The organism is Rhodobacter sp. P2_H5 (assembly GCF_056403335.1).
Genome location: NZ_JBFUFS010000008.1, coordinates 114,249 through 170,609, shown reverse-complemented (window position 1 = coordinate 170,609; position 56,361 = coordinate 114,249). Strand labels below are relative to the sequence as shown.

Here is a 56,361-nt window from a genome sequence, read left to right as displayed (position 1 = left end):
TGGCGGCTGTCGTGACGCGCCATCTGCCCGAGGGCAGGGTGGAGCGCGACCCCGAGGCCTTCTGGCAGGCCACCGTCGCCGCCATCGCATCGCTTCTGGCCGAAGACCCGACCCGCGCCGACCGGATCGCCGCCATCGGCTGCACCGGTTTTGGCAACGGCGTCTTTCTGGTCAATGCGGCGGGGCAGGCGACGCGGCCCGGCATCGTCTCGGTCGATCATCGGGCGCAGGGGCTGGTCGATGAATTGCAGGCCAGTGGTCAGGATGGGGCGCTGAGTGCGATCAGCGGCCAAAGGCTCTGGGGCGGCCAGACGCTGATGATCCTCGCCCATCTGGCGCGGGAGGAGCCCGAGGTGATCGCGCAAAGCCGCTGGGCCTTGTCCTGCAAGGATTTCATCCGGCTGCGCCTGACCGGGGAGGCCTTTGGCGAGGCCTCGGATGCCAGCGGCGGCGGGGTGATGGATCTGGCATCGGGCAGCTATGGCGCCGGGCTGTTTGAGGCGCTGGGGCAGGGTCAGCTTCTGGCCTTGATGCCGCCGATGGTGGCCAATTCGGGGGTCGGCGGGCAGGTCTCGGGCCTCGTGGCGGCTCAGACCGGCCTCAGGGCGGGCACGCCGGTGGCGGGGTCGATGATGGATGTGGCGGCCTGTGCCCTCGGGGCCGGGGTCACTGATGCGGGCGCTTTGGTGATGATCGCGGGGACATGGGCCATCAACTGCATCGAGGTGCCGCTGGAGGCGCCCCTGACCAAGGGCCGCCCCGCGCCCCTGCTCAACATGCGCCACCGCGACGGCGCTTGCCGGTTGGTGGCCGAGGGCAGCCCGAGCTCTGCCGCCAACCTCGGCTGGTTTCTCGACAAGGCGATGGGCCGCCGCCTGACGCCGGAGGAGGCCAATGAGCTGGTGGCCGCAAGCCCGGTGCAGGGTGCGCGGCGTTGCCGGTTTCTGCCCTATATTCATGGGCCTGCGCCGCGCAGCGGCGCCTTCCTTGGCCTGGGGGCCGCTGACGACACCGCCACCATGCTGCGCGCGATCTATGAGGGCGTGGCCTTTCAGCACCGCCGCCATGCCGAGGAAATCCTCGCCTTCGCCGCAGCGCCGCCGGAAACCCTGCGTCTGGCCGGTGGCGCCGCCCGCAGCGGGCCCTGGGCGCAGATCTTTGCCGATGTCTGCCAGATGCCGGTCGAAGTGGCCGAGGCGGAGGAGGTTGGCGCCCTCGGCGCCGCGATCTGCGCGGCGGTGGCGGGGGGCCTGCACCCCGATCTGGCGCAGGCCGCCCAGGCCATGACCCGCACCCGCCGCAGGATCCTGCCCGACCCGAAACATGCGGATTTCTACGACGCGCGCTTTGCCGAATTCCAGAAGCTCGATCTGGAACTGCTGGGCCTGAACCTCTGACCGCGCCAGCGGTCGGACCCGCGACGTGGAGGCGTCGCGGCAAGGCCAGAACCAAGACCACAACCAAGGGAGAGAGAGAGATGAAGCTGAAGAACCTGATATTGGGCACCACCTGCCCGGCGCTGCTGCTGGGCCTGATGCCCGGCATGGCCCAGGCTGATGACATGGCCGCCTGCATGGGCAAGGTGCCCACGATCAACGTGATTGCGCAGGGCATGCCCTCGGTCACGGCGCTGGACAAGCATCTGGCGGATTTCAACAAGAAGTGGGGCACTGAGGTCAAGATCACCCTGCTGGGCGAGAACGAGCGCCGCGCCAAGGCCAGGCTCGACACCTCCACGGGGGCCGGGGCCTATCAGGTCATCTATCTGGATGAGGCCAATCTGGCCGAATATGCCAGCGCGGGCTGGGTCTATCCCTTGGCCGATGTGGTGCCCGCCGCCTATGACCTGAAGGACTTCCGCGTCGATCTGGCCAATGTCGCGACCTACAAGGGCGTGCAGTATTTCGCCCCCTTCGTCGGTGGCGGCGATGTGATGATGTACCGCAAGGATATTCTGGAAGCCAAGGGCATCGCCGTGCCCAAGACGCTGGATGAACTGGTGGCGGCGATCAAGGCGACCAATGACCCGGCGAACAAGGTCTATGGCTGGTCGGCGCGCGGTCAGCGCGGCTCGGGGATGAATGTCTGGCGCTGGACGCCCTTCTTCCGCGCGATGGGCGGCGAATGGCTGACCGATGACGGCAAGCCCGCCTTCGCCTCGGAGGCTGCCGTCAAGGCGACCGAACTTTACATGGACCTGATGAAGAACGCACCGCCCGGGGTTGGCACCTTCAACTGGTCGGATTCGGTCGAGGCCTTTCGCGGCGGTCAGGTGGCTTTCCTGATCGAATCCGATGTCTTCGGCCCCTGGATGGAAGACCCGAGCAAGAGCCAGGTCGTGGGCAAGGTCGGCTATGCGCCGCCGCCCGACCCGCTGCCTTCGGCCGGCTGGGGCCATGGCTGGGCGGTGTCCACTGTCGGCGCCAAGGACGATTGCACCAAGGCCGTCGCGGGTGATTTCGTCGGCTGGGCCACGTCGAAAGAGATGGAGGCCTCGCGGCTGGCCGAGGGGATTTCGTCGGACATCGGCCGCACCTCGACCCTGCAATCGGACGCCTTCAAGAAGGCGGTTCCGGCGGAATATATTCAGGCGATGCTCGACACCGGGGCCAAGACCAAACTTCTGATCATGGCAAGCCCGGCCTGGCCCGAGATCGGCGACACGCTGGGTCTGGCGCTGGAAGAGCTGTTCACCGGCACCAAGACCGACATCAAGGCCAGCCTGGATGACGTGTCCTTTGCCGCCGAAGACAGCCTCGCCGCCGTGAAATGAAGCCTGACCTGCCGGGGAATATCCCCGGCAGGCCCTTTCGGGGTGGATAAGATATGACGCGACAACAATTCGTCTTCTGGACGCTGGCCCCGGCCACGGCGGTTCTGGCCAGCCTTGCCTTGGTCTCCACAGCCGGGGCGGTCTGGTTCTCGGTGATGAACCGGACCCTGCGCTCACCCGAGGCCAGCTTCGTCGGCGCCTACAACTTCCTGCGGCTGCTGCGCGACAACCGCTTTCTGAACGCGCTGGAAATCTCGGCCCTGTGGGAGTTGATCACCGTGGCAGGGACGCTGATCCTGGCCATGGGCATGGCGGTTCTGGTGCATGAGACGGTGGTGCGGCCCCTGTGGCGCAACCTGATCTGCTTTGCCTTTCTGGCGCCGGTCCTTTTGCCCCGGGTGGCTGCCGCCTTCATCTGGCGCTTTCTTTACTCGCCTTCGCTCGGCCTTGTGAACTATCTGACCGGGCTTCTGGGTTTTGGCCCGATCGAGTTTCTGGCCGATCCGTCGATAGCACTTCTGTCGGTGGCGGTGGTGGATATCTGGCAATGGGGCCTGTTCTTCACGGTCATCCTGGTGAAGCTTTTGGAAACCTTGCCGCGCGCCCCGGTGGAGGCCGCGATGCTCGACAACGCAAGGACCTGGGAGATCCACGCCTATATCACCCTGCCGATGCTGAAGGCGCCGATCATCAGCCTGGCACTGGTCAAGGCGGTGGAATCGCTGCGCTCTTTCGACCTCATCTTCGTGATGACGGGGGGCGGGCCGGGCACCGCGACCGAGACGCTGGACCTTTACGCCTATCAGGCCGGCATCAACATGGGTGGCAAGATTTCCTATGCCTCGGCCATGTCGATCCTTTTGATGATCATCACCTCGATCGCCTTCACGGTGGTCTGGCGCGCGGGGAAAAAATGGGCCAAGTGATTTCGAAGACCCTGTCGCGGCTGGTGCTGGCCTTTCTGGTGCTGGTGGCGCTGGCGCCGATCCTGTGGACGGTGCTGGGCGCCTTCAAGGAGCTGCGCGATATCGTAACCCCGGTGCCGAAGCTGTTCTTCTCGCCGACGCTCGCGAATTTCGCCACCATCCTCGGCAATCCGATCATCCGAGACGGCCTCTTGAACTCGGTCATCGTGGTGGGCGCGGCGGTGCTGATCGGAGCTGCATTGGGCATTCCTGCCGCCCATACGCTGGCGCGTCATGCCCGCAAATGGGGCGATGACATGCAGTTCTTTGTCCTTTCGATGCGCTTCATGCCGCCGGTCGCCATCGCGATCCCCTTCATCGTGATCTACCTCGACCTCGGCATCTATGACTCTCTGGGCGGGCTGATCCTCGTTTACCTCGTCACCACGATCTCGACCGTGATCTGGCTGTCGGTCCCGGCTTTCGACCGGGTGCCGCGCGACATCGAGGAAGCCGCCGCCATGGAAGGCTGCACCGATTGGGAGATCTTCCGGCGCTTCTCGCTGCCCATCGCGGCGCCTTCGCTCTTCGGCGCCTTGGTCTTCACCTTCGTGCTGGTCTGGAACGAGCTTTTGCTGGCGCTGACGCTGGCGGCCAAGAACGCGACGCTGCCGGTGGTGGCGGCCTCGATCACCTCGCTTGGCAAGGAAGTGCCCTGGGGCGTCATCAACGCGGCCACGGTCGTGCTGGTCCTGCCGCCCCTGATCTTCATCGGCCTTCTGATGGGCATGATCAACTCCATGGTCCGCAGCGGATCGAAATAGGAACGTATAATGGCAAATATCCTCTGCACCGCGATCACCAAAAGCTACGGCGCGCATCCGGTCATCGAAGACCTGTCGCTGGAAATCCCCGACCATGAATTCGTCGTCTTCCTCGGCCCCTCGGGTTGCGGCAAATCCACCATGCTCAGGATGATCGCCGGGCTGGAGGAGGTGACGGCGGGCCGCATCGTGATCGGCGGCAGTGATGTGACCGACCTGCCCCCCGGCCAGCGCGGCGTGGCGATGGTGTTTCAAAGCTATGCGCTTTATCCGCATATGTCGGTGGCCGAGAACATCTCTTTCGGCTTGCGGCGTCTGGGGGTGGACAAGGCCGAGATTGCCCAGCGGCTGGCCCATGTCGCGGGGCTTCTGGGGCTGGAAGCATTGCTGGACCGCAAGCCCAAGAACCTGTCGGGCGGTCAGCAGCAAAGGGTGGCGATGGCGCGGGCGATGATCAAGACGCCCAAGGTCTTTCTCTTTGACGAACCCTTGTCGAACCTTGACGCCAAGCTGCGCGAGAAGCTCAGGACCGAGATCCGCAAGATCCACCTCGCGCTGAAGACCACCACGATCTTCGTCACCCACGACCAGCTGGAGGCGATGACGATTGCGGATCGGATTGTCCTGATGCGGGCCGGAAAGATCGAACAGCAGGGCCGCCCGGACGAGATTTTCGACCGCCCGGCCAGCCGCTTTGTCGCCGATTTCATCGGCTCGCCTTCGATGAACTTCCGCCTCGCCAGGGTCTCGCGCCAGGGCGGGCTTTGGGCCGAGGCGGGCTCGCTCCGGCTGGCGCTGGATGCCGGGTTGTTTGGCGGCCTGGTGGAGGGTCAGAAGATCGAGATCGGCCTGCGCCCGGCGCGGATGGACCTCGTGGCGGCGGATGCGCCCAATGCCATCGCGGGCCGGGTGGTGCTGGTGGAAAACATGGGGGCCGAGGGGCAGGTGATCGTCGAGGTCGATGGCGCCGACATGTCCTTTGTCACCAAGGACTTCCGCAGCATAGCACCCGGCGACCGCGTGCATTTCGCAATCCGGCCCGACCATATCCATGTCTTTGACCCGACCTCGGGGCAAAGCCTGCGCCGCGAAGGAGCCGTGGCATGACCGCGCCGCAATCCACCTTGCAGCCCGCAGCCCGGCTGACCCGCGAAGGGACGCGCTATGCCGAAAAGCTCGCCCGCATCCGGGCTGGCGCCTATGCCCCGGGCGATTTCATCCTCGCCGATGCCAAGGACGCCGATCTGTCGGGCGGGCTTCTGACCTGCGGCTTGCGCCGGGATTTGCTGGGCCAGCCCGGCGCGCCGCGTTCAAGGCCCGAGTTTCAGGACCAGATGCGCGCCCTGATCGCGCAAGACAAGATCGACATCCTTCTGGCCTCCGCCGGCAATCTGGAGGACTTGGCTGACAGCGGCGCCTTCATCGGCAGCCGCGTCGCTGCCGCCTTTCGCGGCAATGAGGCGACCGACATGTGGGGTCAGATCCGCGGCGGGCGCTACCGCGAGACGGCCTCGATCCCGCACCGGGGCGCCGATCTGGGATGCGCCGTGGCGGACCTCTGCCTTTACTCGATCACCTTCAACAATGACGCGGAGGCCGATGCCCGCAGCCTTGCCGCCTATGCCGCGTTTCGCGCCGAGGCGCGGGCGGCGGGGGTGGCGCATTTCCTTGAGGTCTTCAATCCCAATGTCGAGACCGGCTTTGACGCGGCGGCAACCGGGGATTTCGTGAACGACTGCATCGCCCGCACCATGGCCAGCCTGACCAAGGCGGAACGGCCGGAGTTCCTCAAGATCGCTTACAACGGCGCCCCGGCGCTGGAGGCTCTGGTGGCGCATGACCCCGCGCTGGTGGTGGGCGTCCTCGGTGGTGGCGGATCGACCCACCGCGACACGTTCGAACTCGTCGCCCAGGCCGAACGCCACGGAGCGCGGCTGGCTTTGTTCGGGCGCAAGATCAACATGGCCGAGGATCAGCCCACCTTCCTGCACTGGCTGCGGCTGGTGGCAGACCGCGTGGCGACCCCTGTCGAGGCGCTGCGCAGCTATCACGCCGACCTCGCCAGCCTCGGCCTGCGACCTGACCGCGCTTTGGAGGTTGATCTTGTCCTCACGGACGATACCCTGCGCGCCTTTGCCCAGCAAAGCTGAACGGACCCAACATGACCCGCGTCAACCATCCGTCGAACCGCAATGTGGCCGAGGTCGCCTGGCTTTACTACATCAAGGAGATGACCCAGGGCGAAATCGCCAAGGCGATGAACCTGTCGCGCCCGACGGTGATCAGCTATCTGCGGCTGGCGCGCGAACGCCAGATCGTCTGCGTCAAGATCTCGGGCGAGCATTTCCGGCTGAACGCCGCCGCCGATGCCCTGAAAGAGAAATACGGGCTGCAAAGCGTGCAGGTCGTCCCGGATGACGGCCTGAGTGGCGAGGCGCTGACCCGTGTCGTCTGCGAGGCTGCGGCGCAGTTCCTGCCCGATTTCGTCCAGCCTGGCGATGAGTTGGGCGTGTCCTGGGGCCAGACCCTGTGGTTCGTTTCCGAAAGCGTGCCGTGGTGGCCGGTGGGCGATCTGACCGTGCGCCAGCTGATCGGCTCGATGGCCAATCCTTTGCTGCCGACCTCGGAAAGCTGCTCGACCGAGATCGCGCGCCGGCTGTCGGCGGTCTGTATCAACCTGAACGCCCCGGCGGTCTGCACCACGCCCAACCTCGCCCGGCTGCTCCGGGCCGAGCCGATCATCGCTGAACAGCTCGCCAACCTCAGCCGCTGCACCAAGGCGATCTATTCGCTGAGCCCATGTACGCCCGACACCCATGTCGTCCAGTTCAAGATCGCGACCGAGGCGGATGTGGCCGATTACGTCCGGCGCGGCGCGGTCGGCATCATCGCCGGGCGTTTCATCGACGAGACCGGGGCGGCGATCCTGGGGCCCTTGGATGAACGGCTGATCGGGGCGGATCATGCGACGCTGGCCCGGATGACCGGGCTTCTGGTGGTCAGCGGCATGGACAAGGCCACCCCGACCCGCGCGGCCTTGCGGGGGGGCTATGCCGATCACATGATCCTTGATCTGCCCTTGGCCGAGGCCTTGCTGCTCGACTAGGCCTGCCGGGGGCGGGGCCAGCTGCGGTGCAGCCGGTCGATGGTGAAGGGGTGCGCGTGCCCCACTGCGCCCTGCGCCTGGCCTGCCGCGCCATGGGCGGCCAGATGTGGGTGATCGGGCGGCAGGTCGGCGTGGTCATGCGCCAGCTGCTCCGGGTCTTGCGCCGGCCAGAGCCGCAGGACCAGCACCACCGACAGCGCCCCAAGGCCAGCGAGGCTGAGCGCCGCCGCATCCAGACCAAAGCGGCTGCCGATGTAGCCCGCCATCGGATAGGCCACCAGCCAGCAGGCATGCGACAGGGCGAATTGCGCGGCAAAGACCGCCGGACGGTCCTCCGGCTGGGCGGAGCGGTTCAGGATGCGCCCGATCGGGGTCTGGCTCAGCGCATAGCCAAAGCCGATCAGCGCCCAAAGCGCCATCAGCCCGAAAAGCCCCTGGACCAGGGGCACCAGGGCCACGGTCGCCACCATCAGCCCGGCCCCGGCCAGCATGACCGGCCGGTCGGCGCGCTGCGCCAGCATGCGGGGCAGGGTCAGGGCGGCCAGCATCGACCCCGCGCCAAAGGCCGCAAAAGCCAGCGCCACCTGCGACGGCCCCAGCCCCAGCCGCGCCTGCACCAGAACCACGGTGTTGACATAGACCATCGCTCCCGCCGCCGCGACCGCCAGTTCCATCATCATCAGCCCGCGCAGGCGCGGCGTGGCGAGGTAAATCCGCAAGCCCTTCAGCGCCGCCGTGCGCAGGCTTTCCGCCGGGACGGCGATACGGGCGGGCAGGCGGGAGGCCAGCACCAGGGCGGCCGAGGCGCAGAACCCCGCCACCGTGCCGCCAAACAGCACCGGAAAGCTGACCAGTGTCAGCAGGGCCGCGGCGAGGATCGGGCTTAGGACCTGCTCCAGATCCTCGGCCAGCCGCATCATGGACAGGGCTTGGGTGTAGTCACGCTCGTCCGGCAGGACATCGGGGATCGTGGCCTGAAAGGCCGGGGTGAAGCCGGCGGAGGCGGCTTGCAGCAGGAAAATCAGGAAGTAGATCTGCCAGACCTCGGTCACGAAGGGCAAAAACAGCACCACCACGGCGCGGATCAGGTCCAGTGCCACCAGAAAGGCCCGGCGCGGCACCCGCCCCGCCAGCGCCGAGGCGACCGGCGCCAGCGCGACATAGGCCACCATCTTGATCGCCAGCGCGGTGCCCAGCACCAGCCCGGCCTGCGCCCCCGCCAGCTTCCAGGCCAGCAGCCCCAGCGCAACCGTGGCAAGCCCGGTCCCGGTCAGGGAAATCACCTGTGCGGCGTAAAGCCTTCGGAACGTCGGGTTTTTCAGAAGCTGGAGCATGGGCTATTCCGACACATCGGGCAGATCCTGGGCCTCGCGCCCGTGGTCGCTGCTGCAATGCCGGTGGTTGCCCAGCACCTCGATCACTCGGCACTCGGCGATGCTGCCCCCGGCGCAGTGGTCGACCATCCGTTCCAGCTCCGCCTTCAGCGAATGCAGCCGGGCGATCCGCCCCTCCACCGCGCGCAGTTGCGCGCGGGCGATGGCATCGACCTCGGCGCAGGATTGGTCGGGGCGGTCCGACAGGCCCAGCAGGTCGCGGATCGCCTCCAGCGTGAAGCCAAGGTCGCGGGCGTGGCGAATGAAGGTCAGCCGGTCTTGCGCGGCCTTGGGGTAAAGCCGCTGGTTGCCGCTGGACCTTTCCGCCCCCGGCAGAAGCCCTATCTGTTCGTAATAGCGGATCGTCGGCACCTTGACCCCGGCGGCCGCGCCAAGTTTTCCGATGGTCAGCATGAAATGCCCCTTGAACCTCTAGTTGCTAGAGAGATTACATCTGGGGTCAGAGCGAAACAAGCGCCGCTTTCGGCGGCGAAAGGACCTGACATGACGGCCAAGGACGAGAGCGCGCGCGAGGACACTATGCGCCACGATACGGAGCGTCATGACTGGACCGTGACCGGCATGGACTGCGCCTCTTGCGCCACCAAGATCACCACGGCGCTGGCACGGCTGCCCGGGGTCGAGGATGTGCAGGTCGGGGTGATGTCCGAACGCCTGAGCCTGCGCCTGCAGCCCGGCGCCACAGCCCCGGAGGCGGTGGAGGCCGTGGTCAAGACTTTGGGCTTTGGCATCCTTCCCAAGGGTGAGGCGGCCAGACGCAAGTTCGTCCTGCCCGAGGCGCATAAGGAGGACCATGCGGGCCATGACCACGAGGGCCATGACCATGCGCAGCACGATGACGAAGGTCACGACCATGAGGGTCACGACCACGCCGCGCATGAGCACGAGGACCACGCAGAAGCGGAGCCTTCCGGCCACGGCGGACCGGGGCATACCCATGCGACGGCGCCGGAGGATCTGGGCAAGGGCTGGTATCAGACCGCCAAGGGCAAGCTGGTGATCGGCACCGGCCTGCTTCTGGCGCTGGCGACGGCGGTCAAGCTGCTGGCCTCGGGCCAAGTGGCGCATTGGGCCTTTGTCGCGGCCTGTGTGATCGGCGTGGCGCCGGTGGCGCGTCGGGCTGTTCTGGCCTTGCGGGCGGGCATCCCCTTCACGATCGAAGGCCTGATGACCATCGCGGCCATCGGCGCCCTGTTCATCGGCGCGGCGGAGGAGGCGGCCTTGGTTGTCTTCCTGTTCGCGGTGGGCGAGGTGCTGGAAGGTGTCGCCGCCGACCGTGCCCGCGCCTCGATCCGGGCGCTGTCGGATCTGGTGCCGAAAACCGCCCTGCTGGTGGAGGGCAGCACGACCCGCGAGGTCGATGCCGCCAGCCTGCGGATTGGCCAAAGCGTTCTGGTCCGCCCCGGTGACCGCATCCCCGCCGATGGCACGATTGCCGAGGGCACCTCGGGCATCGACGAAAGCCCGGTGACGGGCGAGTCCGTGCCCAAGACCAAGGGGCCGGGGGAAGCGGTCTTTGCTGGCTCGGTCAATGCCGAGGCGGCGCTGACGATCCGGGTCGACAAGGCGGCCGAGGACAACACGATTTCCCGCATCATCGCTTTGGTCGAAGAGGCCGAAACCGCCCGCGCCCCCACCGAACGCTTCATCGACCGCTTCAGCCGGTTCTACATGCCGGCAATCACCGCTCTGGCCTTGCTGGTCGCCGTGCTGCCGCCCCTGGTGGCGGGGCAGGAGTGGAGCATCTGGCTTTACCGTGGCCTGGCACTTTTGCTGATCGGCTGCCCCTGTGCGCTGGTGATCTCGGTCCCGGCCTCGATCGCCTCGGCTTTGGCCACGGGAGCCCGGCGCGGCATCCTGATGAAGGGCGGTTCGGTGATCGAAGCGGTGGCGCGCACGACGCAGGTCGCCTTTGACAAGACCGGCACCCTGACCGAGGGGCGGCCGGTGGTGACCGAAATCCTGGTCCTGACCGGGACCGAGGCGGCGCTTCTGGAACTCGCCGCCGGGGTCGAGGCCGGCTCGAGCCATCCCTTGGCCGAGGCGATCCTGCGCCATGCGGCGGGCGTCGGGGTCGAAACGCCCCCGGCACAGGAGGCGCGGGCGCTGATCGGCAAGGGCGCCACGGCGCTGGTCGGGGGCGCGCCCGCCTGGGTTGCCTCGCCACGCTTTGCCGCGGAGGAGGGCGCGCTGGATGCCAGCGGCCTGGCCGAGGCCGCCCGTATGGAGGCCGAGGGCAAGACCGCGGTCGTGGTGTTCCGGGCCGGTCAGGCGCTTGGCCTGATCGCGCTGCGGGATGAGCCGCGCGCGGATGCGCGCAAGGCGGTGGCGGCGCTCTCCGCGATGGGCCTCACTTCGGTCATGCTGACCGGCGACAACGCCCGCACCGGGGCTGCGATTGCGGGGGCCCTTGGCATGGGCCACCGCGCAGATCTGATGCCTGCCGACAAGGTGGCCGCGATCCGCGCCATGGCGCTGTCGGGCGGGGTGATCATGGTGGGCGACGGGATCAACGATGCCCCGGCGCTGGCGGCGGCCTCGGTCGGCGTGGCGATGGGCTCGGGGACCGATGTGGCGCTGGAGACCGCCTCGGCCGCACTTTTGCGCAACCGGGTCGGCGATGTGGCCGCCATGGTGCGGCTGGCGCGGGCGACGCTGACCAACATCCACCAGAACGTCGGCATCGCGCTGGGGCTGAAGGCGGTGTTTCTGGTGACGACGATCCTCGGCGTCACCGGCCTCTGGATCGCCATTATGGCCGATACAGGCGCCACGGTTCTGGTGACGCTGAACGCTTTGCGGATGCTGCGCTTTGACCCCGAACGGGGCTGAGCGCAGCCGCCGCCGGCGCTAGTTGCGCAGCCAGTTCAGCAGTTCCGGCACCAGAAGCTGCGCGTTCAGTTCTTCGTCCGACAGTTCCACAAAACTGTCGAGGTCGTTGATGATGACGACCCCGGTGTTGGCGTAGTTCTTCGCGATGGTGTGGAGGAACTTGAACTCCACCTCATGCTCGCAGGCGCCCATGAACAGGAAATAGACCTCATCGCCGCGCTTTTGCGAGGCGGCGAGGATATTTGCGGTGCGCTCCATGTCGGTGGCGTGGTTCTCGCCATCGGTGATGAAGATCACGATGGAGCGTTTGCGCGGGGCGGGGTCCGGGGCAGGTGCGGCGGGCAGGCCTAGGAAGCGGCTGAGGAAACCTTGCGGCTTTTGCGCAAAGGGCAGCCAGCCGAAATGCTGCAGATTGCGCTCCAGCACATAGCTGTAGGTCGTCCCGCCGTTCCAGCCCGGCACGCGCTGCACCACGCGGTCCATGACGAAGCTGTCCGAGGTTTCCGGGTTCACGGTGCCCACGTAATGCGCGTTCTCCGGCCCATGGCTGAAGGTGAAGACATCGACCTGGCCATCGGGGTCCAGCACCATGCCGTAGGGCACGAGGCGCGAGACGAGGCGGTTGGTGGTGCCCTCCTCATGCTCATGTTCGAAGGAGCCCGACACGTCGATGTCGATGATCAGTTCGGCTTTCACATCCGCCGCCACCCCGGCCTTGTCGAGCGAGAGGCGCAGCGAACGGGCGGCTTTGGTCAGGTCAAGCGAAAGGGCCATGGGTCTACTCCGGTTGGGGAAAAAGCGGCATCAGATCGGCAAGACGATAGGTCAGATCGCGCGCCTCGGTCAGCGAGGGCGCGTGGGAGGATTTCAGCCGCGCCTGGAACTGCGCGAGGCTTTCCAGCCAAGCGGGAAGGGCGACAAGGGCGATGTTCTGGATCGCCACGACCAGCCGCGCCGGCAGGCTCGCCTCGACCGGGTGTTGGGCCTGTCCGGTGCGGATCTGGAGCAGCGTCAGGCCAAGGCTGTGGCGGCGGTCCTGAAAGCTGCGGGAAAGGTGAGGGGCTGCGGCCTCGGCGAGGTAGGCCGCGGCGATCACGGCGGCCTCGACCTGCGCTTCCAGCGCCTGCAAAGCCACGGCCTGCGCCTCGAGCCGGGATTTGAGCGCGGCCAGACCTTCCAGCGCAGCGGTGAGCAGCGTCAGAAGCTCGTTGATCTCGATGCGCGCCGCAGCGATCTCCTCCGCCGTGTCGATCACGCGGGAGGCTTTGCGGAAGGCCGCCGACAGAAGGCCCTTGGAGCAAAGGGCGGTCAGGTCAAAGCGCCCCAGCAGGGCCTTCAGGCGGGCCAGATGCACTGGCACCTCGCGCAGGTCGGGCGCGCGCAGAAGTTCAAGCCGATCGTTGACCAGGGCGGCATGAGCCTCCTGCAGGTCTTGCGCCCAGAAAAGCGCGTCGCGGTCGCTCAGATGCGCCGGGATCAGGCGGGTGAGGAGGGCCGCAGCCGCCTCCAGCGTGGCAGGGCGCGCCTTGGGGGCGAGGCGGCGCAGATCGTCGGGCGACACCGTCAGGCGCTCAGGCGTGGTGCCGGGCATCGCGGTGGGGGAAAGCCGGGGCAGGGCTGTGGCCTGCCCCAGAGGGTTTTGCGGCGCGGTCTTGCGGGCCTGCGTCACAGCCTTGCGCGGCGCGTCGGGCATCACCGTGGCGCGCAGGGGTTTGGGCGGCGGGTCCGGCGGGTCCTGCGGCATCGGTCAGGAGAAATGCGCCAGAACGTCGTTCAGCGTGCCGTTGAAGCCGCGCCCCACGGCGACATATTCCCAGCCCTGCGGCCCGAGCATGATATTGCCCAGCTGCACCGCATTGAACTGGCGGAACTCGTCGGACAGACGGTAGGACCCGATCTCGCGCCCGCTGTCGTCGGTCAGGGTGATGGTGCAGAGGTCGATGTCGCCGAAGGCGGCGCCTTCCTCGTCCTCCTCGGCCTCTTCGGCGTGCTGGCCGCCGTGGTCGGCCTCGTGGACCGTGGCGAAGATCGGCACCTCGTTTACCCCGGGGGCGAGTTTCGCGCCGTCGATCACGATGCTTTCGCTGTTGTTCTGCACCCGCTTGTCACCGCTGTGCGACAGCCCGCCATCCGGCGTCTGGAACGAGCCGTCGGGGTTGTTGGGCAAGACCCCGCCACTCGGGTTCATCCGCTTGGTGTTGTAGGTGGACAGCACATCCTCCAGCGCCTGCACCCGGGCACCGTCACCCGTGTTGCGGGCGGCCAGCGCGTGGATGTCGACATCGTCCTGATGGTCGGCATTGCACGACCAGGCCACGGTCACGGTGAACCGCGCCCCCTTGTTCAAGGACAAAACCAGCTTGGGCGCCTTCAGCCCGGGTTTATCAAGTGCAAGCGTCAGCACGACGTGTCCTTTCTGCGCCGGATCTGAGGGGAAGCTATGCTGCCCTTGCCGCGGTTTCAACCGCGACAGGGGGGGGGGAACAATTGCCGGTTGACGTCACGCCTGGGCCCTGCGGCCCGGGCTTTCTGGACGATCTGCAAGATTTGCTGTATCAGCGCCGGTCAAAGCTGGCCCCTTGGCCGCCAAACCTCCGTGACGAAAGAAGATCTGGCCGTGACACCCTTCCGGACCGCCGCCCCCGTTCCCGCGCAAGGCCCCGCCTTCGGCCCGCACCGGCTGTCCGTCGCGCCGATGATGGACTGGACCGACCGGCATTGCCGGGTCTTCCACCGCCAGATGAGCCGCCGTGCGATGCTTTATACCGAGATGGTCACCGCCCCCGCCGTGGTGCATGGCGACCGCGAGCGGCTTCTGGGCTTTGACGCGGTCGAGCATCCGGTCGCGCTGCAGCTTGGCGGCTCGGACCCGGGGGAGCTGGCGAAGGCGGTTCAGGCGGCGCTGCCCTATGGCTATGACGAGGTGAACCTCAACTGCGGCTGCCCGTCCGACCGCGTGCAGTCGGGCTGTTTTGGCGCGGTGCTGATGGAGCGTCCGGCGCTGGTGGCGGACTGTGTGGCGGCGATGCAGGGGGAAAGCCCGGTGCCGGTCACGGTCAAGTGCCGGATCGGGGTGGATGATCAGGACCCGTCGCAGGTTCTGCCGCGCTTTCTGGAAACCGTGGCCGGCGCAGGGGTGCGGCATTTCGTGATCCATGCCCGCAAGGCCTGGCTGCAGGGCCTCAGCCCCAAGGAAAACCGCGAGATCCCGCCGCTGGACTACCCCTTGGTTCTGGCGATGAAGCAGCAATTCCCGGAGCTGACGATTTGCCTCAACGGCGGGGTGACCACGCTGGCGCAGGCGAAAGACCTGCTGGATCAGGGGCTTGACGGGGTGATGATCGGGCGCGCGGCCTACCATGACCCGGCGGCGGTGCTGATCGGGGCCGATGCGCTCTGGGGCGAGGCTTTCGCGCCGGATGCCTTCGATGTCGTCCTGTCGATGCTGCCCTATATCGCGGAGCATCTGGCCCAGGGCGGGCGGCTGCACCAGATCACCCGCCACATGCTGGGCCTCTTCACCGGGCGTCCGGGGGCGCGCGGCTGGCGGCGGGTGCTGTCGGAAGGCGCCTCGCGCCCGGGCGCGGGGACGGATCTGGTGCTGGAGGCCCTGGCGCAGGTGCAGGCCGGGGCGCGCTCGGCCGCTTAAGACTTCCGCACCAGAAGCGTCAGGACCAGCGTCACCAGGGCTGCAAAGGCGATGCCGCCGATCATCGGCTGCGGGTCAGAGCCGAGCCAGGGGCCAAGCGCCGCCACCATCACGCCCCCGGTCAGCATCTGCAAGGTCCCGCCGAGCGAGGAGGCCAGCCCCGCCTTGTCGCCCTGATCGTCCAGCGCCAGCACCATCGTCGTGGGCAGGATCAGCCCCAGCCCGGCATTGCCAAGCGCCAGCCCGATCATGCAGACCGCCAGCGGGGCGAGGCCGAGAAGGCTCAACCCGAAGAGGCCGCAGGTGCCGAATGCGAACAACAGGCTTGCCGCTTTCAGCACCTTGATCGTGCCAAAGCGCAGGCTGGCCCGGCTGGCGCCCTGGCTGGCGCCGATGAAGGCCATCGCATTGACCGCGAAGGCGAGGGAGAACTGGTTGGCCGACAACCCGTAGCCCTCCTGATAGGCGAAGGGGGCGGCGGCGAGGAAGATGAAGAAACTGCCAAAGCCGAAGGCGCCGATGAAGGTGAGCAGAAGGAAGGCGCGGTCGCGCAGAAGCTCGCCGCAGCCCTTGAGCACGAATTTCAGGCTGAAGGCGCGGCGGTTTTCCGGCGCCAGCGTCTCGGGCTGGGCGAAGGCCAGCAGGGCGAGGCTGGCCATGGCGGCCACCAGCAGGGCGGCGAAGATGCCGCGCCAGCCGGTCACCGTCAGCAGGGCAGAGCCGGCCAGCGGCGCCAGCATCGGCGAGACGGAGAAGACCAGCATGATCGCCGCCATCATCCGCGTCGCCTGCGCCCCGGTGAACATGTCGCGCACGATGGCGCGCGGGACGACGCCAAGGGCCGCCCCGCCCAGGCCCTGCACGAAGCGCCCGGCGATCAGGCCGGTGGCGCTTTGCGCCGAAAGGCACAGGATGGTGCCAAGGACGAACATCGCGATCCCGGCATAAAGCGGCATCTTGCGGCCGGAATGGTCGGCCCAGGGGCCATAGAACATCTGGGCGATGCCAAAGGCCGCGAAATAGGCGGTGATCGTGCCCTGGACGACCTGGGGCGAGACGCCAAGATCGCTGCCGATCACCGGCATCGCGGGCAAATACATATCAATCGCAAAAGGACCGATGCAGGACAAAAGCCCCAGAACAAGGGCGGGGCGGGCCAAAGAGCCGGACATGGAAAACCTTTCGCGCGGGGAATGGTGCCTGCCTAGCGGGCCGGGCGGGGAAGGGCAAGGCCGGGTCTGGCGCGGGTGCCGCAGTGCGGCTAGGCTGGTCGCGAATTCGCGCGAGGTGATCATGGATTATGCGACTCTTCTGCCGATGCTGGCGCTTTTGCTGGTGCTCGGGGCGGCGACCGGGGTGATTGCCGGGCTTCTGGGGGTGGGCGGCGGCATCGTGCTGGTGCCCGCCTTCTTCTACCTGTTCGGCAAGCTCGGCTTTGCCTCGGACCAACTGATGCAGGTCTGCATCGGCACCTCGGCCGCGACCATCGTGGTGACCTCGGTCCGCTCGGTCCTGTTGCACAACAAGAAGGGGGCGGTGGACTGGCAGGTGCTGAAAAGCTGGGCCGTGTTCCTGGTGATCGGCTCGCTTCTGGGGGTGATCGCGGCCTATTTCCTGTCGACCACCGCGCTGAAAGCTATCTTCGGGGCGCTGGCGATGACGGCGGGGCTTTACATGGCCTTTGGCCGGGCCGAATGGCGCCTGGGACCGCAGATGCCCGGCCAGCCGGTGCGCGGGATCGAGGGTGTGATCCTCGCCTTCTTCTCGACGCTGATGGGGATCGGCGGCGGCACGTTCGGGGTGCCCCTGATGACGCTTTACGGCATGCCGATCCACCGGGCGGTGGCCACCGCCTCGGGGTTCGGGGTCCTGATCTCGGTCCCCTCGCTGATCGGGTTCCTGTTCATGTCGGTGCCTGATGCGCCGCCCCTGTCGATCGGCGCGGTCAGCGTGCCGGCCTTTGCCATCATCATCCCGATGACGCTGCTGACCACGCCTTATGGGGTCAGGTTGGCCCATGCGATGAACCCCAAGCCGCTGAAACGGGCCTTTGCGATCTTCATCATCCTGGTCGGCGGCAACATGCTGCGCAAGGCGGTGGGTTTTTGACAGAGGGGGCTGTGACCGGCTGGCGGCGGATCGGCCCGACGCCGGGCATCGCCGCCTGGGCCGCAGCGGCGCATCCGCTGGCGGGGGCGGCCCTTGCCGCCTCGGCCGAGCCGCTGCGCTGTGGCGGCACCTGGGCGGTGGGTCTGGACCTTCTGCCCAATGACACGGCGGGCAAGGTGGCGGGGGTGGATCTGCCCTGGGCCGATCTGGGCCTTGCCCCCGAACCCCTGCACCGGGCGCAGCTGTCCACCATCTACCCCGGCTACCCGCAGCCCTCGCCGGATGAGAGCGCCAGCGCCTTCGCCTTTCGCCGCGACCGCGACGCGGCGCATCTGGACGGGCTTTTGCCGGTCGGCCCCGCGCGCCAGCGCATGGTCAAGGAGCCGCATGGCTGGATCCTCGGCCTGCCGCTGAACGCCTGCACGGCCTCGCCTCTGGTTGTCTGGGAGGGCAGCCACGAGATCCTGCGCGCCGCCCTGCGACAGGCCTTGGCCTCGCATCCGCCTGCCCTATGGGGCGACGTGGATCTGACCCAGCCCTATGCCGAGGCGCGCCGCGCGGTCTTTGCCACCTGCCGCCGGGTGGAACTGCCCACCGCGCCGGGTGAGGCCCTGCTGCTCCACCGCCTGACCCTGCATGGCGTGGCCCCCTGGACCGAAGGCGCCGCGGCCCCGCCCGAGGGCAGGATCATCGCCTATTTCCGACCACTGCTCGCCTCGGTCCAGGACTGGCTGACGCGGCCTTAACGCCGCAAGACCATTTGGTCGCCGGCAATACTGATCTGGAACTGCCCGAGATAATCCATCCCGAGCAAGGAGATATCCATCGCACCCTGATTGACCGCGGCGGGCAGGCCGGCATCCTCGAAGGGGCCGAAGCTGACATTCTTCAGCGTGACGCGGGCGGTGCGCACGGTGCCATTGGCGGTCGAAGCCTCACCCATATAGGCGAGCCGGGACGGGTCGATTCCGACCCTTTTGGCGTCAGCGGCGGTCAGCACGACCGAGGACGCGCCGGTATCGGCCATGAAGGTGACCGGCACGCCGTCAATCACCAGATCGGCATAGTAGTGGCCATCCTGCGCGCGGGGCAGGATGATCTCTCCCGCGCCCACCTGCTGACGCGGCTTCATCCCGCGCTGCAGATCGCCCCAGAGCCCATAGACCGCCATCATCCCGATGAAGATCATGCCCCAGGCCAGCACCATCTTCAGCGTCTTGCCGAAGTTCTTGCGCAACTCGACCATGGCCCAACCGCCCAGCGCCGCCAAAAGCACCAGCAGGTAGATCAGCCGCATCATCGCGTCTTCCGACATCAGCCGAGCAACCCGGTCGGGATCAGGCCGGTGCCGCGGATGCCATCGACGACATATTGCACGGCCAGCGCCGCCAGCAGCATGCCCAGAAGCCGGGTCACCACCAGCGTCCCGGTCCGCCCCATCAGCCGCTCGATCGGCGGGGCGGCCAGCAGAAACAGGAAGGTCGCCACCATCATCACCGCGAGCAAGGCCAGGATCGCGCCCTTGCCCGACCAGTCCGGCGCCTGACCCATCAGCAGGATCATCGAGGTGATGGCCCCCGGGCCGGCAATCAGCGGCGTGGCCAAGGGGAAGACCGAAGGGTCATGGTCGGGGTCGGGCAACTGCCCCTCGCGTCTTTGGGTGCGGCGTTCGAACAGCATGTCCAGCGCGGTCAGGAACAACAGCATCCCCCCGGCGATCCGGAACGCCGGGATCGAGATGCCGATGAAGCCCAGCACCGCCTCGCCCGTCAGGCCAAACAGGGCGAGGATCGCGAAAGCGATCAGGCAGGCACGCCGTCCCATCGCCATCCGCCGCTCCGGCTCCATCCCTTGCGTCAGGGCAATGTAAAGCGGCACCAGCCCCGGTGGGTCGATGACGACGAAAAGCGTGGCGAAGGCGCTGATCAGAAGGGGGCTCATGGGGGAAGTCTGGCGGCTTTTCCGCCGTGCCGCAAGCCTCGTCAGACGATCTCGGGCCCCAGCGTCGCGGTATCGACCCCCGGCACATCCCAGAAGTCTGCGGCAAAGGCGGGCAGGCGGGCCAGCACCGCTTCCAGATCGCGCCGCAGCACCGAGCGGCGCAGCGCCAGCGCCACGGCGGCCACGCAAGTGTCAGGCGTCAGGCTGTGATGCGGGCGCAGGGCCTTGGCCTCGGCGGTCCACAGGTCGCGGTTGCCCGGGGGCAGGGGCGGCGCCAGGGTCCAGTCCGCCACGAACAGCGCACGCAGCACGGCGGGCAGCACCTGGGCAAAGTCCACCGCCTCCTGCGGGGTGAGGCGGCGGCGGAAAGCCTGAAGCACGCCCTGCACCGCCGTATAGGTCAGATTGTCCGTCGCCAGGTCCATCTCGGCGCGCGCGATGGCAAGGAAGGCCTGCCATTCCCGCGTCGCCTGCCGATAGGTCCAGGGCAGCGGCATTCAGGCCGCCGCCTGCTCCAGCTTTTCCGAAGCCGCAAGCCACATGGCCTCGGCCTTGTCGAGCGCGTCCATCACCTCGGCGTATTTCTTGTTCCAGGTGTCAAGCTCGCCCTTGCGGCCATCCTCGTACAGCGCGGGATCGGCGAGCTTCTTGGCCAGCTTGTCGCGCATGTCGTTCAGTTTGGCGAGGCGGTCCTCGCATTTGCGGACCTCGGAGCGCATGGCCAGAACCTCGTCGCGCGAGATTTTCTTCGGCTTTTCCACGAGTTTCGGTGCGGGCTTTTCGACCTCGTCACCGGCGAGAAGCTGCTTGCGGTAGGCCTCCAGATCGTCGGTATAGGGGGTGACGGCGCCGTTCTTGACCAGCCAAAGCCGGTCGGCCACCAGCCCCAGCAGGTGCATGTCGTGGCTGACCAGAACCACGGCGCCCTTGTAGGCGGTCAAGGCCTCCACCAAGGCCTCGCGGCTTTCGATGTCGAGGTGGTTGGTCGGTTCGTCGAGGATCAGCAGATGCGGCGCCTCGATGGTGGCCAGAAGCAGCGACAGCCGCGCCTTCTGCCCGCCCGAAAGCCGCCCCACCGCGGTTTCCGCCTGATCCGGCCCAAGGCCGAAGCCGGCCAGACGGGCGCGCAGCCGCGCCTGCATCTCCTGCGGTTTGACACGCTGGATATGTTGCAGGGGCGTCTCGTCGATATGCAGCTCGTCAACTTGATGCTGGGCGAAATAGCCGATGCGCAGCTTGGAGGAGCGGGTGATCTTGCCGTCTGACGCCTCCAGCTTGCCTGCCAGCAGCTTCGACAGGGTGGATTTGCCCTGGCCGTTGCGGCCCAGCAAAGCGATCCGGTCGTCCTGGTCGATCCGCAAGGACAGCTTCTTCAGGATCGGCGGCCCGCCATAGCCTACCGCACAGCCTTCCATGTTGATGATCGGCGGCGCCAGCTCTTCCGGCTCGGGGAAGGTGAAGACCACGGCCCGCGCCTCTTCGGGCGGGGTGATCAGGGTCATCTTCTCCAGCATTTTCACGCGGGACTGCGCCTGCGCGGCCTTGGAGGCCTTGGCCTTGAAGCGGTCGACGAAGCTTTGCAAGTGGGCGCGGCGGGTGTCCTGCTTGCGGGCCTCGGCGGCCTGATTGGCGCGGCGCTCGGCCAGCTGGCGGGCGAACTGGTCGTAAGGCCCGTTCCACAGCGTCAGCTTCTTGTTGTCCAGGTGCAGGATTGCGCCGACCGCCCGGTTCAGAAGGCCGCGGTCGTGGCTGATGATCAGGACGGTATGGGGGTACTTCTGCAGATAGCTTTCCAGCCAGAGCGCGCCCTCAAGGTCGAGATAGTTGGTCGGCTCGTCGAGGAGCAGATAGTCGGGCTGCGAGAACAGAACCCCCGCCAAAGCCACCCGCATCCGCCAGCCGCCCGAGAAATCCGAACAGGGCCGGCGCTGCGCCTCGGGGTCGAACCCGAGGCCACGCAGGATGGAAGCCGCCCGCGCCTCCGCAGACCAGGCGTCGATATCGTTCAAGCGCGCCTGAATGTCGGCGATACGGTGCGCGTCATGCGCGGTCTCCGCCTCGGCCATCAGGGCCGCGCGTTCGGTATCCGCCGCCAGCACGGTGTCGATGAGCGACACATCCGACCCCGGCACTTCCTGCGCCACGCCGCCGATGCGGGCGCGGTTGGGCATCGAGATCGAGCCCCCCTCCAGCGCCAGCTCGCCCTTGATGATGCGGAACAGCGTGGTCTTGCCCGCCCCATTGCGCCCCACGATGCCGACCTTGTGGCCGGTGGGAATGGTGGCAGAGGCGCCTTCAAACAAAGGGCGACCTTCGACGGAATAGGTGATGTTGTCTATCTTGAGCATGCGCAGGGCCTTGCCCCACCTGCGCGCCGGGGTCAAGCGGGGAAGGCGGGAAAGCGCACAGCCTAGCCCACCCCCGGAGGGACTTCGCGTCCCTCCGGACCTCCCTGCGGAGTATTTTGGCAAAGCGCAAAGACAAAAGCCCCTTCCCCTTGCGCTTTGCCAAATACTCTCGGGTGGGCACGGGAGGGCAGACAGCCCTCCCGCCCCGGCCAAGGGCGACCGGCCCGCAGGCTTGCCCCCGTAGGATGGGCAATCTGCCCATCTTCCGGACGCCGCCCCCAATCGAAGTGCCGGGCGGTGCTTTTCGCGGCAAACCCGCCTAAAAATTCATCTTCGGGCCGGATCGGGCAAAAATAGCGCGCGGATCGCCCCGGGATGGCTTGGCCGCAGGCGCCCGGCCTCGGGCGGGGGGGCAAAAACCACGCTGGCACTCTGGCCGCCGGATTGCTGCTTTCCAATTTCCGGCCCGCGTGCTAGAGGCGCGGCAATCTTTCCGGCGTGGGGCCCCGTTCCGCGCCTTTTTCTATGGAGTAAGACAAATGGCCATCGAACGTACCCTGTCGATCATCAAACCCGACGCCACCAAGCGCAACCTGACCGGCAAGATCGTTGCCAAGTTCGAGGATGCCGGCCTGCGCGTCGTCGCCTCCAAGCGCATCCACCTGTCGACCGCCCAGGCTGGAGAGTTCTATGCCGAGCACAAGGAGCGCGGCTTCTACGGCGAGCTTTGCGAGTTCATGTCCTCCGAACCGGTCGTCGTGCAGGTTCTGGAAGGCGAAGGCGCCATTGCCAAGAACCGTGAAGTGATGGGCGCCACCAACCCGGCCAATGCCGCGGAAGGCACGATCCGCAAGGAATTCGCCCTCTCGGTCGGCGAAAACTCGGTCCATGGTTCGGACAGCGCCGCTTCCGCCGCGCGCGAAATCGCCTTCTTCTTCTCGGGTCTCGAACTGGTCGGCTGAAGCTGAACCGGGCAGCGCAGGGTCAGGCCCTGCGCTGGACCACGCCAAAGAAATCAAGGGCCGCTTCCAGTTCGGAGCGGCCTTTTGCATTGGTTTCCCCGACCAGCGCGTCGAATTGCAGGCGCAGCGCCTTCTTCTCCTCGCCCTTGCAATCGTTCCAGGGCCGGCCCTGCAAGGCCATGACCAGCACATAATATCCAATGAAATGCGGGGCGGTACCGGTCATGAGGCAGCGCCGATAGGCCTCGTGCGCGCCGATCTCGCGCAACTCTTCGGCCGTGGTGATGCCAGCCCGGGCGAATTGCACCTCGGAGGCCGGGCCAAGGTTCCGGATCGTCGATATGGCTGCCATGCGGCGCGCTCCCCCCTTGTCAGGGCTGCAAAGAATCCGGGGGCCAGCCTAGCGGCGGACCCCCGGATTTGCCAAGCGTCTTGCGTGTCGTCGCGCCGGTGCGCCCGGTCGCATGGGCCGGAAGCGGGCCGGTCAACAGAGCGCCGACTGACGGGCAGCTGATCAGAAGGCCGCCCAGTCGCGGATAATCGGCTTGGGCGCGGGGGTTGCGCCGCCGGTCTGCTGCGGGGTGGTCTGGCTTTGGCCCGATTGCTGGCCTTGCGGCGCCGGGGTGGCGCCTTGCTGGGTGGTCGTGTGGGACATGATCTGCTCCATGGTCCGGTTGCGGCATTCCGCCTGTCTTTTCGTTTTCTACCGGGTCTGGGGCCTCTTGAGGTCTGAACCTAGGTATATTCGCGTCATTTAGTGGGGCTTTGTAAGGGTTGCAACGGGGTGCGAGCGCTAGCAGCGCGGCCTTCGATCACCTCTGCGCGACCTTCCGCCGAACCCGGCGCACGGGCCCGCGGGTCCGGCCGGGGCCGCAGCGGGGCAGGGCTGCGATTCCAAGGGGCTTTGCGGATTTTTCTGCGACGCAGCATGGCCCGGCTGACCAAAGCGATTTGAAAAATCGGCGCTGCCTGATAACTGTGCGATTAGGGAAGATTTTCCGAATTGTTTGCGGTAACAGTAAAGCGGTTTGAGGCGTCAGGCTTTGGCCGCTCCGTGCGGCCTCGCTGCTTGACGGTGGCGTAAAGGTCTTTAGGCTTGATCGTTGAAGAATAATAACCCGGTGGACAAGACAGTGAACGATCTGAGCCTCACCCCGAAGATCTTGCAGGCGGATGTCTTGCGGCATCTGACCTCGACCCTGGGCAAGGATGTGCCCAACGCTTCCGTATTCGACTGGCGCATGGCGCTGTCCTACGCGATCCGGGACCGGATCGTGGACCCGTGGTTCGCCTCGACCCGCAGGACCTGGGCCGAAGACCGCAAGCGGGTCTATTACCTGTCGATGGAATTCCTGATCGGCCGCCTGCTGGAGGATGCCACGGTCAACCTTGGCCTGCGCGACACCGCGATCGAGGTTATGGCCGACTTCGGCCAGGACTTCCGCGCCATCGTCGAGGACGAGCCGGATGCTGCCCTCGGCAACGGCGGCCTTGGCCGTCTGGCGGCCTGTTTCATCGAAAGCATGGCGACGGTCGGCTGTCCGGCCTACGGCTATGGCATCCGCTACGAACACGGCCTCTTCCGCCAGCGCTTCGTCAACGGCCAGCAGGTCGAAGCGGCGGAAGACTGGCTGCAGCACCGCAACCCCTGGGAGTTCGAGCGCCCCGAGGCCAATTACACCATTCCCTTCAAGGGCACGGTCGAGACCAAGGACGGCCGCGAGGTCTGGGTGCCGGGCGAGACCGTCTTCGCCTCGGCCTATGACATGCCGGTCATCGGCTGGAAGGGCAAATGGGCCAACACGCTGCGCCTGTGGTCGGCGCGGCCGACGACGCTGTTCGATCTGGAGCGTTTCAACCGTGGTGATTTTACCGCCGCGGCCGAGCCCGAGGCGCTGGCCCGCACGTTGAGCCGGGTGCTTTATCCCGACGACACCACCTACCAGGGCAAGGAACTGCGCCTCAAGCAGGAGTTCCTGCTGACCTCGGCCGCGCTGCAGGACATCCTGCGCCGCTATCTCGCCAACCACACAGACCTGAAGGCGCTGCCGAAGTTCGTGGCGATCCAGATGAACGACACCCACCCGGCCATCGCCGGCCCGGAACTGGTGCGGCTTCTGACCGACGAACACCACATGGCCTTTGACGATGCGGTCGACACGGCGCGCGGTTGCCTTGGCTATACCAACCACACCCTGCTCCCCGAGGCGCTGGAGCGGTGGGCGACCTTCACCTTCGGCAATGTCCTGCCGCGTCACATGCAGATCGTCGAGCGCATCGACGCCTGGCACAAGAACACCTATCCCTCGCGCCCGCATTATGTCGGCATCGTCAAGCATCACGAGGTGCGGATGGGCGAACTGGCCTTCGTCATGGCGCACAAGGTCAACGGGGTTTCGGCGCTGCACTCCGACCTCGTCAAGACCTCGCTCTTCCCCGAACTCAACGCGCTCCATCCCGACCGGATCGTCAACCAGACCAATGGCGTCACCCCGCGCCGCTGGCTGAAGATGTGCAACAAGCCCTTGTCGGGCCTGATCAGCAACACCATCGGCGAGGGCTGGGAAGACAACCTCGACCGCCTGCGCGAGCTTGAGCCGCATATCGACACCAAAAGCTTCCGCGCCGATTTCGACGCGGCCAAGCGGGCCAACAAGGTGGCGCTGGCGGCCTGGGTCAAGGCGCAATGCGGCGTCACGGTCAGCCCGGATGCGCTGTTCGACATCCAGATCAAGCGGATCCACGAATACAAGCGCCAGCTTCTGAACATCCTGCAGACCGTTGCCCACTGGAACCGGTTGCGCGAGAATCCCGGCGGCAACCATGTGCCGCGCGTCAAGATTTTTGGCGGCAAATCGGCGCCAGGCTATGCCGTGGCCAAGGAAATCATCCATCTGATCAACGATGTGGCCGCCACGATCAACGCCGATCCGGTGACGGGCGATCTGCTCAAGATCATCTACCCGCCGAACTACAATGTCTCGATGGCCGAACATCTGGTGCCGGGGGCGGATCTGTCCGAACAGATCTCCACCGCGGGGAAAGAGGCTTCGGGCACCGGCAACATGAAGTTCATGATCAACGGCGCCCCCACCATCGGCACGCTGGACGGGGCCAACGTCGAGATCCTGCAAGAGGTGGGGCCCGAGAACTTCTTCCTGTTCGGCATGACCACCGATGAGGCCAACAAGCGCCGCGAAGATCCCGACCATTCCCGCAAGGCGATCGAGGCGAGCCCGGCCCTGCAGGTCGTGCTGCAGCAGATCGCCGAGGGCCGCTTCTCGCCCGGGCAGGCCGATCGCTACCACGATCTGGTCCACCGTGTCTGGCACTACGATTATTTCCTCGTGGCCTCGGATTTCGATGCCTATGATGGGGCGCAGGGAGAGGTGGACAAGGCCTTCGCCGACCGCGAACGCTGGACCAGAATGGCTGCGATGAACACCGCTCGCTCGGGCTTTTTCTCGTCGGATCGCACGATCCGCAACTACATGCACGACATCTGGGATATCCCGTCGGCTCTCTGACGGGCGTCCCTTGGACGAAAGGACGCGACATGACGCTACCCATTCTCGATTCCGGCGCGGCAGAGGCAATCGTGCAGGGGCGTCATGGCGATCCTTTCGCCATCCTCGGCCCGCATCCGCGCGGCAAGGACTGGGTGGTGACGGCCTTTGTCCCCGGTGCGACCCGGCTGTCGCTGGTGCCGGCGGGCAAGGGCGCCAAGCCGCTGGAGGCGACCGAGGTCGCAGGCTTTCCCGGCCTGTTTCAGGTCGCTTTGGCCAAGAAAAGCGCCTATCGCCTGCGCGCCGCCTCGGACGGGGCGGAGTGGGAGTTTGACGACGCCTACCGTTTCGGCCCGGTTCTGGGCGAGATGGACGAATACCTCCTGGGCGAGGGCACCCATCGCCGTCTCTGGCAGGTGCTCGGCGCCCATCTGATCACGCATGAGGGCACCCCGGGCGTGCATTTCGCCGTCTGGGCGCCCAATGCGCAGCGCGTCTCGGTGGTGGGCGATTTCAACATCTGGGACGGGCGGCGCAACCCGATGCGGCGGCGCGGTGCCACCGGCGTCTGGGAGATCTTCATCCCCGGCCTGCGCGAAGGCAGCGGCTACAAATACGAGATCCGCACCCCGAGCGGGGCGGTGATCCCCCTCAAGGCCGATCCGGTCGGCTTCGGCTCTGAACACCCGCCGGCCAATGCCTCGGTGGTGCGCGACATCAGCCCAAGGGTCTGGGAGGATGGCGACTGGATGACCAGGCGTCAGGCCCTGCAGAACATCGAGGCGCCGATCTCGGTCTATGAGGTGCATCTGGGCTCCTGGCGGCGCGCGCCGGGCAATCGGATGCTGTCTTACCTTGAGATGGCCGAACAACTGGTCGATTACGTCGCCGATATGGGCTTCACCCATATCGAGATGCTGCCGGTTTCCGAATATCCGTTCGATGGCAGCTGGGGTTACCAACCGGTCGGTCTCTTTGCCCCCACCGTGCGCCACGGCACGCCGCAGGAATTTCGCGTGCTGGTCGAGGCGGCGCACAAGAAGGGGCTGGGCATCCTGCTCGACTGGGTGCCGGGGCATTTCCCGGCCGATGCCCATGGTCTGGGCCAGTTCGACGGCACGGCGCTTTACGAACATCAGGACCCGCGCGAGGGTTTCCACCAGGACTGGAACACCCTGATCTACAACTACGGCCGGATCGAGGTGTCGAACTACCTGATCTCCAACGCCTTGTATTGGCTGGAGGAATATCACGTCGACGGCCTTCGCGTCGATGCCGTGGCCTCGATGCTTTACCGCGATTACTCGCGCGAGGCGGGGCAATGGGTGCCCAACAAGGACGGTGGGCGCGAGAATTACGAAGCCATCTCGATGCTGCAGCGCGCCAATACGATCTGCTATGGCGAAGTGGCGGGCATCATGACCGTGGCCGAGGAAAGCACCGCCTTTCCGGGCGTGTCGCGCCCGGTGGATGGTGGGGGCTTGGGCTTTGGCTTCAAGTGGAACATGGGCTGGATGAACGACACCCTGTCCTACATGCAGAAAGACCCGATCTACCGGAAGTATCACCACCACCAGATGACCTTCGGCCTCGTCTATGCCTGGTCGGAAAATTACATCCTGCCGATCAGCCATGACGAAGTGGTGCATGGCAAGGGCTCGATGCTGTCGAAGATGCCGGGCACGGCTTGGGAGAAATTTGCCAACCTGCGGGCCTATTACGGCTTCATGTGGGGGCATCCGGGCAAGAAGCTTCTGTTCATGGGTCAGGAATTCGCCCAGGGGGCGGAGTGGAACCACAACCAAAGCCTTGACTGGCATCAGCTGGAAATTCCCGAACATGCCGGGATCCAGGCGCTGGTCCGCGATCTGAACCGGGTCTACCGCGAGAACCGCGCGCTGCATGTCAAGGACACGCGGCCCGAGGGCTTCGCCTGGATCGACGGCGGCGATGCCGAGGGCTCGACCTATTCCTGGATCCGGCGCGGCGCGGCCACAGACCCTGCGGTGGTCGTCATCAGCAACATGACCCCGGTGGAGCGGCGCATCCGACTCGGCCTGCCGGCGATGGGCCAGTGGCGCGAGATCCTGAACACCGATTCCGCGCTTTATGGCGGGGGCAACCGCGGCAACATGGGGGGTCTGAAGGCCGAGGCCGAGCCGTGGAACGGGTTGCCGCAAAGCGCCATGGTGACGGTGCCGCCGCTGGCGACGCTGTATTTCCGTCAAGATCAGTAAATTACGCGGCAGGAGACCGCACATCTCGGGAGGATGACATGACACCTAAACCCAATGCGCGGCTGTCAAGCCAGGCGATGGCCTTCGTGCTGGCCGGCGGGCGCGGCTCGCGGCTGAAAGAGCTGACCGACCTGCGCGCCAAGCCCGCCGTCTATTTCGGCGGCAAGACCCGGATCATCGACTTTGCGCTGTCGAACGCGCTGAACTCGGGCATCAGGAAGATGGCCATCGCCACCCAGTACAAGGCGCACTCGCTGATCCGCCACATGCAGCGCGGCTGGGGCTTTCTGCGGGCCGAACGCAACGAATACCTCGACATCCTGCCCGCAAGCCAGCGGATGGACGAGACCAACTGGTACCGCGGCACCGCCGATGCCGTGGCGCAGAACATCGACATCATCGACAGCTATGGCGTCAATTACGTCGTGGTTCTGGCCGGCGACCATATCTACAAGATGGACTACGAGATCATGCTGCAACAGCATGTGAACACCGGGGCGGATGTGACGATCGGCTGTCTGACCGTGCCCAAGGCCGAGGCCACCGCCTTTGGCGTGATGCATGTCGATGCCAATATGCGCATCACCTCCTTCCTTGAAAAACCCAAAGACCCGCCGACGATTCCGGGCGATCCGGCCAATTCGCTGGCCTCGATGGGGATCTATATCTTCGACTGGAAGTTCCTGCGCGACCTTCTGATCCGCGACATGGCGGACGACAACAGCCAGCACGATTTCGGCATGGACCTGATCCCCGCCATCGTGAAGAACGGCAAGGCCATGGCGCACAAGTTCAGCGACAGCTGCGTCAAATCGGGGCTGGAGACCGAGCCCTACTGGCGCGACGTCGGCACCATTGACGCCTTCTGGCAGGCCAATATCGACCTGACCGATTTTGTCCCCAAGCTCGACCTTTACGACAACGCCTGGCCGATCTGGACCTATGCCGAGATCGTGCCCCCGGCGAAGTTCATCCATGACGAGGACGGAAGGCGCGGCTCGGCGGTCTCCTCATTGGTTTCGGGCGATTGCATCGTGTCGGGGTCGGAAGTGAGGAATTCGCTTCTCTTCACCGGGGTGCGGACGCACAGCTTTTCCAGCCTCGAATATGCGGTTTTGCTGCCCTATGTGACGGTGCACCGCAATGCGAGCCTGAAGAACTGCGTGATCGACCGTGGTGTGGTGATCCCGGACGGGCTGGTCGTGGGCCAGGACCCGGAGGAAGACGTGAAGTGGTTCCGCCGGTCCGAAAACGGAATTGTGCTGATCACGCAGAGCATGTTGAATGCACGGGCGGCGAAGCTCGGGTAGCTGTGTCGGACCGGAGGCCGGGGGGCCAGCCCCCCGGACCCCCCGGGATATTTGGATCTGGATGAAAGGGGCTCATGCGATGAAACTCAAGGGCAGGGTTCTGTCGGTAGCCTCGGAATGCGTGCCGCTGGTCAAGACCGGCGGGCTGGCGGATGTGGTGGGCGCTTTGCCGGGGGCGCTGGCGCCCCTGGGCTGGGAGATGCGGGTGCTGATGCCGGCCTACCGTGCCTTGCGGCAGCGCGCGCAGGATTGGCGCGAGGTCTGGCGCGAAGAGGGGCTCTGGGGCGGGCCGGGCCGGGTCCTGTCGGGCGAGATCGACGGTTTGCAGGTGCTGCTGCTGGACGCGCCGCATTTGTACGACCGCGAGGGCGGGCCCTACAACGGGCCGACCGGCGACTGGTGGGACAATCCGCAGCGCTTTGCCGCCCTGTCCTGGATCGCGGCCAAGCTCGCGCGCGAGGGTTGCGGCGATGGCTGGAAGCCCGACGTGATGCATGTGCATGACTGGCAGGCGGGCTTTGCGCCGGCCTACCTCAGCTACGGCGGCTCGAACGGGGTGGGCTCGGTGATTACCGTCCACAACATCGCCTTTCAGGGTTGGGCCAAGGCGAGCCAGATCCACGAGCTGCGCCTGCCGGCCGATCAGTTCTATCCCGGCGCGCTGGAATATTTCGGCGGCTTGTCGAGCCTGAAGGCCGGCCTCGTCACCGCCGACCGCATCACCACCGTTTCGCCGACCTATGCCGCCGAACTGCTGCGGCCCGAATATGGCATGGGGCTGGAAGGGGTGATGGGGGCGCGGGCCGCGGTCGTCTCGGGCATTCTGAACGGGGTGGACACCGGCGTCTGGAACCCGGGGGCCGAGCCCTTGCCCTATTCCGCCACCGCGATGAAGGGCAAGGCCGAGGCGCGCGCCGCCCTGTGTGGCGAGTTTCATCTGAGCGTGCCGGGGCCGCTGGCGATCATCGTGAGCCGGTTGACCGACCAGAAGGGCATCGACCTTGTCCCCGCCGTGCTGCCCGAGTTCATCGAGGCGGGCGGCGGGCTGGTCGTCCTCGGCTCGGGCGATCCGGTGCTGGAGGCGGCGATGCGCAGCCTTGCGGACCGTTACCCGGGCCGTGTCGGCCTTAGGATCGGCTATGACGAGACCTTGAGCCACAAGCTGTTCTGCGGCGGCGATGCCGTGCTGGTGCCCTCGCGGTTCGAGCCTTGCGGGCTGACCCAGATGTATGGCTTGCGCTATGGCACCTTGCCGGTGGTGGCGGCGGTCGGCGGGTTGGCCGATACGGTGATCCATGCCAATCCGGCGGCGATCTCGGCCGGGGTGGCGACGGGGATCACCTTCCATCCGACCGATGTCACGGCCTTTGCCACCGCACTCCGCCAGCTGATCGCCCTTTACGCCGACCAGAAGCTTTGGGCCAAGGTGCAGAAGAACGCGATGAAGCAGGATGTCTCCTGGGCCAGTTCGGCCGCCGAATATGCGGCACTTTATGAAGGCCTGGTTGGATGACGGTCCTGCGTTCCAACTTGCCCGGCACCCTGCCGGGCATGACGCCGGCGCCGGGGCGGCCCTGGCCCCTGGGCGCCGCGGTCGACGAGGGCGGCGTGAACTTCGCGGTCTTTTCGGCCAATGCCCATCTGATGGAGCTGTGCCTCTTCTCCGAGGATGGCCGGCGCGAGGTGGCGCGGATGATCATGGCCGATCGCGAGGATGACATCTGGCATCTGCGCGTCGATGGCATGAAGGCGGGGCAACGCTACGGCTTTCGCGCCCATGGCCCCTATGCGCCCGAGGAGGGCCACCGTTTCAACCCGCACAAGCTGTTGATGGACCCCTATGCCAAGGCCTGGGACGGGCGCCTGCGCTGGTCCGATGCGCTGATGGGCTACCGGATCGGATCCTCGCGCGGCGATCTGTCTTTTGACACCCGCGACAGCGCCTTTGCGGTGCCGAAATCGGTCGTGGTGGACGAGCGCGCCCTGCCGCATCTGCCGCATGGGCCGTTCCATCCCCTGTCCGAAAGCGTGATCTACGAGGCCCATGTCAAGGGCCTGACCATGCGCCACCCCGACCTGCCCCCCAGCGCGCGCGGCACCTACAGCGGGCTGGCCCAGCCGGCGATGATCGACCACCTGGTCAAGCTGGGCGTGACGGCGGTCGAGCTTCTGCCGGTGCAGGGCTTTTTCGACGACCGGTTCCTGGTGGCCAAGGGGCTGACCAATTACTGGGGCTACAACACGATGGGCTTTTTCACGCCCGAACCGCGCTATGCCCACCGCAACCCGCGGGCCGAGTTCCGCGAGATGGTCTGGCGTCTGCATCAGGCCGGGATCGAGGTGATCCTCGACGTGGTCTACAACCACACTGGCGAGGGCGACGAGGCCGGGCCGACCCTGTCGTTCCGCGGCCTCGACAACCGCAGCTACTACCGGCTGGCGGGCGGCGGACGGCACTATGCCAATGACAGTGGCACCGGAAATTCCCTCAACATCGCGCATCCGATGGTGCTGCGGATGGTGGCCGACAGCCTGCGCCATTGGGTTTTGCATTTCGGCGTCGACGGCTTCCGCTTTGACCTTGCGACCTCGATGGGGCGCGAGCCGGGCGGCTTCGACCCCGGCGCCGGTTTCTTCGATGTGCTGCGCCAGGACCCGGTTCTGGCCCGCGTCAAGCTGATCGCCGAGCCCTGGGACATCGGTCCCGGCGGCTATCAGCTTGGCGGCTATCCGCACCCCTGGGCCGAGTGGAACGACCGCTACCGCGACGGCGTGCGCCGCTTCTGGCGCGGCGATGCCGGGCTGACCCCGGATCTGGCCAAGCGGCTGCTGGGCTCGGCGGAGAATTTCGACCATGCCGGGCGCAGCACCACGGCCTCGGTCAATTTCCTGACCGCGCATGATGGCTTCACCCTGCAGGATCTGGTCAGCTTCACCGTCAAGCGCAACCTCGCCAATGGCGAGGACAACCGCGACGGCCATTCGGAAAACCACTCCGACAATCTGGGGGTCGAGGGGGCGACCACCGACCCGCTGATCACCGCCGCCCGCAACCAGCGCAAGCGCAACCTTCTGACGACGCTGCTCTTGTCGCAAGGCACGCCGATGCTGCTGGCCGGGGATGAGCTGGGCCACAGCCAGGGCGGCAACAACAACGCCTATGCCCAGGACAACGAGACGACCTGGATCGACTGGGGCAAGGCCGATGCCGGGCTGACCGCTTTCGTGGCGCGGCTGGTGGCGATGCGCAAGGCGCATCCGGTGCTGCGTCAGCGCCGCTTCCTGCATGGCCGCAAGCGCCATGGCGATGGCCTGCCCGACGTGATCTGGCGCCATGCCGACGGGCGCGAGCCGCAGGCGGCCGAGTGGCACGACCCCGCCTTCCGCTGCCTCGGGGTCGAGCTGCGCATGGCGGCCTCGGGCCCGGCGGGGGCGGATGTGATCTTCGCCGTCTTCAACTGCGGGCCGGAACAGGCCCTGTCCTTGCCCGCCACCGAAAAATCCTGGCGTCTGATCATCGACACCAGCCGCCCCGCAGCACCCGAAGCCCCGGCGACTGCCGGGCTGACCGTGCCCGCCAATTCCGTTCTTGTCTTTACCGCAGATCCGCAAGGAGCCTTGAAATGAGCGTCAGAACCATCGCCACCCAACCGATCGCGGGCCAGAAGCCCGGGACCTCGGGCCTGCGGAAAAAGACCCCGGTCTTCATGGGGCCGCATTATCTGGAGAATTTCGTCCAGGCGATCTTCGATGTGGTGGGAGCGGAGGGCAAGACCTTCGTCCTCGGCGGCGACGGCCGCTATTTCAACGACCGCGCGGCGCAGGTGATCTTGCGGATGGCGGCGGCCAATGGCGCGGCGCGGGTGATCGTGGGGCAGGGCGCGATCCTGTCCACCCCAGCCGCCAGCCATCTGATCCGGCTGAACAAGACCGATGGCGGCATCATCATGTCGGCCAGCCACAACCCCGGCGGCCCGCATGAAGATTTCGGCGTCAAGTTCAACATGCCCAACGGCGGCCCCGCCCCCGAGGGCGTGACCGAAGCCATGTTCCAGAAGACGACGACGATCACCGAATACAAGATCCTCGAGGCGCAGGATGTCGATCTGGCCAGCGTGGGCCGCAAGGCGCTTGGCGGCATGGTGGTCGATGTCGTTGATCCGGTCAGCGATTACGCCGCCCTGATGGAGACGCTGTTCGACTTCGACGCGATCCGCGCGATGTTTGGCCGTGGCTTCCGGATGCGGATGGATTCGATGTGCGCCGTGACCGGGCCCTATGCGGTGGAGATCCTGGAGAAACGTCTCGGCGCCCCGGTCGGCACTTGCGTGAATGCGACGCCCTTGCCCGATTTCGGCGGCATGCACCCCGACCCCAACCCGACCTGGGCCAAGACCCTGATGGACGAGATGTTCGGACCCGATGCGCCGGATTTCGGCGCGGCTTCGGATGGCGACGGCGACCGCAACATGGTGGTCGGGCGCGGCATCTATGTCTCGCCCTCCGACAGCCTCGCGGTGCTGGCCGCCAATGCGCAGTTGGCCAAGGGCTACAAGGCGGGCCTCAAGGGCGTGGCGCGCTCGATGCCGACCTCGGCCGCGGCCGACCGGGTGGCAGATGCCTTGGGCATCGGCAAGTACGAGACGCCGACCGGCTGGAAGTTCTTTGGCAACCTTCTGGATGCCGGCAAAGCCACGATCTGTGGTGAGGAATCCTTTGGCACCGGCTCGGACCATGTGCGCGAGAAGGACGGGCTTTGGGCGATCCTCTTGTGGCTCAACATCCTTGCCGTGCGGGGCGAGACGGTGGCCGATATCCTGAAAGGGCATTGGGCGAAATACGGGCGCAACTACTACTCGCGCCACGATTTCGAGGCGATCGAGACGGTGAAGGCCGATGCGATGATGGCGGCCTTGCGCGGCAAGCTTGCGACCCTGCCGGGAACGGAAGTCGAAGGCATGAAGATCGCTGCCGCCGATGACTTTGCCTATACCGACCCGGTGGATGGCTCGGTCAGCCTCAAGCAGGGCGTGCGGATTCTCTTTGCCGATGGCAGCCGGATCGTGCTGCGCCTGTCGGGCACCGGGACCGAGGGCGCGACGCTCAGGGTCTATCTGGAACGCTATGTGGCGGGGCCGGGCGACCTTGACCATGACGCGCAGGAGGCATTGGCCCCGGTGATCCGGGCGGCGCATCTGCTCGCCGGGATCGAAAGTTTCACCGGGCGGGTGGCGCCGGATGTGGTGACCTGAACCAAGGCAGGGGGGGCTGCTCGCCCCCCCTGACCCCCCTCGGCAGGGGCGGCTGACGCCCCCCTGCACCCCAGTCGAGTATTTCTGCAGAGGGCAAGGGAAAGAAACGACCTTGAGGGGTCGGTTTGCGGCATGTCTTTTTGCTTGCTTGGCCTTTGCTGGAGGAAAGCGGGAGGGCTTTCATGTCAGAGGCAAAACGGTCAGGGCGGCAGGCGCGGCAGGCGGAGCGGGCGAAGAAGGGGACGGGGCTTGGGCGGCCCTATATCATCCGCAACATTCCGACCTATGACGTGCTGTCGGAGGAAAACCTCCTGCGGATCGAGGCGGCGGCGGACCGGGTTTTGGCCGAGACCGGCATCGAGTTTCGCGACGACCCCGACGCGCTGGAGATGTGGCGCCGCGCGGGCGCGCGCGTCGACGGGCTTCTGGTGAAGTTCGAACCGGGCATGCTGCGCGAGATCCTGCGTTCAGCGCCGCCGACCTTCACCCAGCATGCCCGCAACCCCGAGAAATCGGTCGAGATCGGCGGCAAGTCGGTGGTCTTTGCCCCGGCCTATGGCAGCCCCTTTGTCATGGATCTGGACAAGGGGCGGCGGTTCGGCACCATCGAGGACTTCCGCAACTTCATCAAGCTGGCGCAGAGCTCGCCCAATTTCCACCACTCCGGCGGGACGATCTGCGAGCCGACCGATGTGGCGGTCAACAAGCGGCATCTGGATATGGTCTTGGCGCATATGACCCTGTCGGACCGGCCCTTCATGGGCTCGGTCACCGCCGAAAGCCGGTCGGAAGACAATATCGAGATGTGCCGGATCCTGTTCGGGTCCGAATTCGTGAACGATCATTGCGTTATCCTCGGCAATGTGAACGTCAATTCGCCTTTGGTCTGGGATGGCACGATGACCAAGAGCTTGCGTGCCTATGCGCGGGCGGGTCAGGCTGCGGTCATAGTGCCCTTCATCCTCGGCGGGGCGATGGGGCCGGTGACCAGTGCGGGCGGCATCGTGCAGAGCCTCGCCGAGACCATGGCCGGCTGCGCCCTGACCCAGCTGGAGCGCAAGGGCGCGCCGGTGATCTTCGGCAACTTTCTGTCCTCGATGAGCCTGCGTTCGGGTTCCCCCACCTTCGGGACGCCGGAGCCTGCGATCGGCTCGATGGTCATCGGCCAGCTGGCCCGTCGGCTGAACCTGCCGCTGCGCTGCTCGGGGAATTTCACCACCTCGAAACTGCCCGATGCCCAGGCGATGATGGAGGGCACGATGTCGATGCTCGCCGCCGTCCATTGCGGGGCGAATTTCATCCTGCATTCGGCGGGCTTCCTCGACGGGCTTCTGAGCATGTCTTACGAGAAGTTCATGCTGGATGCCGATCTTTGCGGCGCGCTCCACACCTATCTCGACGGGATCAAGATCGACGACGACCAGCTGGCGGTCGAGGCCTTTGCCGAGGTCGGGCCCGGCAACCACTTCTTCGGCTGCTCCCACACCATGGCGCATTACGAGACGGCCTTCTGGGACAGCGATCTGTCCGACAACGAGCCCTTCGAGAAATGGGAAGCGGCGGGATCGACCGATGCCGCGACCCGCGCCAATGCCCTGTGGAAGAAGCGCCTCGCCGAATACGAGGCGCCCGCGATGGATGAAGGCCGGCGCGAGGCGCTGGAGGATTATGTCGCGCGCAAGAAGGCCGCGATGCCGGATGCCTGGTACTAGGACCGCAACCCGGTTTCCCGGAGCAACCCGCGCCGCTTCGCCTCGTAGTAGTAGCCGTGCGAATACCAGTATTCGGCGCGGGACTGGCTGCCGTTGGACACGATCCAGGCCCCGCGCAGGTATTTCCCGGCGTATTTGAGGTTGGTCTCGGCATCCAGAAGCCCGCTTGCCGGGCCACGGTAGCCCATCTGCTGGGCGGTCTGCGGCATGATCTGCAACAGGCCGTAGTAGGGCCCATGCCGGGCGGCGGGGTTGTAGCCGCTTTCGCGCCGGACCATGCGGTGGATCAGGCTGGCGGGCATGTCGTAAAGCCGCGCGTATTTATCGATCAGCCGGTCCATTTCGGGCGTCTCGCCGCGGTAAACCTCGGGCGGGGTCGGGCGCGCGCAGGCGGCCAGGGCTGCGAGGGTCAAGGTCAGAAACGCGCGGCGGGGCAGGGGCATGGACGGTCCTTTCGTTTCCAGCCTCTTACCGGGGCCGGGGGGCGCAGGCAAAGGGGAAGTTCCGCGCCCCCTCTGCGCCGGCGAGCGCCTGCCCAGGTTGGCCGAAGTGCCTCTCTGTCACGCAGACGTCACGCGGGTTTGCGATTACTGGGCCCAGGTGGAAATCCGGGGGCTTGCCAGCGGTCAAACGCCATATATAGTCAACCCCATGCGCGCCGTGGCGCATCTTGTGCCAAGCGCGCGGGCCTGCAGAAAAGGGTCTTTGCGGAATGGACGGCGATTTTCGAACCAGCTTCGTGCGCGATCCGGCGACGCTGAAATACTGCCCGGCTTTGGTGCTCAATGCGGACTTTCGTCCGCTGAGCTACTATCCCCTGTCGCTTTGGCCGTGGCAGGAGGCGATCAAGTCTGCCGTGCTCGACCGGGTGACGATCCTAGCCGAATATGACCAGGTGGTGCGTAGCCAGAGGCACGAGTTCAGGCTGCCCTCTGTCGTTGTGCTGAAAGATTTCGTCCAACCCCAAAAGCGCGTGGCCTTCACGCGCTTTAATCTTTTTCTGCGCGACGAGTTCTGCTGCCAGTATTGCGGCGCCAAGGGCGATCTGACCTTTGACCATGTGATCCCGCGCGCCCGGGGCGGCATCACGAGCTGGGAGAATGTCGTGGCGGCCTGCAGCCCCTGCAACCTGCGCAAGGGCTCCAAGTCGCTGCGCCAGGCCGGGTTGCACCTGAACCGCATCCCGCGCGCGCCGAGCCCCGAGGACATGCAGGCCCATGGCCGGCGTTTCCCGCCGAACCATCTGCATGAAAGCTGGATGGACTACCTCTATTGGGATGTCGAGCTGGAAGCCTAGGTTAACGCGCTGTCGCAGTTCTTAATTTCGCGTCATAAAACTGTTACAAAACCTTCACATTCCCTCCGCGATGTGAAAAGCCTTCCCGAAACGGGAGCCTTTCATGTCCATCGCCTTGCATGCCGCCGCCTTCAACCTGACCATCGCCTTGTCCTGCGGGGCCCTGATCGGGTCGGAACGCCAGGTGCGGCAACGGATGGCGGGCTTGCGGACCAATGCCTTGGTGGCGCTTGGGGCGGCAAGCTTCGTCACCTTCTCGCAGCTGATGCCCGGCACGGACACCAGCCCGACGCGGGTGGCGGCGCAGGTCGTCTCGGGCATCGGTTTCCTCGGCGCCGGGATCATCTTTCGCGATGGATTCGAGGTGCATGGGCTGAATACCGCCGCCACGCTCTGGTGTTCGGCCGGGGTCGGGTTGATGGCGGGGACGGGGAACTGGGACTTTGCCCTGATGCTGACCGGCCTCGTGGTCTTCATCAACCTCGGCCTCAGGCCGCTGGTCAAACTCCTGAAGAAATACACCGCCGCCGGCACACCGATTTCGCGGGTCTGGGTCGTCTCGCTGACCTGCCGCGCGCTGGATGAGAGCGGCATGCGCAGTCTGATGTTGCGCAGCCTCAGCCTCGGCGGCCTGAAAATCACCGAACTTTCCGGCAAATCGGGCGAGGATTCCGTCGAACTTTCCGCGGTGGTCACGGCGGAAGGCGTACCCGACCATGTGGTTGAAAACGCCGTGCAACGGATTGCCGCAGAACCGGGCGTCACGCGGCTGCGCTGGTCATCGGGCGAGGAATCCTGACCTCTTTCAATGGGCTTCCAAGGCTTTCCTTTCCTCTGCCCTGCGGAGTTGCTAGACTTTTGCCATCAGGGGAGGTAAAACCTCTGCGTTAGCGCTAACAGAGCGTCAAGGAAGCGAGGTCTCTTCATGGTTTCCCGTGTCATTCCGGTTGATACATTCGACCTCGTGATCTTTGGCGGCACGGGCGATCTTGCCCGCCGCAAGATCTTCCCCGGCCTCTATCGCCGCTTCATGGCCGGCCAGATGAATGCCGACAGCCGGATCATCGGGGCCGCGCGCGCCCAGAACACCGACGAGCAGTTCCGCAAGCTGATCCACGATTCGCTGATCGAATTCGTGCCGAAGGATCGTCAGGACGAGGCGGTCATTGCGGCCTTCCTTGCGCGGGTCGATTATATCGCCGTTGACGCGAAAGAGCAGGGCGGCTGGAAGAAGCTGAAGGCCACGATGCGTGAAAACGTGGTGCGCGCCTTCTATTTCTCGGTCGCACCGGCCCTGTTCGGGGATCTGGCCGAACACCTCCACGCCCATGGCATCACCGACGCCTGGAGCCGGGTCGTGGTGGAAAAGCCCTTCGGCCGCGACCTCGCCTCGGCCCGGGCGCTGAACGCGATCCTCGCCAAATATTTCAACGAGGCGCAGATCTACCGGATCGACCATTACCTCGGCAAGGAGACGGTGCAGAACCTGATGGCGGTGCGTTTCGCCAATATCCTGTTCGAGCCGATCTGGAAGGCGCAGTATATCGACCATGTCCAGATCACCGTGGCCGAGACGGTCGGTGTCGAGGGGCGCGGCGCCTATTACAACACCTCGGGTGCGATGCGCGACATGGTGCAGAACCACATGATGCAGCTTCTTTGCCTCATCGCGATGGAGCCGCCCTACCACTTCGACCCCGACGCGGTGCGCGACGAAAAGGTGAAGGTCATCCGCGCGCTGGAGCCGGTGAAGGCGACGGATATCGTGCGCGGTCAATATCTTGCCGGCAAGGGCGAGGGCAGCTACGTCGAACATTCCGAGGATCCGAACTCGACCACCGAAAGCTACATCGCGATGAAGGTCGGGATTGCCAACTGGCGCTGGAAGGGCACGCCCTTCTATCTGCGCACCGGCAAACGGCTGCGCGGGCGCTATTCCGAGATTGCGATCACCTTCAAGGAACCGCCGCATTCGATCTTTGACGATGCGAAAGGCTGGAAGGAAAACGTCCTCGTGATCCGGTTGCAGCCGAACGAGGGCATGAACCTGATGGTGATGATCAAGGAGCCCGGCCCCGGTGGCATGCGCCTGATGCAGGTGCCTCTGGACATGACCTTCGCCGATGCCCTGGGCGAGGATGCCGAGGATGTGCCGGACGCCTATGAGCGGCTGATCATGGATGTGATCCGCGGCAACCAGACCCTCTTCATGCGCGGCGATGAGGTCGAGGCCGCCTGGGCCTGGACCGACCCGATCATCCAGGGCTGGGAAGGGCGCGGCGACAAACCGCAGGGCTATGATCCCGGCTCCTCGGGCCCCGAAGATGCGCTGATGCTGCTCCACAAGGATGGCCGCCGCTGGCGCGAGATCAAGGGATGATCCTGCAGACCTACCCCAGCCGCGACGCCCTGATGGCGGGCCTGGCCGGCACCATCGCCGAAGAACTGCGCGCGGCCCTGACCTCGGGCCCCGCGACGCTCTCGGTGCCGGGCGGCACCACGCCCGGCCCGGTGTTTGATGCGCTGACCGGGGCGGATCTCGACTGGTCGCGCGTTGCCGTCCTTCTGAACGATGAACGCTGGGTCGGCGAAGACAGCCCGCGCTCCAACACGCGGCTCCTGCGCGAACGCCTGCTCTGCGGCAAGGCTGCCGCTGCCACCCTCGTGCCGCTTTACGCCGAGGCGCCGCAGCCCGAGGACAAGCTGGCGGAGCTTGCCAAGGGGATCACGCCCCATCTGCCGATCACCGTGCTTCTGCTCGGCATGGGCGCTGACATGCACACGGCTTCCCTCTTCCCCGGCGCCGACAAGCTGGCCGAGGCGCTTTCGCCCGATGCCCCCATCCTGATGGCCCTGCGCGCCGAAGCCGCGGGCGAGCCGCGCATCACCCTGACCGCCCCTGTCCTGCAGGCCGCCAAACACGTCCATATCCTGATCACCGGTCCGGACAAGCGCGCCGCCCTGGAGCGCGCCCAGACCCTGACCCCCACCGAGGCGCCGGTTCGCGCCCTTCTTGACCAAGCCACAGTCCATTGGGCGGAGTAAGCCATGTCTGATCCCTTTGCAGCCCTGAAAGCCCACCACGCCAAGGTGGCCGACCGCAAGATCCTCGACCTTTTCGACACCGACCGCGCCGCCGGGTTCTCGGTGATGGCGGGGGAGATGCTCCTCGACTTCTCCAAGACCAACATCGACGCCGGCGCGCTGGACCTGCTGCTGGATCTGGCCGAAACCTCTGGCCTCGCCCGCAAGCGGCTGGCGATGTTCTCGGGCGAGAAGATCAACGAGACCGAGGGGCGGGCGGTGTTGCACACCGCGCTCCGCGCTGGCGACGATGCCGTGGTGCTGGTCGATGGAAAGGACGTGATGCCGGAAGTGCGCGCGACCCGTGCCCGGATGGCGGCTTTCGTGAACGATGTCAGGTCCGGCGCATTCAAAGGGCAGGGCGGCCAGATCACCGATGTGGTCAACATCGGCATCGGCGGCTCCGACCTCGGGCCGGCCATGGCGACCATCGCCCTGTCGCCCTGGGGTGACGGGCCGAAGCTGCACTACGTCTCCAACGTCGACGGCGCCCATATCGCCGACACGCTGAAAGGGCTGAACCCGGAAACCACGCTGGTGATCGTGGCCTCCAAGACCTTCACCACGATCGAGACGATGACCAATGCCGACACCGCCAAGCGCTGGATGGCGGCAAAGGTCGCCAATCCGGCGGCGCAGTTCTGTGCGGTCTCCACCGCGGCCGAGAAGACCTCCGCCTATGGCATTGATCCCGCTCGGGTTTTCGGCTTTGAGGATTGGGTCGGCGGGCGCTATTCGATGTGGGGGCCGATTGGCCTTGGCATCATGCTGTCGGTCGGCCCCGACGCGTTTGACCAGTTCCTCGCCGGCGGACGTGCTATGGACCAGCATTTCCTGACCAAGCCCTTCGCGCAGAACATGCCGGTTCTGCTGGCCCTGGTCGGGATCTGGCACAACCAGATCTGCGGCTATGCCACCCGCGCCGTTCTGCCCTATGACCAACGCCTGTCGCGCCTGCCGGCCTATCTGCAGCAGCTGGAGATGGAATCGAACGGCAAGCGCGTCTCGATGGATGGCGCCGATCTTCCCTACAACTCCGGCCCGGTGGTCTGGGGCGAGCCCGGCACCAACGGCCAGCACGCCTTCTACCAGCTGATCCACCAGGGCACCCGCGTCGTGCCGTGCGAGTTCCTCGTGGCGCGCCAGGGCCATGAGCCCGACCTTGCCCATCAGCACCTGCTTCTGGTGTCGAACTGCCTCGCGCAGTCCGAGGCGCTCCTGAAAGGCCGCTCTTTGGCCGAGGCCACCGCGATCATGGCCAAGAAGGGCCTGACCGGGGCCGAGCTTGACCGCCAGGCCCGCCACCGCGTCTTCCCCGGCAACCGACCCACGACCACGCTGGCCTATCCGCAACTGACCCCCTTCACGCTCGGCCAAATCATCGCGCTTTACGAACACCGGGTCTTCGTCGAGGGCGTCATCCTCGGCATCAATTCCTATGACCAATGGGGCGTCGAGCTTGGCAAGGAACTTGCCCTTGCCCTGCAACCGATCCTCGAAGGCCGTGAAAGCACCGCCGGTAAAGACGGTTCCACCGCCGCGCTGGTGGCCTATCTCAAAGCCTGAAGCCTCTGATCGGTCTTCAGATCTCGCAGCGGGGGCAGGGGGCGCGCAACCTGCCCCGGCCATATGTTTTGCAAGCTTCCCGAGGCAACATTGCGTCGGGCCGGAAAAGGCGCTAGGCAGCCGCCGAACCTATATGGGATGGACTTGCCTGTGACGTCTTTCTTCATTGGTTACAACAAATGCGGCACATCCAGTCTGCATCGCTGGCTTACGCTGCATGGCGTTCGCTCGGTTCATGGCGGCAAAAGCGTCAACGCCTTGCTTGAAAACGAGATCATCTTGAACCTCGCCTTCGAGCAGGCGCCCCTTAAAGGGCTTGCCGACCATTCGGCCTGGCTAGACTTCGGCATTGTACAGTCCGAATGGCGCGACTTCCTGCGCTGGTATCCGGACGCCAAATTTGTCCTCAACATGCGGGATATGGATCACTGGGTGCTCAGCCGGCTCAACCACCTGTACGGGCGCTATGTCGAATACATGAACCTTTTCTATCGCCGCAAGCTGACCTGGCAGGAATGGGCCACGGAATGGCGTCAGGAATTCATCGACCATGAGGCGGCCGTCATGGCGCAATTCCAGGGTGAAGCGAATTTCCTGCGTTTCGATATTGAAACCGGTCGGATGCAAGACCTCGCGAGCTTTCTGGAAATCGAAACGACGGATTTCACCCTGCCGTTCGAGAATGTGACAAAACACAAGCGCTTCATTATGGACGGGTCCGAGATCCGGGACTCTCTGGCATAAGTGATTTCAACGACCCTGCCGGTGTGCCGCCCCGCGCTGCATTGCGGCAAGGGGTCTCACGGACCTGTCGCCTGTCACCTTCGACCCAAAGCAAAGGCCGCCTGTCCGGAGGCGGGGCAGGTTTTCACCAACACCCCCCGAACAGGCGGCCAATCTTGCTGGAGCCGAAATTGGATTACTTCAGCGCCGCGGTCACGATAACCTCGACCAGGTAAGCCGGCGTGGCCAGCTTCGCCTCACCGGTGGCGCGCGCCGGGGTGTTGCCTGCCGGAACCCATTGATCCCAAACCGCATTCATCTCGCCAAAGGTCGCCATGTCGGCCAGCCAGATCTGGGTCGACAGGATGCGGGTCTTGTCGGTGCCGGCTTCGGCGAGGATGCGGTCAACTTCGGCGAGGCAGGTGCGGGTCTGATCCGCGACGCTCTCGCCGGGCTTGCCGACCTGGCCTGCGACCCAGACGATGCCATTGTAGCAGACCGCCTCGGACATGCGGGCGCCGACGCCGATCCGTTTGATATCCTTGTTCATCTTCGTCTCCTCAGGTTGATTGAGGCTTGCTACCGCATCGAGGCTGAATTGGAAAGTGGAGCGGAAGACCGGACCCGAATCCTCGTATCCAGCTTGGGTAACCCATGCCCCGCTTGCGATCGCAGGGGGGAGGTCAAGCCCTCGGAGCGTTCAAGCAGGACCGTCAGCCTTCAGCAAACGCGCCATCGCGTCGATGATGGCGTGATCAGAGTAGGGTTTGGCGAAGTAATGGCTGCCCGTCGGAAGGCTGCTCTCTTCCAGGATGGCCCGGCCGGATGCGACGATCAACTTCACGGGCGGCCATCGGTTGCGGATGTAATGCGCCAGTTTGATACCGTCCATCGTCCCCGGCATCTGAACATCGGTGAACACCAGATCAATGTCGTCTCGCGATTCCAGGATCTGGATGGCCTCGTCGGCCCCCTGGGCTTCCAGCGCGATATAGCCTGCCGATTGCACAAGATCGACGGCGCCCATCCGAATGATCGCGATGTCGTCAACCACCAGCACGACGGCTCTACCGTTTTTCATCAGTTACTCGAATATCTGAAACGGGATTTCTGTGAACCCCAGGGGTGAAACGATCCGGATGCACATGAGACCTATGCGGCAGTCGGGACAACAACTTGCCCCCGGTGCCTGATGGTGACGGCGGTGCCCGGTTTTGCGTCCGTGACTTCGAGTTTGCCCTGAATGTTCTTGGTCAGCGCCTCGACAATGCCGGTGCCCAGGCCGGCTTTCGGTGCGGCATGGCCGGTTGGCATCCCAATGCCGTCATCCGCGATCTTGAGCGTCCARTCCCGRCCTTCGGACGCGTAGGAGACCGTGATCTTGCCCTTGGGCTGATCSGGGAAGGCATGTTTCAGCGCGTTGATCACCAATTCCGTSACGATCAGCCCMAGRCTSACRGARAYGTCGGCTTCCACCGAACTGTCGTCGACYTCAACGRCGATGGAWWGCCGGTCGTCGTCCGCAATCATCGATGCCCCAAGRCTTTCGCAAAGCAGGGTCAGGTAGGCTTTCAAGAGCACCTTGCCGCCCTTCGACGTGGAAAGYTGCTTCTGGACGGCCGCAATCGACATCACGCGGTGATGGGCGTTCTGGATRTGGCCRCGGGCCTCGTCGGATTGCACCCGCCGGGCGCTTTGCATCAGCACGCTGGCGATGATCTGCAGGCTGTTGGCAACGCGGTGYTGCACTTCCTGGATCAAGACCTCYTTCTCGTTCAGCARATCATCCCKGWGCCGGGCGGCCTCCCGSGCGTCGGTCACGTCCGTGACGGCCAGCAACAACCGGATGTGATCCTTCACGCCGTCATCAAGAAGCTGGGCGTTGACCACCAGGTGTCGCGTCTTCTGATCGGGCCGCTTCAGGTCGATCTCATAGGCGTCGATCTTTGCGCTGCCTGCGGCCGTTGCCTTCAGCAACGAGGCCAACCGCGGCATCGCCCATTCGCCATGTCCAAGCGTGCTGATGCTTTTGCCAACGATCGTCGCAGGATCAATGTCAAAGGTTTTGCAGAACGAGAGGCTGGCTGCGATGATCTGCAGATCCGCCGAAAGGAACAGCAGCGGCTCGTTCGAGAGGAGCACAACCGCGAGTGTGCTCGGCGCTTCGACATAGCTTTTGGATTTGGTTGGCATCTATGGCCCTCGTCGGCCGAAAACTCGCGAAGCGAGTCATCACTCGGCAGGATCGGCCTGGAACACAGAGTGTCCGCAGCATCGATCTGGTAATCAGTAGCATGTTTGTCTTGTTCTGCGCCACTGTGAACTTAACGTATAGCCTGTTTGAACTTGGATATGATGCGCGACTTGAGGCCGCCGACACCCTCTTTCAGTTTTCTGACACGGATCGCGGTAACATGATTGTGGCGCTCCTCGGCGAGCTTCCTAAGCAGGTTGCCGAGATCGGTGGTGCCGGGCCAGTTAGTTTTCAGGAGTTGGTCAGCACGATTGGCAATAGGACGGCCGCCACTAATGCGGACATGGCTGAGACCCTTCGCAAATTGTCAGATGGACGCGAGATCGACGTTCTCCGTCAGGACGGCGGTCAGAAGCGGCCTGGGGCTCAGATTGCACTGAACGACCGGCTACGACTGTCTAAACAACTGAAGTTTTTCATCTGATCGTTACGGGTTCGGTTTCCGGTATCTCCGCCAAAACCCCGCTGCTGCCAACTCTGGTGTCAAACTGTGCCAACTCTGGTGGCGAGCCACACCGGTTCAATTCGGCTGCCATTGCGCGTAGCGTGACTTGCCCCTGCGCCCGGATGTCCTCCAGCACCCGGGGCTAGCCCTTTTGCTAAGGCCTCGGCATTGGCCGAGACCGCCTCCCTGAGGGCCACAGCGCCCTTCCCAGCGCGTTTGAGGGCCTCTGCACCATTGGGGTTGCCGAGCATCACTCCGCGCGCCTTGGCCACGGCCAGGGCCTCCTTGGTGCGGCGGGAGATCGCCTCGCGTTCGGCTTGAGCCACGAGGCCCATGATGCCCACGGTCAGGTCATTGGCCTCGGGCATGTCGACGGCGATGAAACACTGCTCCAAAGCAGCTCCGATTGGTTATGACGTGCTAGTCTGGTGCATATCGCCTGTCGAGAGGGCGGATCACACAAAGGAAACTCGCACGCAAATGACAGAACCCCATGACATCGCCGGAAATGCCGCGCTCACCATCTGTGAGTCCCTGATGCTGGCACTCAATGACCTCGACATCATTCCAGAAAAGAAGATCATGGGCATTCTGAAGGACGCAGCAACGACCCATGAAAACGTTCCGCATGACGACGGTCGCGCGCCGATGCACAAAGAAGTAGCGCTCCTGATCCACAAGATCATTGATGGCCGAAATTCCGTCCGCCGCCCCTGATCGCTTGCCGTGCCGCGAGGCGGGTCTTTCCCGTAACGGGAGTCGTTTATTCTGCCTATCTCAGCCTCTCAATGAGGTTTCGGACATTCAACACCTGCCACTGCCTACCCCAACTCGTCTGCATCCCTCGCCGATAGAGTTCGGCTGCCAAGGCTCTAAGCGTAAGATGTCCACCAGCACGGATATCCACCAGCGTCGGCGCCAGCCTCTCTGCGAATCTATCCGCATTGGCGGTAACCGCCCACCTGAGCGCCACAGCACCCTTTCCAGCGAGTTGGACCGTCTCGGCCCCTGCTCGTGTTGCCCAGCTGCACACCGCGCGCCTTGGCCACGGCCAGGGCCTCCTTAGTGCGCCACGAAGTGCCATGATGCCGACGGTCAGGTCGTTGGCCTCGGGTATGACCCCAGCGTGGGCATCGGATGTCGGTTTCAGCCCAAAGCCGCCCTTCGAGACCACTTCCGTGCCGCAGTGTGGCTCCCCAGACTTGTCATTCAGGCTTGCCGACGCATTGCCGAACGGACAACGTCAGCCTAGTGGGGCATTATAGTATCTCTTAATGTGCTCCTTTTTGAAGATAAGGTACGAAAGGTGTATTCTATGAAGAATTTCCCGATCGTTTGTGTCGGCGGATCTGCTGGCGGACTTGACGCCTACACGCGGCTTTTGAAAAATCTGCCAGCCGATCTGGGCGTCGCAATTGTTATCGTAAATCACCTGCGAACCGTGTCTACGTTGTTGCACGAAATTCTGCCACGCTACACGCCAATGCCGGTGGAGCTGATATCAGACCGATTGGACGTTCGCCCGAATTGTGTGTTCATTATTCCGGAAAAACGTGACCTCCACGTCCTGAACGGGGAGTTTCGCCTGAGACCGATCTCGAAGCCGAGGGGGTGGCCCGATGTCATCACTGTCTTCCTGCGCTCGCTTACGGAGAACTGGACCGGCCAACTGGTCGCGGTCATCGTTTCGGGATACGATGGTGATGGGGCAGCCGCGTTATGTGGTATCAAAGATGTTGGGGGCATCACGATTGCTCAGAAGCTCGAAACAGCCGTTCAGCCTGATATGCCGCAGAGCGCAATAGAAAGCGGCTGCATCGACTTCATCCTGTCGCCCGAAGAAATCGCGAAGCGGATTAGGCTGATCGCGGACCGGGCGGACGGTTGATGCCGCCGAAAGCCGGTAGCCATTCGCCCGCCGCGAAATGTGGGGATTGACGGACATTCCGGTTGCCTGTGTTTGCACAGGCCAGATGCCCCAAATGCAACCGGCGGCTCTCAAGATATTCGGCTGACGCGGTATCAAACCGGCGCAAGCCTGCTTTCCGCCCTTTGCGAGCGCGCTTACTACGCTAGCCGCTTCAGAAGATTCGTCACATTCGACACCTGCCACTGCCCACCGCGCCTTGTCCGGATTCCCCGTCGGTTCAGTTCCACTGCCATGGCCCGGAGCGTGATATGCCCCTGCGCCTGGATGTTCGCCAGCACCGACGTCAGTTCTGCCGCGAAGTTATCCGCATTAGTCGAGACCACCTCCCTGAGGGCCACAGCGCCCTTTCCAGCGCGTCTGAGCGCCTCTGCTCCATTCGGGTTGCCCAACTTCACTCCGCGTGCCTTGGCCACTGCGAGGGCCTCCTTGGTGCGGCGGGAGATCGCCTCGCGTTCGGCCTGAGCCACGAGGGCCATGATGCCCACGGTCAGGTCGTTGGCCTCCGGCATATCAACGGCCAGGAAGTGGACACCGCTGTCGCGCAGTGTGAGCAGGAACGCGGCATTGCGGCTGAGCCGGTCAAGCTTGGCGATGACAAGGGTGGCGCCGGTCAGCCGCGCCAGTTGGATGGCTTTGGTCAACTCGGGGCGGTTGGGGTTCTTGCCACTCTCGACTTCGGTAAACCGTGCCAGGACTTCTGCGCCCCGGGAATTGGCGAACTTGTCGATCGACTGGCGTTGCGCCTCTAGCCCGAGCCCGCTGGCGCCCTGCCGGGCCGTCGAGACCCGCTCATAAGCAATGAACTTCTGCGCCATTGGCCTGACACTCCCCGGTGTTCATAACTGCCTAACGTTCGTTGCGCAGTTGTGTACATCCGAAAGGGGTGGTCAGTGTAGTCCAAGGCGTTGATTTACTGTGTGGAATCTTCGGAAGACGTGCCGAGCTCCCTTGCGCGCAGATCGTCGTCCCACTCGGGCCTCGGCGTCGGGCGGACGAACTGTGGCTCGATGACGATCCGCGTGGGCCCGCCGAACTCCCAAGGTTTCGGCCGGTCGTTCACCTGGATCGCCAGCCGCGAACGCGATGCCGGTGTCAGACCCAGTTCGGTCATGTATTTCGCCATCAACTCGAGCTGCTTGTTGCTGATCGACAGCCAGGGCGATTGCTGGACGTAGCCGGCAGGGGTGCGCAAGATCAGCGGCGTTTCCGCCAGCTTGCGTTCGGCCTCGACCCAGCGCGCATAGGTTTGGCAATAGGCCGCCATCAGTGTGCGGTCGACTTGGGTCAGAAGCCCGATCTGGTTGAGAATCCCGGCGAGCCGCGCCCATTCCGCCTGGGCTTCGGGGGCGAGGTAGTCCGGGCAATCCGGCACGCTTGCGGGCGGCTTCGGTTCGCGCCCGTTGATCCGCCGCTTGCCCGGGTTGCCGTCCAAAATCTTGACCGCTGTCGGCTTTGGGATGCGACCTCTCATGGCAAACCGGTTGCTATTCGGCCTGCGCCACGAGCCATGGTCTCGGCGTCGGACAGCTCCTCCATGCCACAGCTCAGCAGGAACGCCACGCGCCGCGCCAGTTCCAATCTCGTGAGGACCGGCGCTGCTGCCCTGGCTTCGATCGTGTTTCCCCCGTGCGGACGCGCACTCATTCCACCCGCCGTCACCACCCTGCTGCGCGAGGCAGGCGTGATGCCGAGTTCGGACATGTAGCGTCCCATGAGTTCCATCTGCTTGTTGGCGATGCCGAGCCAGGGATTTTGCTGGATATAGCCCGAGGGGGTTTTCATCAGGATCGGCGTTGTCTTCAGCTTTTCCTCCGCATCCACCCAGCGGCTCCACGCCTGACAGTAGGCCGCAAGCGCGCCCCGATCCACGGTCATCAGGACGCCGGACTCATGCAGCGGCAGGACGAGGCGGAACCACTCAACGCGGGCTTCACCCTCCAGATGGCCGGGGCAGTCCGGCACATCCTCGGGCAACATCGGTTCGGCGTGATTGATCGCCCGCTTGCCGGGATTACCTTCAAGGATCTTGACGGCGGTGGGCTTCGGGATACGTCCGCGCATCGGCGCCTGTCCTTTCTCTCATCTGTCCGTCTCGGACCCGGGGATACCCCGTTGCCAATTTCGCGGGTGTCTCAGGCGCAGGACCCCGCCGGTCCCTTGGCCAATCGCCCCAGAGATTGACCGCCCCCCCACCGTCAGGTTCCGTCGTTGGTCGGCTTCAGCGCCTCTGTCTCGACGATCATCGAAGTGGTATCGCCGCCCCGCGCCTTGGCAATCAGCCCCTGGGCGATGGCTCCGATCGCCCGGGCTTTGCCTTTTTTATACCGTGCTGCGATCTCTTCATCCCGCTCCATCATCGCATAGAAGGTGCGGCGACCGATGCCGAAGTAGTCGGAGATCTGCTCGGTGGTCAGAACGGCCGCGAGGGTTTCAACCTCAGCCTTCTGCGCCAGTGTGAGTTCCATGGGCAGACGGGCCATCACGCCACCTCCTCTGCCGCGCGCTCTGCGCTGACCTCTGCAAAGGTCGCATCGCTGCCGGACAGCCGCGCCTCCTGCCCGGTAAAGGCCTGCCAGCGCTGGATCGCGACATCGACATAGGCCGGGTTCAATTCGATGGCATGGCAGATCCGTCCGGTGGTTTCCGCCGCAATCAGCGTGGTGCCCGATCCGAGGAAAGGTTCGTAGACCACCTGCCCTGGGCTCGAGTTGTTCAGGATCGGACGACGCATGCATTCCACCGGCTTTTGCGTGCCATGGACCGTGGCGCTGTCCTGCTCGCCACTCGGGATCGACCACAGCGTGGTCTGCTTGCGGTCACCCGACCAATGCCCCGTGCCCTCGTCGCGCACTGCATACCAGCAGGGCTCATGCTGCCAGTGGTAATGGCCCCGGCTGAGAACCAGCCTTTCCTTGGCCCAGATGATCTGGCTTCGGATGCTGAAGCCCGAGTCTTCAAGGCTTTCGGCCACCTTCGCCGCATGGAGCGCCCCGTGCCAGACATAGGCCACCTCACCGGGAAACAAAGCCCAGGCCTCGCGCCAGTCCGCCCGGTCGTCGTTCAGCACCTTGCCCACGCGTTTGGTCTCCGACGCCCCCGCCTTGTTGCGCCAGGCCGGATCATACTCCACGCCGTAAGGCGGATCGGTCACCATCAGATGCGGGACGATCGCCCCATTCAACGCGGAGACAGCTGCCGCCTCGGCGGCATCCCCGCAGATCAGCCGGTGCGACCCCAAGAGCCAGAGATCCCCCGCCCTTGCCACCGGAACCTCGGGCACAGGCGGGACTTCGTCCTCACGCGGATCGCTACCGGCTTCCCGCAGCAGATCGTCCAACTCCCTGCCGGTAAATCCGAGATCCAGCATGTCGATGCCAAGGCTCTGCAGATCCCCGACCTCCAGCGCCAGCATCTCCAGATCCCAACCTGCCCGCTCGCCGAGCTTGTTGTCCGCCAGCACATAGGCCCGCTTCTGCGCCTCGCTCAGATGCGACAGTTCGATCACCGGCACAGATCCAAGCCCCAGCTTGCGCGCCGCCATCACCCGGCCATGCCCGGCGATGATGCCATTCGCCCCATCGACCAGCACCGGATTGGTAAAGCCGAACTCCCGGATCGAGCCCGCAATCAGCGCCACCTGGCCCTCGTCATGCGTCCGGGCATTGCGGGCATAGGGGATCAGATCGCCGATCGGGCGGTAGGTGATTGCCAGTTGCTGTCCGCCGTCCATATACGCCTCCGCACGGGCCAATCTGGCCGCACGGGCAGTATATCACCAAGCTAACACATTGTCCCCACGACATTAAATGACACGAAGCGACACGGAGCGACAAAGATGTCGATGCGTCCAACCTAACATCCGCATCGCCCAGGTCGGCGTTCGTCGTACGTGAGGGCTAAATGGCGGCTATGCGGACGAAGCGGACGTTGCCTCGAGCGCATGACCGACCCAAACACATACGTTTCTGTCCCTGACCGATACGACCGTTTTTGACCCACTGGTTCTGTCCATGGGTTTCTGATCCGAACTCGAAGGTCTGCTGTGAAAGCCATTTTCTATAACAGGGGACGGATCAATCTCCGCCACCCTTTCTAAAGATTTCCGCCAGCAGACGGTCGCGAAAATCCTTCATCCAAACAGTGCGCTCCTCTGCCAATCGCCGCCCTGTGGCGGTCTGCATGGTTTGGGCGAGCGTGAACAACTTGGTCTCAAGATGATCGAGCGAAAAGCGCCGGTCGTCCAGCGCGCGGTTTTGGGCCATCGGGTCATCGGCATCGAACAGCAGTGCTCCGGTGGCGCCGGCCACATGAAACATTCGGGCTATGCCGATGGCGCCCAACGCCTCCAGACGGTCTGCATCCTGCAGGATCTTCGCTTCCAGTGTCACAGGGACGATCCCTGCCGAAAAGCTGTGGGCGGCGATGGCATGGGCCACGGCCTCCAGCTTGTCGGTCGGAAAAGCCTGCGCAGCGAGCCATTCTACCGCCTTCTTGGCCGAAAGGGTGGAGGCCTGCGCGCGGTTGGGCGAGATTTTAGCCAGATTCACTAGGTCATGAAAGAAGGCCGCAGCCTCCAGCACCTGCAGATCGGCGGGCTCGGATGCCGCAATGAGTTGGCAGTTGGCCCAGACCCGGCGCAGGTGGCCCAGATCATGCGCACCATCGGTCTGCCCGCCCCAATTGTCCAGCACAGCCGATTCGTAAATTGCACTCATCGCCTCTCCTAACGGGCTTGCGCAGCAGGCGTTAACGGCAGAAAGTTTTGCCAAAGAAGCTGAGCAGCACAATCACGAGGGACTCGATCAACCATCATTGCTATCCCTCTGACATTAAAAAATACAGCCCTCCGGTATGAGTCAATGGCAGCTTTGCGGCTCGGAGCGGTCGTTCGGGCTCACGGGAGCCAATCTTGCCGTCCGATGTCGCCTATGCGGACGAAGTGGGCATTCGGATGTTCCCAAGTGCGCTTGTCATGTTTTGACTTGGGCAGGGTCGCTGTGAAGGCCCCGGCACCCTTCGGTCGCTGAAGCCGCTAGTCTGGGATGTGGGTGCCTCTTCCCTTTGCAAGGTCTGGTTGCTAGGGTCAACGGTGAGGGCAGCTCTGCTGTTTATCAGTATTGGGATTGGTCGCTGCTTGGCCGTGAAAGCGCCTAAAGCGCAAAAACCGGAAGATAGGTGAGCATGAGAAGAAGGTATCTTGTTCTGTTGGCTTTGGCGTTTGCGGCAGATAAGACTTACCTATTTATTTTAGAGCGTTCCATTCTCGCAAACAATCGCTTGATTGAGGGTTTCATCAGTGAAACTCCCCACCCGATCAGGATTGCTCCGTTGGGCGATTTTTGTAAGACTGCAGGCGGCTGGGGGCCCTACCAATACAAACTCTGCATGCACCTTGACTCAATACCGCCGGGATGCCAGATACCCACCTTCGGTGTGCAATATCTACCCCCAACTGGACTCTTTTCATTCTATACGGAAAAATACTATCAGGAAGAGCTCAGATTTAGGGTTTGGATATTAAAAATAGACAGCAACGGCAATGTCTGCCGAGATTACCGGTAGGCCGTGAGGGAGCAAAGGGCTCGGAGCGGTCGTTCGGGCTCACGGGAACCAATCTTGCCGTCCGATGTCGGCTATGCGTGCAAACCGCCCAATATCGACAGTGAATGAACGGCCGATACTTTGAAAGGCGGGGACTGGCCGCTTTGGCGCAAGCGCGTTGCATAGCGGTCATTCACGACTTGATTAGATCGGGGTAGAACGTTCACCTCTACGCTCAGAATTTCCGTTCGCCTGCCAACTGATCGCCATTGCGCCGCTGGACCTAAGCCAATCATCGACCAGCCAGGCGAGGCCAACCAGCGCATTCTTCGATCCGAGGACTGCGGTCATAGTCTTTTCGTCCTCCGTGCATTCGAAGGTGACTGAATGAAAATTGCGTTCAAACCAAGATAGACGGACGGTGGTGCGGCCCAAGGTCGCTGGAAGGACTGTCGTTCCCTTTTGCCGTTGACTACGGCGAAATTCCTCGGCGACCTTTGCAGCGACACTAGGTCCGTTCAGAACGCCCGGCAAAGTAAATGTGACGCGATCCCGCGCCAGAGGGACGGCGTTGGCCGCTCTGGGATCATCGGCCTGAGCCGACATTCCTGCTTGACCAAGCCTGCTGAGGATTACCTCATCGGTGCCAGAATAACGGATGCAGTCAACCTCACTCGACCACATGGCCCTAACTGCTTTATCGACCTCGACGTCAGTGATGGGTTGACGCTTTACTCGGCAGTCGATCTCTCCCGTCTCGAAAAGTTCAGGGGCGATTGATTCAGGAGTTCCGCAAAGCAGGCAGCAACCAGGCTCCACATAGAAGTGTTCTTCTGCGCCTTCAGGAGTCAAAGGGCGTTTTGCCTTGCTCTGCATAACCACACGCTAAGAACTATTTCAAAGGGCTGCAATCAGTTTGGTCTTCAACTGGCGGCGGCAACCGCCTTCGACAGTGCAATCCGACACTGGCCGAATTCCAGAAAATCGTCAAGAAGGGCTCCTGGCGGCCATTCTGTGCTGTCACGGATGAGACCCTCACTGCTAGCCGTGGGTTGCCAGTCTTGGAGTATCTGCGTCCACATATCGGCGCTGCGCCATATTCTCAGCCCGGCGTCTGTGGGAACGCCAAAATCGCAAGCAAAGCGCGGCGCAACTGGCGCTTCTGATCATCAAAATTCAAAGCTACCAGAGCGGCAATGAAGTCGTGCTCGATCCGGGCCAGACGCGGTAAGTCAACATCGTTGTCGGCCATGGCAGACCGGTAAGTGTAAAATGCGGTATGCACCCAAGCCGCAGCGTCGGGGATCGCGCGGGGGTGCTCACCAGGCGGGGCTCCTTCGACCAGTTCAACCAGAGCCTTGACCGCTGACACCCTCTTCTCCCGGTTTTCCCTCAGCAGAGCGTCTGGTGATAGTTCGTCGATCACAGCCATCATCCGTGCCTCCTGCGGTTAATGAGAACAATACAGGAACATTGCCACCCTCAGAAGAGTCGGGCAAGAGGGGCGGACGTCGGTCGACGGAGTTGTCCACAACAAATCAGACGCGCGGAATTGCCGCCCGTACCAAGCTTCGTTCGCCAGCGGTTTCGCTTTACCTTTGCTTGTTCTCCAGGCTCGCACTCCGGCTCGATTAAATCAGCAAACCAGGGGGCTGTTGCTCCACCCCACCAGCAACGTGGTGTCACGCTACACCCCCACCACCCCCCCTTTAGGGGGTGGGGGGTGGAGCACCACGTTTTTGCTCCACCCCGCTCCACCTCTGCTCCACCTCTCCAACACAGGGGTGGAGCAATCATTTTGCCCATTCGCCCACCACAATGCAGGGGCGGCTGCGGCGGGCTTCGTCTTTGACGTCTCGCTTCATGAGGGCACCGCTCTTCAGCCAGGCCTCGATCATGCGCTTGATCCGCTTCCGATCGTTGGCGGCGTTGAGGCCAAGCACTTCGGCCACGACGTCTCCAACCCAAGAGGTTGACTGGTCGCTATACCGCAGCGGCTCCGGCGCGGCTTCGATCGCGTTCTGCACGGCAAGAAGGTCGCGCACAGAGATGTCATCGAAGTCATCGGGCCAGTCCCAGCTTTCAACAACGCCGACGCTGTCGCCGTTCCCCAGATCCACTGATACCACGCGGCGCCATTCCCGCTTGCCAGGTGGAGCGAGATTGGCCTTGTCGCGCACAAGTGCAAAATAGACCGATGTGTCCGACCCAGCAATTCCCGCCCGCTCGCGATCCTCAGGCGTCATGCGGTTCAGCACACGTCCACTCCGCGCAGCACCAAGCAGGGCGGAGGCGCCACGGGCCGCCTCACTGGTGCCATCCTCCCCACCCAGTTTCCTCGTGTGGTGCACCAGTTCGACGGCGCAATTGCAACGCTGGGCCAGAACTGCCCAATACTGCTTGGCAACCAGGTCGATGGCGCCATTGTCGTTCTCATTCACCTGATGAGACGACACGAATGGATCGACGATCAGCACATCGATCTCCCGCTCCATGATCTCGGCGGTCATGGCATCGAGTTCGGGGATGTTGACCAATGTCCCGTTTCGTACCTGCATTGCTGCGCAGAGCGGCCGGTCCCGACCGCTGTCGATGAAGAGCCGCCCCCCCAGCGCATCCGCGGTAACATTGTGGTGGATCATCGCAGCGGTAACACGGCGC

54 protein-coding genes (2 of these 54 running past the window's edge) are annotated in these 56,361 nt (G+C 64.6%); 28 read left to right on the top strand and 26 right to left on the bottom strand.

The annotated features are described in order from the left end of the window. The 7 genes from AC1DVR_RS13195 to AC1DVR_RS13165 all read left to right on the top strand — a co-directional run. Positions 1-1,397, top strand: partial view of an FGGY-family carbohydrate kinase gene (locus AC1DVR_RS13195; RefSeq protein ID WP_478001042.1) — the 3' portion only. It extends 91 nt beyond the left edge of the window; only the last 1,397 of its 1,488 coding nucleotides appear in the window; its start codon lies off the left edge, out of view; the stop codon is at positions 1,395-1,397. Positions 1,398-1,477: 80 nt separating this feature from the next. Continuing rightward, positions 1,478-2,773, top strand: coding sequence for an ABC transporter substrate-binding protein (locus AC1DVR_RS13190; RefSeq protein WP_478001041.1), 1,296 nt, complete (start codon positions 1,478-1,480; stop codon positions 2,771-2,773). A 53-nt stretch (positions 2,774-2,826) separates the two neighbouring features. Beyond that, on the top strand, positions 2,827-3,699 hold the full coding sequence (locus tag AC1DVR_RS13185; RefSeq protein WP_478001040.1) for a carbohydrate ABC transporter permease: 873 nt from the start codon (positions 2,827-2,829) through the stop codon (positions 3,697-3,699). Continuing rightward, a complete protein-coding gene (locus AC1DVR_RS13180; RefSeq protein WP_478001039.1) occupies positions 3,687-4,502 on the top strand; it encodes a carbohydrate ABC transporter permease in 816 nt (271 codons plus the stop codon). The genes AC1DVR_RS13185 and AC1DVR_RS13180 overlap by 13 nt, the downstream gene beginning before the upstream one ends. Positions 4,503-4,511: 9 nt before the next feature. Further along, positions 4,512-5,609 (top strand): ABC transporter ATP-binding protein, encoded by a 1,098-nt coding sequence (locus AC1DVR_RS13175; protein ID WP_478001038.1) that lies wholly within the window; start codon positions 4,512-4,514, stop codon positions 5,607-5,609. After that, a complete protein-coding gene (locus AC1DVR_RS13170) occupies positions 5,606-6,652 on the top strand; it encodes a hypothetical protein (RefSeq protein WP_478001037.1) in 1,047 nt (348 codons plus the stop codon). The genes AC1DVR_RS13175 and AC1DVR_RS13170 overlap by 4 nt, the downstream gene beginning before the upstream one ends. A gap of 11 nt (positions 6,653-6,663) precedes the next feature. Next, positions 6,664-7,608, top strand: a complete 945-nt coding sequence (locus AC1DVR_RS13165) for a sugar-binding transcriptional regulator (protein WP_478001036.1) — start codon at positions 6,664-6,666, stop codon at positions 7,606-7,608. Here the strand turns inward: AC1DVR_RS13165 and AC1DVR_RS13160 are convergent. Next, a complete protein-coding gene (locus tag AC1DVR_RS13160; protein ID WP_478001035.1) occupies positions 7,605-8,942 on the bottom strand; it encodes an MFS transporter in 1,338 nt (445 codons plus the stop codon). The two genes, AC1DVR_RS13165 and AC1DVR_RS13160, sit on opposite strands and share 4 nt — an antisense overlap. A gap of 3 nt (positions 8,943-8,945) precedes the next feature. Then, positions 8,946-9,395 carry a MerR family transcriptional regulator gene (locus AC1DVR_RS13155; RefSeq protein WP_478001034.1) on the bottom strand — a complete coding sequence of 150 codons (450 nt, stop codon included), beginning with the start codon at positions 9,393-9,395 and terminating at the stop codon, positions 8,946-8,948. Positions 9,396-9,521: 126 nt separating this feature from the next. Here AC1DVR_RS13155 and AC1DVR_RS13150 point away from each other — a divergent pair, with 126 nt between their 5' ends. Continuing rightward, positions 9,522-11,834 carry a heavy metal translocating P-type ATPase gene (locus AC1DVR_RS13150; RefSeq protein WP_478001098.1) on the top strand — a complete coding sequence of 771 codons (2,313 nt, stop codon included), beginning with the start codon at positions 9,522-9,524 and terminating at the stop codon, positions 11,832-11,834. An 18-nt stretch (positions 11,835-11,852) separates the two neighbouring features. On the opposite strand, the gene AC1DVR_RS13145 is transcribed toward AC1DVR_RS13150, so the two are convergent. From AC1DVR_RS13145 to AC1DVR_RS13135, 3 genes are read right to left on the bottom strand one after another with little or no spacing between them, the layout of a single operon-like run. Continuing rightward, positions 11,853-12,608 carry a VWA domain-containing protein gene (locus AC1DVR_RS13145; RefSeq protein WP_478001033.1) on the bottom strand — a complete coding sequence of 252 codons (756 nt, stop codon included), beginning with the start codon at positions 12,606-12,608 and terminating at the stop codon, positions 11,853-11,855. Between the two features lie 4 nt (positions 12,609-12,612). Next, positions 12,613-13,578 (bottom strand): hypothetical protein, encoded by a 966-nt coding sequence (locus AC1DVR_RS13140; protein ID WP_478001032.1) that lies wholly within the window; start codon positions 13,576-13,578, stop codon positions 12,613-12,615. Positions 13,579-13,581: 3 nt separating this feature from the next. Next, a complete protein-coding gene (locus AC1DVR_RS13135) occupies positions 13,582-14,238 on the bottom strand; it encodes a TerD family protein (protein WP_478001031.1) in 657 nt (218 codons plus the stop codon). A gap of 213 nt (positions 14,239-14,451) precedes the next feature. On the opposite strand from AC1DVR_RS13135, the gene dusA reads away from it, so the two are divergent. Next, positions 14,452-15,483, top strand: a complete 1,032-nt coding sequence (gene dusA / locus AC1DVR_RS13130; RefSeq protein WP_478001030.1) for a tRNA dihydrouridine(20/20a) synthase DusA — start codon at positions 14,452-14,454, stop codon at positions 15,481-15,483. Here the strand turns inward: dusA and AC1DVR_RS13125 are convergent. Continuing rightward, on the bottom strand, positions 15,480-16,655 hold the full coding sequence (locus AC1DVR_RS13125; protein WP_478001029.1) for a multidrug effflux MFS transporter: 1,176 nt from the start codon (positions 16,653-16,655) through the stop codon (positions 15,480-15,482). The genes dusA and AC1DVR_RS13125 overlap by 4 nt on opposite strands. 121 nt (positions 16,656-16,776) lie before the next feature. On the opposite strand from AC1DVR_RS13125, the gene AC1DVR_RS13120 reads away from it, so the two are divergent. Together AC1DVR_RS13120 and AC1DVR_RS13115 are read left to right on the top strand one after the other, a co-directional pair. Beyond that, positions 16,777-17,592, top strand: a complete 816-nt coding sequence (locus AC1DVR_RS13120) for a sulfite exporter TauE/SafE family protein (RefSeq protein ID WP_478001028.1) — start codon at positions 16,777-16,779, stop codon at positions 17,590-17,592. Between the two features lie 11 nt (positions 17,593-17,603). Continuing rightward, positions 17,604-18,338: a hypothetical protein gene (locus AC1DVR_RS13115; protein ID WP_478001027.1), complete on the top strand. Its 735-nt coding sequence runs from the start codon at positions 17,604-17,606 to the stop codon at positions 18,336-18,338. Here AC1DVR_RS13115 and AC1DVR_RS13110 read toward each other — a convergent pair. Genes AC1DVR_RS13110 through AC1DVR_RS13095 form a run of 4 tightly spaced genes read right to left on the bottom strand, consistent with a single transcriptional unit; the run spans position 18,335 to position 21,881 of the window. Beyond that, the gene (locus AC1DVR_RS13110; protein ID WP_478001026.1) at positions 18,335-18,907 is read right to left on the bottom strand and encodes a retropepsin-like aspartic protease family protein; all 573 of its coding nucleotides are present in this window, start codon (positions 18,905-18,907) and stop codon (positions 18,335-18,337) included. The two genes, AC1DVR_RS13115 and AC1DVR_RS13110, sit on opposite strands and share 4 nt — an antisense overlap. Next, the gene (locus AC1DVR_RS13105) at positions 18,907-19,533 is read right to left on the bottom strand and encodes a MarC family protein (protein ID WP_478001025.1); all 627 of its coding nucleotides are present in this window, start codon (positions 19,531-19,533) and stop codon (positions 18,907-18,909) included. Before AC1DVR_RS13105 ends, AC1DVR_RS13110 begins: the two co-directional genes overlap by 1 nt. A 41-nt stretch (positions 19,534-19,574) precedes the next feature. Next, positions 19,575-20,030: a DUF2267 domain-containing protein gene (locus AC1DVR_RS13100; protein ID WP_478001024.1), complete on the bottom strand. Its 456-nt coding sequence runs from the start codon at positions 20,028-20,030 to the stop codon at positions 19,575-19,577. Next, positions 20,031-21,881 (bottom strand): ABC-F family ATP-binding cassette domain-containing protein, encoded by a 1,851-nt coding sequence (locus AC1DVR_RS13095; RefSeq protein ID WP_478001023.1) that lies wholly within the window; start codon positions 21,879-21,881, stop codon positions 20,031-20,033. A gap of 539 nt (positions 21,882-22,420) precedes the next feature. Here AC1DVR_RS13095 and ndk point away from each other — a divergent pair. After that, complete coding sequence (ndk, locus tag AC1DVR_RS13090) at positions 22,421-22,843, top strand: nucleoside-diphosphate kinase (protein WP_478001022.1); 423 nt, start codon at positions 22,421-22,423, stop codon at positions 22,841-22,843. A 22-nt stretch (positions 22,844-22,865) separates the two neighbouring features. Here ndk and AC1DVR_RS13085 read toward each other — a convergent pair whose 3' ends face one another. Beyond that, complete coding sequence (locus AC1DVR_RS13085; RefSeq protein ID WP_478001021.1) at positions 22,866-23,195, bottom strand: TfoX/Sxy family protein; 330 nt, start codon at positions 23,193-23,195, stop codon at positions 22,866-22,868. A 162-nt stretch (positions 23,196-23,357) separates the two neighbouring features. Next, complete coding sequence (locus tag AC1DVR_RS13080) at positions 23,358-23,498, bottom strand: hypothetical protein (protein ID WP_478001020.1); 141 nt, start codon at positions 23,496-23,498, stop codon at positions 23,358-23,360. A gap of 466 nt (positions 23,499-23,964) precedes the next feature. Between AC1DVR_RS13080 and AC1DVR_RS13075 the strand changes: the two genes are divergently transcribed. The 7 genes from AC1DVR_RS13075 (at position 23,965) to AC1DVR_RS13045 (ending at position 36,860) form a co-directional block, all read left to right on the top strand. Further along, positions 23,965-26,370, top strand: a complete 2,406-nt coding sequence (locus AC1DVR_RS13075) for a glycogen/starch/alpha-glucan phosphorylase (protein WP_478001019.1) — start codon at positions 23,965-23,967, stop codon at positions 26,368-26,370. A 29-nt stretch (positions 26,371-26,399) separates the two neighbouring features. Beyond that, positions 26,400-28,586 (top strand): 1,4-alpha-glucan branching protein GlgB, encoded by a 2,187-nt coding sequence (gene glgB / locus AC1DVR_RS13070; protein WP_478001018.1) that lies wholly within the window; start codon positions 26,400-26,402, stop codon positions 28,584-28,586. Between the two features lie 38 nt (positions 28,587-28,624). After that, positions 28,625-29,896, top strand: coding sequence for a glucose-1-phosphate adenylyltransferase (glgC, locus tag AC1DVR_RS13065; protein ID WP_478001017.1), 1,272 nt, complete (start codon positions 28,625-28,627; stop codon positions 29,894-29,896). Positions 29,897-29,975: 79 nt separating this feature from the next. Further along, positions 29,976-31,409: a glycogen synthase GlgA gene (gene glgA, locus AC1DVR_RS13060; RefSeq protein ID WP_478001016.1), complete on the top strand. Its 1,434-nt coding sequence runs from the start codon at positions 29,976-29,978 to the stop codon at positions 31,407-31,409. Beyond that, positions 31,406-33,523 (top strand): glycogen debranching protein GlgX, encoded by a 2,118-nt coding sequence (gene glgX, locus AC1DVR_RS13055; protein ID WP_478001015.1) that lies wholly within the window; start codon positions 31,406-31,408, stop codon positions 33,521-33,523. The genes glgA and glgX overlap by 4 nt, the downstream gene beginning before the upstream one ends. Then, positions 33,520-35,148 (top strand): alpha-D-glucose phosphate-specific phosphoglucomutase, encoded by a 1,629-nt coding sequence (locus AC1DVR_RS13050; RefSeq protein WP_478001014.1) that lies wholly within the window; start codon positions 33,520-33,522, stop codon positions 35,146-35,148. Before glgX ends, AC1DVR_RS13050 begins: the two co-directional genes overlap by 4 nt. A gap of 182 nt (positions 35,149-35,330) precedes the next feature. Continuing rightward, positions 35,331-36,860 (top strand): trimethylamine methyltransferase family protein, encoded by a 1,530-nt coding sequence (locus AC1DVR_RS13045; protein WP_478001013.1) that lies wholly within the window; start codon positions 35,331-35,333, stop codon positions 36,858-36,860. Here AC1DVR_RS13045 and AC1DVR_RS13040 read toward each other — a convergent pair. Beyond that, complete coding sequence (locus tag AC1DVR_RS13040) at positions 36,857-37,303, bottom strand: transglycosylase SLT domain-containing protein (RefSeq protein WP_478001012.1); 447 nt, start codon at positions 37,301-37,303, stop codon at positions 36,857-36,859. The two genes, AC1DVR_RS13045 and AC1DVR_RS13040, sit on opposite strands and share 4 nt — an antisense overlap. Positions 37,304-37,572: 269 nt before the next feature. On the opposite strand from AC1DVR_RS13040, the gene AC1DVR_RS13035 reads away from it, so the two are divergent. The 6 genes from AC1DVR_RS13035 (at position 37,573) to AC1DVR_RS13010 (ending at position 43,551) form a co-directional block, all read left to right on the top strand. Continuing rightward, a complete protein-coding gene (locus tag AC1DVR_RS13035; RefSeq protein ID WP_478001011.1) occupies positions 37,573-38,157 on the top strand; it encodes an HNH endonuclease in 585 nt (194 codons plus the stop codon). A 103-nt stretch (positions 38,158-38,260) separates the two neighbouring features. Further along, positions 38,261-38,956, top strand: a complete 696-nt coding sequence (locus tag AC1DVR_RS13030) for an MgtC/SapB family protein (protein ID WP_478001010.1) — start codon at positions 38,261-38,263, stop codon at positions 38,954-38,956. Positions 38,957-39,082: 126 nt separating this feature from the next. Then, positions 39,083-40,537, top strand: coding sequence for a glucose-6-phosphate dehydrogenase (gene zwf / locus AC1DVR_RS13025; RefSeq protein ID WP_478001009.1), 1,455 nt, complete (start codon positions 39,083-39,085; stop codon positions 40,535-40,537). Beyond that, positions 40,534-41,202: a 6-phosphogluconolactonase gene (gene pgl, locus AC1DVR_RS13020; protein ID WP_478001008.1), complete on the top strand. Its 669-nt coding sequence runs from the start codon at positions 40,534-40,536 to the stop codon at positions 41,200-41,202. The genes zwf and pgl overlap by 4 nt, the downstream gene beginning before the upstream one ends. Positions 41,203-41,205: 3 nt before the next feature. Next, positions 41,206-42,807: a glucose-6-phosphate isomerase gene (gene pgi / locus AC1DVR_RS13015; protein ID WP_478001007.1), complete on the top strand. Its 1,602-nt coding sequence runs from the start codon at positions 41,206-41,208 to the stop codon at positions 42,805-42,807. A gap of 150 nt (positions 42,808-42,957) precedes the next feature. Beyond that, on the top strand, positions 42,958-43,551 hold the full coding sequence (locus tag AC1DVR_RS13010) for a sulfotransferase (protein ID WP_478001006.1): 594 nt from the start codon (positions 42,958-42,960) through the stop codon (positions 43,549-43,551). A gap of 175 nt (positions 43,552-43,726) precedes the next feature. Here the strand turns inward: AC1DVR_RS13010 and AC1DVR_RS13005 are convergent, their stop codons facing one another. The 3 genes from AC1DVR_RS13005 to AC1DVR_RS12995 form a co-directional block, all read right to left on the bottom strand. Then, positions 43,727-44,080, bottom strand: a complete 354-nt coding sequence (locus AC1DVR_RS13005; protein WP_478001005.1) for a RidA family protein — start codon at positions 44,078-44,080, stop codon at positions 43,727-43,729. Between the two features lie 150 nt (positions 44,081-44,230). Beyond that, positions 44,231-44,611, bottom strand: a complete 381-nt coding sequence (locus AC1DVR_RS13000; RefSeq protein WP_478001004.1) for a response regulator — start codon at positions 44,609-44,611, stop codon at positions 44,231-44,233. A 71-nt stretch (positions 44,612-44,682) separates the two neighbouring features. Continuing rightward, positions 44,683-45,672, bottom strand: coding sequence for a sensor histidine kinase (locus tag AC1DVR_RS12995; protein WP_478001003.1), 990 nt, complete (start codon positions 45,670-45,672; stop codon positions 44,683-44,685). Positions 45,673-45,725: 53 nt separating this feature from the next. Between AC1DVR_RS12995 and AC1DVR_RS12990 the strand changes: the two genes are divergently transcribed. Next, on the top strand, positions 45,726-46,208 hold the full coding sequence (locus tag AC1DVR_RS12990; protein WP_478001002.1) for a hypothetical protein: 483 nt from the start codon (positions 45,726-45,728) through the stop codon (positions 46,206-46,208). 59 nt (positions 46,209-46,267) lie between these two features. Here AC1DVR_RS12990 and AC1DVR_RS12985 read toward each other — a convergent pair whose 3' ends face one another. Then, complete coding sequence (locus AC1DVR_RS12985; RefSeq protein ID WP_478001001.1) at positions 46,268-46,624, bottom strand: recombinase family protein; 357 nt, start codon at positions 46,622-46,624, stop codon at positions 46,268-46,270. 85 nt (positions 46,625-46,709) lie between these two features. On the opposite strand from AC1DVR_RS12985, the gene AC1DVR_RS12980 reads away from it, so the two are divergent. Further along, the gene (locus AC1DVR_RS12980; protein ID WP_478001000.1) at positions 46,710-46,946 is read left to right on the top strand and encodes a hypothetical protein; all 237 of its coding nucleotides are present in this window, start codon (positions 46,710-46,712) and stop codon (positions 46,944-46,946) included. A gap of 598 nt (positions 46,947-47,544) precedes the next feature. Continuing rightward, positions 47,545-48,117 (top strand): chemotaxis protein CheB, encoded by a 573-nt coding sequence (locus AC1DVR_RS12975; protein WP_478000999.1) that lies wholly within the window; start codon positions 47,545-47,547, stop codon positions 48,115-48,117. Between the two features lie 179 nt (positions 48,118-48,296). Here the strand turns inward: AC1DVR_RS12975 and AC1DVR_RS12970 are convergent, their stop codons facing one another. The 9 genes from AC1DVR_RS12970 to AC1DVR_RS12930 all read right to left on the bottom strand — a co-directional run. Next, entirely contained in the window at positions 48,297-48,974 is a 678-nt protein-coding gene (locus AC1DVR_RS12970; protein WP_478000998.1) for a recombinase family protein, read from the bottom strand. A gap of 95 nt (positions 48,975-49,069) precedes the next feature. Further along, the gene (locus AC1DVR_RS12965) at positions 49,070-49,630 is read right to left on the bottom strand and encodes a phage terminase small subunit P27 family (protein WP_478000997.1); all 561 of its coding nucleotides are present in this window, start codon (positions 49,628-49,630) and stop codon (positions 49,070-49,072) included. Further along, complete coding sequence (locus AC1DVR_RS12960; RefSeq protein WP_478000996.1) at positions 49,627-50,220, bottom strand: phage terminase small subunit P27 family; 594 nt, start codon at positions 50,218-50,220, stop codon at positions 49,627-49,629. Before AC1DVR_RS12960 ends, AC1DVR_RS12965 begins: the two co-directional genes overlap by 4 nt. Positions 50,221-50,354: 134 nt before the next feature. Continuing rightward, entirely contained in the window at positions 50,355-50,639 is a 285-nt protein-coding gene (locus AC1DVR_RS12955; RefSeq protein WP_478000995.1) for a hypothetical protein, read from the bottom strand. Then, positions 50,639-51,889, bottom strand: coding sequence for a site-specific DNA-methyltransferase (locus AC1DVR_RS12950; RefSeq protein ID WP_478000994.1), 1,251 nt, complete (start codon positions 51,887-51,889; stop codon positions 50,639-50,641). Before AC1DVR_RS12950 ends, AC1DVR_RS12955 begins: the two co-directional genes overlap by 1 nt. Before the next feature lie 343 nt (positions 51,890-52,232). Further along, a complete protein-coding gene (locus AC1DVR_RS12945; RefSeq protein ID WP_478000993.1) occupies positions 52,233-52,928 on the bottom strand; it encodes an HD domain-containing protein in 696 nt (231 codons plus the stop codon). Between the two features lie 976 nt (positions 52,929-53,904). Then, positions 53,905-54,576, bottom strand: coding sequence for a ferredoxin (locus AC1DVR_RS12940; protein WP_478000992.1), 672 nt, complete (start codon positions 54,574-54,576; stop codon positions 53,905-53,907). Between the two features lie 226 nt (positions 54,577-54,802). Beyond that, positions 54,803-55,135, bottom strand: coding sequence for a hypothetical protein (locus tag AC1DVR_RS12935; RefSeq protein ID WP_478000991.1), 333 nt, complete (start codon positions 55,133-55,135; stop codon positions 54,803-54,805). 358 nt (positions 55,136-55,493) lie between these two features. Next, positions 55,494-56,361, bottom strand: partial view of an AAA family ATPase gene (locus tag AC1DVR_RS12930; protein WP_478000990.1) — the final stretch only. The gene runs 1,493 nt beyond the window's last position; 868 of the gene's 2,361 nt are visible here — the last part of the coding sequence; its start codon lies off the right edge, out of view; the stop codon is at positions 55,494-55,496.

Coding starts and splice junctions, on each gene's coding strand:
- AC1DVR_RS13190 (WP_478001041.1), top strand. CDS start 1,478: ATGAAGCTGAAGAACCTGATATTGGGCACCACCTGCCCGGCGCTGCTG.
- AC1DVR_RS13185 (WP_478001040.1), top strand. CDS start 2,827: ATGACGCGACAACAATTCGTCTTCTGGACGCTGGCCCCGGCCACGGCG.
- AC1DVR_RS13180 (WP_478001039.1), top strand. CDS start 3,687: ATGGGCCAAGTGATTTCGAAGACCCTGTCGCGGCTGGTGCTGGCCTTT.
- AC1DVR_RS13175 (WP_478001038.1), top strand. CDS start 4,512: ATGGCAAATATCCTCTGCACCGCGATCACCAAAAGCTACGGCGCGCAT.
- AC1DVR_RS13170 (WP_478001037.1), top strand. CDS start 5,606: ATGACCGCGCCGCAATCCACCTTGCAGCCCGCAGCCCGGCTGACCCGC.
- AC1DVR_RS13165 (WP_478001036.1), top strand. CDS start 6,664: ATGACCCGCGTCAACCATCCGTCGAACCGCAATGTGGCCGAGGTCGCC.
- AC1DVR_RS13160 (WP_478001035.1), bottom strand. CDS start 8,942: ATGCTCCAGCTTCTGAAAAACCCGACGTTCCGAAGGCTTTACGCCGCA.
- AC1DVR_RS13155 (WP_478001034.1), bottom strand. CDS start 9,395: ATGCTGACCATCGGAAAACTTGGCGCGGCCGCCGGGGTCAAGGTGCCG.
- AC1DVR_RS13150 (WP_478001098.1), top strand. CDS start 9,522: ATGCGCCACGATACGGAGCGTCATGACTGGACCGTGACCGGCATGGAC.
- AC1DVR_RS13145 (WP_478001033.1), bottom strand. CDS start 12,608: ATGGCCCTTTCGCTTGACCTGACCAAAGCCGCCCGTTCGCTGCGCCTC.
- AC1DVR_RS13140 (WP_478001032.1), bottom strand. CDS start 13,578: ATGCCGCAGGACCCGCCGGACCCGCCGCCCAAACCCCTGCGCGCCACG.
- AC1DVR_RS13125 (WP_478001029.1), bottom strand. CDS start 16,655: ATGTCCGGCTCTTTGGCCCGCCCCGCCCTTGTTCTGGGGCTTTTGTCC.
- AC1DVR_RS13120 (WP_478001028.1), top strand. CDS start 16,777: ATGGATTATGCGACTCTTCTGCCGATGCTGGCGCTTTTGCTGGTGCTC.
- AC1DVR_RS13110 (WP_478001026.1), bottom strand. CDS start 18,907: ATGTCGGAAGACGCGATGATGCGGCTGATCTACCTGCTGGTGCTTTTG.
- AC1DVR_RS13105 (WP_478001025.1), bottom strand. CDS start 19,533: ATGAGCCCCCTTCTGATCAGCGCCTTCGCCACGCTTTTCGTCGTCATC.
- AC1DVR_RS13100 (WP_478001024.1), bottom strand. CDS start 20,030: ATGCCGCTGCCCTGGACCTATCGGCAGGCGACGCGGGAATGGCAGGCC.
- AC1DVR_RS13095 (WP_478001023.1), bottom strand. CDS start 21,881: ATGCTCAAGATAGACAACATCACCTATTCCGTCGAAGGTCGCCCTTTG.
- ndk (WP_478001022.1), top strand. CDS start 22,421: ATGGCCATCGAACGTACCCTGTCGATCATCAAACCCGACGCCACCAAG.
- AC1DVR_RS13085 (WP_478001021.1), bottom strand. CDS start 23,195: ATGGCAGCCATATCGACGATCCGGAACCTTGGCCCGGCCTCCGAGGTG.
- AC1DVR_RS13080 (WP_478001020.1), bottom strand. CDS start 23,498: ATGTCCCACACGACCACCCAGCAAGGCGCCACCCCGGCGCCGCAAGGC.
- glgB (WP_478001018.1), top strand. CDS start 26,400: ATGACGCTACCCATTCTCGATTCCGGCGCGGCAGAGGCAATCGTGCAG.
- glgC (WP_478001017.1), top strand. CDS start 28,625: ATGACACCTAAACCCAATGCGCGGCTGTCAAGCCAGGCGATGGCCTTC.
- glgA (WP_478001016.1), top strand. CDS start 29,976: ATGAAACTCAAGGGCAGGGTTCTGTCGGTAGCCTCGGAATGCGTGCCG.
- glgX (WP_478001015.1), top strand. CDS start 31,406: ATGACGGTCCTGCGTTCCAACTTGCCCGGCACCCTGCCGGGCATGACG.
- AC1DVR_RS13050 (WP_478001014.1), top strand. CDS start 33,520: ATGAGCGTCAGAACCATCGCCACCCAACCGATCGCGGGCCAGAAGCCC.
- AC1DVR_RS13045 (WP_478001013.1), top strand. CDS start 35,331: ATGTCAGAGGCAAAACGGTCAGGGCGGCAGGCGCGGCAGGCGGAGCGG.
- AC1DVR_RS13040 (WP_478001012.1), bottom strand. CDS start 37,303: ATGCCCCTGCCCCGCCGCGCGTTTCTGACCTTGACCCTCGCAGCCCTG.
- AC1DVR_RS13035 (WP_478001011.1), top strand. CDS start 37,573: ATGGACGGCGATTTTCGAACCAGCTTCGTGCGCGATCCGGCGACGCTG.
- AC1DVR_RS13030 (WP_478001010.1), top strand. CDS start 38,261: ATGTCCATCGCCTTGCATGCCGCCGCCTTCAACCTGACCATCGCCTTG.
- zwf (WP_478001009.1), top strand. CDS start 39,083: ATGGTTTCCCGTGTCATTCCGGTTGATACATTCGACCTCGTGATCTTT.
- pgl (WP_478001008.1), top strand. CDS start 40,534: ATGATCCTGCAGACCTACCCCAGCCGCGACGCCCTGATGGCGGGCCTG.
- pgi (WP_478001007.1), top strand. CDS start 41,206: ATGTCTGATCCCTTTGCAGCCCTGAAAGCCCACCACGCCAAGGTGGCC.
- AC1DVR_RS13005 (WP_478001005.1), bottom strand. CDS start 44,080: ATGAACAAGGATATCAAACGGATCGGCGTCGGCGCCCGCATGTCCGAG.
- AC1DVR_RS13000 (WP_478001004.1), bottom strand. CDS start 44,611: ATGAAAAACGGTAGAGCCGTCGTGCTGGTGGTTGACGACATCGCGATC.
- AC1DVR_RS12990 (WP_478001002.1), top strand. CDS start 45,726: ATGGCCCTCGTCGGCCGAAAACTCGCGAAGCGAGTCATCACTCGGCAG.
- AC1DVR_RS12980 (WP_478001000.1), top strand. CDS start 46,710: ATGACAGAACCCCATGACATCGCCGGAAATGCCGCGCTCACCATCTGT.
- AC1DVR_RS12975 (WP_478000999.1), top strand. CDS start 47,545: ATGAAGAATTTCCCGATCGTTTGTGTCGGCGGATCTGCTGGCGGACTT.
- AC1DVR_RS12970 (WP_478000998.1), bottom strand. CDS start 48,974: ATGGCGCAGAAGTTCATTGCTTATGAGCGGGTCTCGACGGCCCGGCAG.
- AC1DVR_RS12965 (WP_478000997.1), bottom strand. CDS start 49,630: ATGAGAGGTCGCATCCCAAAGCCGACAGCGGTCAAGATTTTGGACGGC.
- AC1DVR_RS12960 (WP_478000996.1), bottom strand. CDS start 50,220: ATGCGCGGACGTATCCCGAAGCCCACCGCCGTCAAGATCCTTGAAGGT.
- AC1DVR_RS12955 (WP_478000995.1), bottom strand. CDS start 50,639: ATGGCCCGTCTGCCCATGGAACTCACACTGGCGCAGAAGGCTGAGGTT.
- AC1DVR_RS12950 (WP_478000994.1), bottom strand. CDS start 51,889: ATGGACGGCGGACAGCAACTGGCAATCACCTACCGCCCGATCGGCGAT.
- AC1DVR_RS12940 (WP_478000992.1), bottom strand. CDS start 54,576: ATGCAGAGCAAGGCAAAACGCCCTTTGACTCCTGAAGGCGCAGAAGAA.
- AC1DVR_RS12935 (WP_478000991.1), bottom strand. CDS start 55,135: ATGATGGCTGTGATCGACGAACTATCACCAGACGCTCTGCTGAGGGAA.